Source organism: Clostridium sp. Marseille-QA1073, assembly GCF_054863625.1.
Genome location: NZ_JBSVQM010000008.1, coordinates 57,672 through 115,342 on the forward strand (window position 1 = coordinate 57,672; position 57,671 = coordinate 115,342).

44 protein-coding genes, 1 pseudogene, 1 riboswitch and 2 other annotated features (2 of these 48 cut by a window edge) are annotated in these 57,671 nt (G+C 27.2%); of the genes and pseudogenes, 35 read left to right on the forward strand and 10 right to left on the reverse strand.

Features of this window, described 5'->3' with window-relative positions; all coding sequences use genetic code 11:
* The 9 genes from purF to ACY1IQ_RS09255 all read left to right on the forward strand — a co-directional run.
* Positions 1-473, forward strand: the final stretch of a protein-coding gene (purF, locus tag ACY1IQ_RS09215) for an amidophosphoribosyltransferase (RefSeq protein ID WP_461613664.1). It extends 955 nt beyond the left edge of the window; 473 of the gene's 1,428 nt are visible here — the last part of the coding sequence; its start codon lies beyond the left edge, outside the window; it ends in the stop codon at positions 471-473.
* Between the two features lie 194 nt (positions 474-667).
* Complete coding sequence (purM, locus tag ACY1IQ_RS09220) at positions 668-1,666, forward strand: phosphoribosylformylglycinamidine cyclo-ligase (protein WP_461613665.1); 999 nt, start codon at positions 668-670, stop codon at positions 1,664-1,666.
* Entirely contained in the window at positions 1,654-2,268 is a 615-nt protein-coding gene (gene purN, locus ACY1IQ_RS09225; RefSeq protein ID WP_461613666.1) for a phosphoribosylglycinamide formyltransferase, read from the forward strand. Before purM ends, purN begins: the two co-directional genes overlap by 13 nt.
* Before the next feature lie 5 nt (positions 2,269-2,273).
* Complete coding sequence (gene purH / locus ACY1IQ_RS09230) at positions 2,274-3,779, forward strand: bifunctional phosphoribosylaminoimidazolecarboxamide formyltransferase/IMP cyclohydrolase (protein WP_461613667.1); 1,506 nt, start codon at positions 2,274-2,276, stop codon at positions 3,777-3,779.
* A 53-nt stretch (positions 3,780-3,832) separates the two neighbouring features.
* Positions 3,833-5,080: a phosphoribosylamine--glycine ligase gene (gene purD / locus ACY1IQ_RS09235; RefSeq protein WP_461613668.1), complete on the forward strand. Its 1,248-nt coding sequence runs from the start codon at positions 3,833-3,835 to the stop codon at positions 5,078-5,080.
* A 531-nt stretch (positions 5,081-5,611) separates the two neighbouring features.
* A complete protein-coding gene (gene lepB, locus ACY1IQ_RS09240) occupies positions 5,612-6,127 on the forward strand; it encodes a signal peptidase I (RefSeq protein WP_186269504.1) in 516 nt (171 codons plus the stop codon).
* 303 nt (positions 6,128-6,430) lie between these two features.
* Positions 6,431-7,822 carry a dipeptidase PepV gene (pepV, locus tag ACY1IQ_RS09245; RefSeq protein ID WP_461613669.1) on the forward strand — a complete coding sequence of 464 codons (1,392 nt, stop codon included), beginning with the start codon at positions 6,431-6,433 and terminating at the stop codon, positions 7,820-7,822.
* 899 nt (positions 7,823-8,721) lie between these two features.
* Positions 8,722-8,985, forward strand: a complete 264-nt coding sequence (locus tag ACY1IQ_RS09250; protein ID WP_461613670.1) for a hypothetical protein — start codon at positions 8,722-8,724, stop codon at positions 8,983-8,985.
* Between the two features lie 485 nt (positions 8,986-9,470).
* Complete coding sequence (locus tag ACY1IQ_RS09255) at positions 9,471-11,606, forward strand: HelD family protein (protein WP_461613671.1); 2,136 nt, start codon at positions 9,471-9,473, stop codon at positions 11,604-11,606.
* A gap of 209 nt (positions 11,607-11,815) precedes the next feature.
* On the opposite strand, the gene ACY1IQ_RS09260 is transcribed toward ACY1IQ_RS09255, so the two are convergent.
* Entirely contained in the window at positions 11,816-12,103 is a 288-nt protein-coding gene (locus ACY1IQ_RS09260; RefSeq protein WP_461613672.1) for a hypothetical protein, read from the reverse strand.
* A 290-nt stretch (positions 12,104-12,393) separates the two neighbouring features.
* Between ACY1IQ_RS09260 and ACY1IQ_RS09265 the strand changes: the two genes are divergently transcribed.
* The 3 genes from ACY1IQ_RS09265 (at position 12,394) to ACY1IQ_RS09275 (ending at position 17,316) form a co-directional block, all read left to right on the forward strand.
* Positions 12,394-14,154, forward strand: coding sequence for a MutS-related protein (locus ACY1IQ_RS09265; RefSeq protein ID WP_461613673.1), 1,761 nt, complete (start codon positions 12,394-12,396; stop codon positions 14,152-14,154).
* 82 nt (positions 14,155-14,236) lie between these two features.
* Positions 14,237-15,619, forward strand: a complete 1,383-nt coding sequence (locus ACY1IQ_RS09270) for a bifunctional metallophosphatase/5'-nucleotidase (protein ID WP_461613674.1) — start codon at positions 14,237-14,239, stop codon at positions 15,617-15,619.
* A 185-nt stretch (positions 15,620-15,804) separates the two neighbouring features.
* Complete coding sequence (locus ACY1IQ_RS09275) at positions 15,805-17,316, forward strand: putative polysaccharide biosynthesis protein (RefSeq protein ID WP_461613675.1); 1,512 nt, start codon at positions 15,805-15,807, stop codon at positions 17,314-17,316.
* Between the two features lie 451 nt (positions 17,317-17,767).
* Here the strand turns inward: ACY1IQ_RS09275 and ACY1IQ_RS09280 are convergent, their stop codons facing one another.
* Together ACY1IQ_RS09280 and ACY1IQ_RS09285 are read right to left on the reverse strand one after the other, a co-directional pair.
* A complete protein-coding gene (locus ACY1IQ_RS09280) occupies positions 17,768-18,877 on the reverse strand; it encodes a PRK06851 family protein (protein ID WP_461613676.1) in 1,110 nt (369 codons plus the stop codon).
* Positions 18,878-19,561: 684 nt separating this feature from the next.
* Positions 19,562-20,749 (reverse strand): cation diffusion facilitator family transporter, encoded by a 1,188-nt coding sequence (locus tag ACY1IQ_RS09285; RefSeq protein WP_461613677.1) that lies wholly within the window; start codon positions 20,747-20,749, stop codon positions 19,562-19,564.
* A 253-nt stretch (positions 20,750-21,002) separates the two neighbouring features.
* Here ACY1IQ_RS09285 and ACY1IQ_RS09290 point away from each other — a divergent pair, with 253 nt between their 5' ends.
* Both ACY1IQ_RS09290 and add read left to right on the forward strand, forming a co-directional pair.
* Entirely contained in the window at positions 21,003-22,304 is a 1,302-nt protein-coding gene (locus ACY1IQ_RS09290; protein WP_461613678.1) for a M18 family aminopeptidase, read from the forward strand.
* Between the two features lie 238 nt (positions 22,305-22,542).
* Positions 22,543-22,642: riboswitch (purine riboswitch) on the forward strand.
* A gap of 61 nt (positions 22,643-22,703) precedes the next feature.
* A complete protein-coding gene (gene add, locus ACY1IQ_RS09295) occupies positions 22,704-23,696 on the forward strand; it encodes an adenosine deaminase (protein WP_461613679.1) in 993 nt (330 codons plus the stop codon).
* A 25-nt stretch (positions 23,697-23,721) separates the two neighbouring features.
* On the opposite strand, the gene ACY1IQ_RS09300 is transcribed toward add, so the two are convergent.
* The gene (locus ACY1IQ_RS09300; protein ID WP_461613680.1) at positions 23,722-24,222 is read right to left on the reverse strand and encodes a GNAT family N-acetyltransferase; all 501 of its coding nucleotides are present in this window, start codon (positions 24,220-24,222) and stop codon (positions 23,722-23,724) included.
* 326 nt (positions 24,223-24,548) lie between these two features.
* Entirely contained in the window at positions 24,549-24,854 is a 306-nt protein-coding gene (locus ACY1IQ_RS09305; RefSeq protein WP_461613681.1) for a hypothetical protein, read from the reverse strand.
* 419 nt (positions 24,855-25,273) lie between these two features.
* Between ACY1IQ_RS09305 and ACY1IQ_RS09310 the strand changes: the two are divergent.
* A pseudogene (locus ACY1IQ_RS09310) lies at positions 25,274-33,861 on the forward strand (GH36-type glycosyl hydrolase domain-containing protein).
* Positions 33,862-33,940: 79 nt separating this feature from the next.
* Here the strand turns inward: ACY1IQ_RS09310 and ACY1IQ_RS09315 are convergent.
* Entirely contained in the window at positions 33,941-34,318 is a 378-nt protein-coding gene (locus ACY1IQ_RS09315) for a VOC family protein (protein ID WP_461613682.1), read from the reverse strand.
* Between the two features lie 144 nt (positions 34,319-34,462).
* Positions 34,463-34,690: a hypothetical protein gene (locus tag ACY1IQ_RS09320; RefSeq protein WP_461613683.1), complete on the reverse strand. Its 228-nt coding sequence runs from the start codon at positions 34,688-34,690 to the stop codon at positions 34,463-34,465.
* A 568-nt stretch (positions 34,691-35,258) separates the two neighbouring features.
* On the opposite strand from ACY1IQ_RS09320, the gene ACY1IQ_RS09325 reads away from it, so the two are divergent.
* From ACY1IQ_RS09325 to ACY1IQ_RS09345, 5 genes are all read left to right on the forward strand, one after another.
* Complete coding sequence (locus ACY1IQ_RS09325; protein ID WP_461613684.1) at positions 35,259-35,636, forward strand: desulfoferrodoxin; 378 nt, start codon at positions 35,259-35,261, stop codon at positions 35,634-35,636.
* 51 nt (positions 35,637-35,687) lie between these two features.
* Positions 35,688-35,926 (forward strand) — a binding site (T-box leader).
* A gap of 66 nt (positions 35,927-35,992) precedes the next feature.
* Positions 35,993-36,991: a tryptophan--tRNA ligase gene (trpS, locus tag ACY1IQ_RS09330; RefSeq protein ID WP_461613685.1), complete on the forward strand. Its 999-nt coding sequence runs from the start codon at positions 35,993-35,995 to the stop codon at positions 36,989-36,991.
* A 108-nt stretch (positions 36,992-37,099) separates the two neighbouring features.
* Entirely contained in the window at positions 37,100-37,687 is a 588-nt protein-coding gene (locus ACY1IQ_RS09335; RefSeq protein ID WP_461613686.1) for an AAA family ATPase, read from the forward strand.
* Positions 37,688-38,064: 377 nt separating this feature from the next.
* Entirely contained in the window at positions 38,065-39,663 is a 1,599-nt protein-coding gene (locus ACY1IQ_RS09340; RefSeq protein ID WP_461613687.1) for a peptide chain release factor 3, read from the forward strand.
* 813 nt (positions 39,664-40,476) lie between these two features.
* Positions 40,477-41,013, forward strand: a complete 537-nt coding sequence (locus ACY1IQ_RS09345; RefSeq protein WP_461613688.1) for an ECF transporter S component — start codon at positions 40,477-40,479, stop codon at positions 41,011-41,013.
* Positions 41,014-41,132: 119 nt separating this feature from the next.
* On the opposite strand, the gene ACY1IQ_RS09350 is transcribed toward ACY1IQ_RS09345, so the two are convergent.
* On the reverse strand, positions 41,133-41,294 hold the full coding sequence (locus ACY1IQ_RS09350; RefSeq protein ID WP_191738990.1) for a zinc-ribbon domain-containing protein: 162 nt from the start codon (positions 41,292-41,294) through the stop codon (positions 41,133-41,135).
* A gap of 605 nt (positions 41,295-41,899) precedes the next feature.
* On the opposite strand from ACY1IQ_RS09350, the gene ACY1IQ_RS09355 reads away from it, so the two are divergent.
* From ACY1IQ_RS09355 to ACY1IQ_RS09400, 10 genes are all read left to right on the forward strand, one after another.
* Complete coding sequence (locus ACY1IQ_RS09355) at positions 41,900-42,310, forward strand: hypothetical protein (RefSeq protein WP_461613689.1); 411 nt, start codon at positions 41,900-41,902, stop codon at positions 42,308-42,310.
* Between the two features lie 75 nt (positions 42,311-42,385).
* Positions 42,386-42,603: a binding site (T-box leader), on the forward strand.
* A gap of 160 nt (positions 42,604-42,763) precedes the next feature.
* Positions 42,764-43,990, forward strand: coding sequence for a tyrosine--tRNA ligase (tyrS, locus tag ACY1IQ_RS09360; RefSeq protein ID WP_461613690.1), 1,227 nt, complete (start codon positions 42,764-42,766; stop codon positions 43,988-43,990).
* A gap of 181 nt (positions 43,991-44,171) precedes the next feature.
* A complete protein-coding gene (locus ACY1IQ_RS09365) occupies positions 44,172-45,650 on the forward strand; it encodes an ATP-binding protein (protein WP_461613691.1) in 1,479 nt (492 codons plus the stop codon).
* A gap of 15 nt (positions 45,651-45,665) precedes the next feature.
* The gene (locus ACY1IQ_RS09370) at positions 45,666-46,382 is read left to right on the forward strand and encodes a response regulator (protein WP_461613692.1); all 717 of its coding nucleotides are present in this window, start codon (positions 45,666-45,668) and stop codon (positions 46,380-46,382) included.
* A gap of 77 nt (positions 46,383-46,459) precedes the next feature.
* A complete protein-coding gene (locus ACY1IQ_RS09375; RefSeq protein WP_461613693.1) occupies positions 46,460-47,875 on the forward strand; it encodes a flavocytochrome c in 1,416 nt (471 codons plus the stop codon).
* 390 nt (positions 47,876-48,265) lie between these two features.
* The gene (locus ACY1IQ_RS09380; protein WP_461613694.1) at positions 48,266-48,613 is read left to right on the forward strand and encodes an FMN-binding protein; all 348 of its coding nucleotides are present in this window, start codon (positions 48,266-48,268) and stop codon (positions 48,611-48,613) included.
* A gap of 261 nt (positions 48,614-48,874) precedes the next feature.
* The gene (locus ACY1IQ_RS09385; RefSeq protein WP_461613695.1) at positions 48,875-49,156 is read left to right on the forward strand and encodes a DUF503 domain-containing protein; all 282 of its coding nucleotides are present in this window, start codon (positions 48,875-48,877) and stop codon (positions 49,154-49,156) included.
* A gap of 81 nt (positions 49,157-49,237) precedes the next feature.
* Positions 49,238-50,893: a hypothetical protein gene (locus ACY1IQ_RS09390; RefSeq protein ID WP_461613696.1), complete on the forward strand. Its 1,656-nt coding sequence runs from the start codon at positions 49,238-49,240 to the stop codon at positions 50,891-50,893.
* A 486-nt stretch (positions 50,894-51,379) separates the two neighbouring features.
* The gene (locus ACY1IQ_RS09395; RefSeq protein ID WP_039633949.1) at positions 51,380-51,646 is read left to right on the forward strand and encodes an EscU/YscU/HrcU family type III secretion system export apparatus switch protein; all 267 of its coding nucleotides are present in this window, start codon (positions 51,380-51,382) and stop codon (positions 51,644-51,646) included.
* Positions 51,647-51,652: 6 nt separating this feature from the next.
* Positions 51,653-52,342 (forward strand): metallophosphoesterase, encoded by a 690-nt coding sequence (locus ACY1IQ_RS09400; protein ID WP_461613697.1) that lies wholly within the window; start codon positions 51,653-51,655, stop codon positions 52,340-52,342.
* A gap of 113 nt (positions 52,343-52,455) precedes the next feature.
* On the opposite strand, the gene ACY1IQ_RS09405 is transcribed toward ACY1IQ_RS09400, so the two are convergent.
* Positions 52,456-53,397 (reverse strand): DUF2225 domain-containing protein, encoded by a 942-nt coding sequence (locus tag ACY1IQ_RS09405; RefSeq protein ID WP_461613698.1) that lies wholly within the window; start codon positions 53,395-53,397, stop codon positions 52,456-52,458.
* A 147-nt stretch (positions 53,398-53,544) separates the two neighbouring features.
* On the opposite strand from ACY1IQ_RS09405, the gene ACY1IQ_RS09410 reads away from it, so the two are divergent.
* The 5 genes from ACY1IQ_RS09410 (at position 53,545) to ACY1IQ_RS09430 (ending at position 57,326) form a co-directional block, all read left to right on the forward strand.
* Entirely contained in the window at positions 53,545-54,336 is a 792-nt protein-coding gene (locus tag ACY1IQ_RS09410; protein ID WP_461613699.1) for a GTP pyrophosphokinase, read from the forward strand.
* A gap of 409 nt (positions 54,337-54,745) precedes the next feature.
* Positions 54,746-55,129 (forward strand): hypothetical protein, encoded by a 384-nt coding sequence (locus ACY1IQ_RS09415; protein ID WP_461613700.1) that lies wholly within the window; start codon positions 54,746-54,748, stop codon positions 55,127-55,129.
* 808 nt (positions 55,130-55,937) lie between these two features.
* Positions 55,938-56,120: a hypothetical protein gene (locus tag ACY1IQ_RS09420; protein ID WP_461613701.1), complete on the forward strand. Its 183-nt coding sequence runs from the start codon at positions 55,938-55,940 to the stop codon at positions 56,118-56,120.
* 15 nt (positions 56,121-56,135) lie between these two features.
* Positions 56,136-56,960 (forward strand): AAC(3) family N-acetyltransferase, encoded by an 825-nt coding sequence (locus ACY1IQ_RS09425; protein ID WP_461613702.1) that lies wholly within the window; start codon positions 56,136-56,138, stop codon positions 56,958-56,960.
* A gap of 60 nt (positions 56,961-57,020) precedes the next feature.
* Positions 57,021-57,326 carry a hypothetical protein gene (locus ACY1IQ_RS09430; protein ID WP_291562894.1) on the forward strand — a complete coding sequence of 102 codons (306 nt, stop codon included), beginning with the start codon at positions 57,021-57,023 and terminating at the stop codon, positions 57,324-57,326.
* 185 nt (positions 57,327-57,511) lie between these two features.
* Here the strand turns inward: ACY1IQ_RS09430 and ACY1IQ_RS09435 are convergent, their stop codons facing one another.
* Positions 57,512-57,671, reverse strand: partial view of a pyridoxamine 5'-phosphate oxidase family protein gene (locus tag ACY1IQ_RS09435; RefSeq protein WP_461613703.1) — the end only. The gene runs 308 nt beyond the window's last position; only the last 160 of its 468 coding nucleotides appear in the window; the start codon falls outside the window, past its right edge — the gene reads right to left on this strand; its stop codon occupies positions 57,512-57,514.

Sequence of the window (57,671 nt, forward strand, 5' to 3'; positions counted from 1 at the left end):
CAGGAATACCTTATGAAATAGGGCTGATAAAAAATAAGTATATAGGAAGAACCTTCATTACTCCTTGCCAAGAAGAAAGAGAAAATGCTGTTAATGTTAAGTTAAACGTATTAAAAGAAAATGTAGAGGGCAAAAAAGTAGTTTTAATAGATGATTCAATAGTTAGAGGCACTACAAGTAAAAGGTTAGTTGAACTTCTAAGAAAAGCTGGAGCAAAAGAAGTACACTTTAGAGTTTGTTCACCTGTAGTTAAATTTCCTTGCTATTTTGGAATAGATACTCCTTATAGAAAAGGTCTTATAGGAGCTAATATGAAAGTAGAAGAAATAAGACAAATAATAGGTGCAGATACTTTAGGTTATTTAACTCAAAAAGGCCTTTTAGAATGTTTAGGAGAAGGTGAAGGCTTTTGTTTAGGATGTTTTGACGGAGAATATCCAATTTCCGCTCCAATTAAATCAAGTGAAGATTAAAAACTTAAAGAGGCTTTAGTAATTATAAAATTTTGTAACTAAAGGCTTATAATAATCAATAATATTTGATTATTATGTATGTAATTTTAAGTGTAAATTGGGGAGTTATTATATTTAACTAGCATTTTATTGAATTAAGCCATAAGGATTAAGCTTTCTTCTTTAAAAAATATTTTGGAAAGAAGGGTAAAATAATGATAACATACAAGGATGCTGGAGTTAACATTGAAGAAGGATATAAAGCAGTACAGCTTATGAAAAATTACACTTTAAAAACTTTTACTAGTGGAGTTTTAAATGGACTTGGAAGTTTTGCAGGAATGTTTGAAATAGGAAGCGGTTATGAAAATCCTGTGTTGGTTTCTGGTACTGATGGTGTAGGAACTAAACTTGAAATTGCAATAAAATTAAATAAATTTGATACTATTGGAATTGATTGTGTAGCAATGTGTGTTAATGATATTTTGTGTCATGGTGCAAAACCATTATTTTTCCTTGACTATATAGCTTGCGGGAAATTAGATTCTAATATAGCAGCAGATATAGTGAAAGGAGTTTCTAAAGGCTGTATTGAAAGTAATGCAGCATTAATTGGTGGAGAAACAGCAGAGATGCCTGGTATGTATAAAGATGGGGATTATGATGTGGCAGGCTTTGCAGTAGGAATAGTAGATAAGAAAAATATAATAGATGGAAGCACTATAGAAGAAGGGGATGCGCTAATAGGTATTGCTTCTTCGGGAGTCCATAGTAATGGATATTCATTAGTTAGAAAATTAGTTGAAAATTATGATGAAGTTTTAGATGAGAAAACAATAGGAGAGATTTTACTTGAGCCTACTAAAATATATGTTAAATCTGTGCTTAATTTAATAGATAAATTTAATATAAAAGGAATGGCACATATAACCGGTGGTGGCTTTTATGAAAATATTCCAAGAATGTTTAAAGGAAACTTTACTGCTATTATTGATAAAAGTTCCTTTGAAATTCCTAAAATTTTTAAGTATTTAATGAAAAAAGGCGTAGAGGAGTCTCATATGTTTAATACTTACAATATGGGAATTGGAATGGTTTTATGTGTAAATGAAAGAGACAGTGAAAATATAATAAAGGTATTAGAAGAAATGGGAGAAAAGGCATATAAAATTGGTACTGTAACTGCTGGAGGTGAAGGAGTGTGCTTAAAATAGCAGTTTTAATATCAGGTGGTGGTTCAAATCTTCAAAGTATAATTGACAATATAAACTCTGGATATTTAAAAAACTGTACTATTGAATATGTTATTAGTGATAGAGAAAATGCCTATGGGATAAAGAGGGCAAAAGAAAATAATATAAAAACTATGGTTTTTGATAGAAAAAAATATAGTAAAGCTTTAAGTGATGAGATTCTAAAGGTGTTAAAGGATAAAGTTAATTTAATAGTTTTAGCTGGTTTTACCTCCATACTAAATGAAAGCTTTATTGAGAGCTTCAAAAATAAGATAATAAATATCCATCCTTCATTAATACCTAATTTTTGTGGAAATGGCATGTATGGTATAAAAGTTCATGAAGCAGCTATTAATTATGGAGTTAAGGTTAGTGGGTGTACTGTTCATTTTGTAGATGAAGGAACAGATACAGGGGCTATAATACTTCAAAAAACAGTAAATGTATATGGAGAAGATTCCCCTGAAGGGTTACAAAAGAGAGTTTTGATAGAAGAACATAAAGCATTACCAGAAGCTATAAAGCTTATAAGCGAAGATAAGATTAAGATTAAAGGAAGATTAGTTTACATAAAGGAGTAGTTGATATGATAAAAAGAGCATTAATAAGTGTTTTTGATAAAACCAATGTATTAGATTTTGCTAAATTTTTGGTAAGCAAGGATGTAGAAATAATATCTAGTGGTGGTACTTATAAATATTTAAAAGAAAATGGTATTGATGTAATAGAGGTATCAGAAGTTACAAAGTCAGAAGAAATGCTAGATGGTAGAGTTAAAACACTTCATCCAGCTATTCATGGTGGTATATTAGCACTTAGAGATAATGAAAGTCATATGAAAACTATAAAGGAAAGACAAATTAACACAATAGATTTAGTTTGTGTTAATCTATATCCATTCTTTGAAAAGGTCAAAGAAGATTTAACTTTTGAAGAAAAAGTTGAATTTATAGATATTGGTGGACCAAGCATGATAAGAAGTGCAGCTAAAAATTTCAAGGATGTACTTGTTGTAAGTGATATAAATGATTACGGTGAAATTATGAAGCAAATAGATGAACGTGGAGAGGTAGATTATGCTACTCGTAAAAAATTTGCAGCTAAAGTTTTTAATTTAACCTCTGCTTATGATGCAGCTATTTCAAAATTTTTACTAGAAAATGATGAAACATATGAAGAATATCTTTCTGCTTCCTATATAAAAAGTAAAACTTTAAGATATGGGGAAAATCCACACCAAAGTGCAGCAGTTTATAAAAATTCAGATGGTAGCGGAATGATGAATAATATAATAGAGTTAAATGGTAAGGAACTTTCCTATAATAATATTAAAGATATGGACATTGCATGGAAAGTAGTTAATGAATTTGAAGAAATAGCTTGTTGTGGATTGAAACATAATAGTCCTTGCGGAGTAGCAATTGGAGAAACTGTTAAAGAGGCGTACATTAAAGCACACGAATGTGATCCTATATCAATTTTTGGTGGAATAGTAGCAATAAATAATACTGTAGATAAGGATACAGCAGAAGAGATGGTAAAAACCTTTTTAGAAATAGTAATTGCTCCAAGCTTTACAGAGGAAGCTTTAGGCATATTAAAAAGAAAGAAAAACTTGAGAATAATAAAATGTAATTCAAAACCAATGAACAATAGAGAAATGGTAACTGTTGATGGAGGAGTATTAGTACAAAGTGTTGATAATAAATTAATAGATGAAATAAAGGTTGTAACTAAAAAGTTACCTAGTGAAGAAGAAATGAAAGATTTAATTATAGGCATGAAGGTAGCTAAATATGTTAAATCTAATGCTATTGTAGTAGTTAAAGAAGGAAAAGCTACAGGTATAGCAGGTGGGCAAGTGAATAGAATTTGGGCTACTACACAGGCATTAGAAAGAGGAAAAGGCGGATTTGTATTAGCTTCAGATGCATTCTTCCCATTTAGAGATTGCGTAGATGAAGCTGCAAAATGCGGAATTAAAGCTATAATCCAACCTGGTGGCTCTGTGAGAGATGAAGAATCAATAAAAGCTTGTGATGAACAAGGAATAGCTATGGTATTTACTGGATTAAGGCACTTTAAACATTAAAAATTGTCCATTGTCAATCATCAATTTTCAATTGAATAAAAGGTGGTATAACTATGAAGATATTATTAATTGGTAATGGTGGAAGAGAGCATGCATTAGCATGGAAAATGTCACAAAGCAGTTTAGTTAAAAAGATTTATTGTGCACCAGGTAATGGCGGTACAGCTTTTGAAAATAAATGTGAAAATGTAAATTTAAAAAACATTAATGAATATTTAACTTTCGCATATGAGAACAAGATAGATCTAACTGTAGTTGGTCCAGAGACACCTCTTTGTAATGGAATTGTAGATATCTTTAAAGTTCATGATTTAAAGATTTTTGGACCAAGTAAAGAAGGAGCAAAGTTAGAAGGCAGTAAGAGCTTTTCTAAAGCTTTTATGAAAAAATACAGGGTAAAAACAGCAGAATATGAAAGCTTTAATAATGTAATAGAAGCTTTAAAGTATATAGAATACTGCAATTTTCCTGTAGTTATTAAAGCAGATGGATTAGCGGCAGGAAAAGGTGTTGTTATAGCTAATAATAGGGAAGAAGCCAATAATACAATAAAAGAATTTATGGAGAAGGATATATTTTCTGGAGCAGGGAAATCTATAATTATAGAGGAATTTTTAGAAGGTGTGGAGGCATCAATACTATCTATAACTGACGGAGAAACTATTATACCTTTTATATCTTCAAAAGATCATAAAGCTATATATGATGAAAATAAAGGACCTAATACAGGGGGAATGGGCACTTTAGCACCTAATCCTCACTGTAATGAAGAAGTTTTAAAAGAGTTTTATGAAAATATCATGTCTCCTACATTAAAAGGAATAAAATCAGAAAATATGGATTATGTAGGAATAATATTTTTTGGATTAATGATTACCAAAAAAGGCATTTATTTATTAGAGTATAACGTAAGGATGGGCGATCCTGAAACTCAGGTTGTACTTCCACTAATGGAAAGTGATTTAGTACACCTTATGATGGAAGCATTAGATAAAAAATTAAATAGAAATAAGGTACTATTTAAAAAAGCTCATGCATGTTGTGTGATAGCTTCATCAGATGGATACCCATTAGAATATAAAAGCGGATTTGAAATAACAGGATTAGGTAATATAGATAGTAAAGTCTTCTTAGCAGGAGCAACAAGAACAGATAGCCAACTTTTAACTTCAGGTGGAAGAGTTTTAGGAATTACAGCTTTAGGAGAAAATATAGAAGAAGCAAGAGAAAAAGCTTATAAGGATATAAAAAATATAAATTTCAATGGAATATATTATAGAAATGATATAGGAAAGTTGTAAATATAACAAAAGGTAACCATATTGTCCTTAAAATAAAAGGATATATGGTTATTTTTGTTTAAGAGACAGTTAATAAGTATAGGGTTCCTTAATGAAAATTTAGCTTATATATGATTTTAGATTTTATAATAAAATTTTTACAATGAATTAAAAATGAAAAATGAAGAATTATGGTTAAAACTCCACAGTCAAAGCCTTTGGAGTTTTTTAAAATAAATTTTATTTTAGAAATTCACTAACAGTGAATTTCATCGTAAATTTTTCATTTTTAATTATTAATCCTTAATTTCTAAGGGGTTAATCTATTTTTATAGAAAATTTATTTTCTAGAGTATATGGTAAATTTTCCTATTGTATTCCTATAGTAGAGGATAGGAAAAGTTAAAAATAAATGTAGAATTTGTATTATTTAGATAAGAATTTTTAAATGATTATTTTTGAAGATGTATAAAATACTGAATAATGAAAAATTCTATGATATAATATTATCTGTGTAATAAGGAATTAGGCAAAATTTAGGAGTTGATAGATTTGAATTTATTTAAAAAGTTTGTTAAGGAATGGGGTATACCTATACTATGTGCTGTAGGATTAGCACTTTTAGTTAATAAATTTATTTTTTTTAATGTTAGTGTTCCTACAGAGTCTATGTATCCTACAATACAGCCAGGAGATAAAATTTTTGTAACTAGGAATTATAGTGAAAAATCTCTGAAAAGAGGGGATATTTTAGTTTTTCATTCTAAAGAGTTAGGTGAGGATTTGATAAAAAGGTTAATCGGGCTTCCAGGGGAGACTATAAATGTAAAAAGTGATGGAACGGTATATATAAATGGCGAAAAATTAGATGAACCATATGTAATATATAATAGTGATAAAGAAGTTACATTACAGGTACCTGAAAATTCCTATGTATTTATAGGGGATAATAGAGCAAATTCATTTGATGCAAGATATTGGGAAAATCCGTACATATCATACGATGATATAATGGGAAAAGCAAGATTTATAATAAAGCCATTTTCTAGATTTGGAAAACTACAATAGTAAAAAACACTAGTAGCTTAAGTTACTAGTGTTTTATTAAATTTATGAAAACTATATATTAATTTTAGAAATCAATATAAATTCTCTATAAAAATAAAAAGTTACTATTTGAATATAAATTTAAAATAGTTTAAATATTGATAAAATAAAAAATATCCTTGTTGAGTTTATTTCTAAAATATGTCATAATAACACTATATTTATATAATTAGTTAATAAATAATTAATAGAAATTCATAAATAAGAGAAAATAATTTAATGGAAGATATTAATATATAATTTTTATGAAGGGAATGAGTAGTTATGGAAATTAATAAAAGAATTGACGAAATGAGCAATGATATAATAAATTCAGTAAAAGAAATAGTTAAAATAAAAAGTCTTGAAGGAGAAGCAAAACCTGGGATGCCTTTTGGAGAAGAAGTAGATAAGGCACTTCAATGTGCTCTTGAAATTTCTAAAAAATTAGGATTTAAGACAGTAAATGTTGATGGCTATGCAGGCTATGCAGAATATGGAGAAGGAGAAGAATATATTGCTGCATTAGGTCACATAGATTTAGTACCAGAAGGAGATGGATGGATATATCCTCCATATGGAGCAGAAATTCATGATGGTAAGATGTATGGAAGAGGTACAACAGATGATAAAGGGCCTATCATTGCATGCCTTTATGGTCTAAAAGCTATAAAAGATGCAGGACTTCCATTATCTAAAAAAATAAGAATAATATTTGGAACCAATGAGGAAACTGGTGGAGAAGATATACCTTACTATTTACAAAAAGAATCAGCACCGGTAGCAGCATTTACTCCAGATGCAGATTTCCCAATAATAAATGGAGAAAAAGGAATAACTATATTTGATTTAGTTAAAAATTTTACATCAGCCCCTATTGGAGACATAGTTATAGAAAATATAATAGGTGGAAACGCTGCTAACATGGTACCAGATTATGCAGAAGCATTATTAATATGTAAAAATACTGCAGAAGTTGTTGAGAAATTAAAAAAATTCGTTTTAGATAATAAATATGATATGACCTCAGAAGTAAATGGTTCTGAAGTTAAAATTAAATCTATAGGAATTTCAGGACATGGAAGTACTCCTGAACTAGGAAAAAATGCTATAATGCAGCTTATAACATTCTTATCATCATTGGACTTAGGAAATGACGAATTATCTAATTACGTTAAATTCTTAGGAGAAAAAATAGGAATGGATCTTAATGGAGAAGGTTTTGGTATATATCTTGAAGATAAAGATTCTGGAAAACTATCTTTTAACGTAGGTAAGATATCTATAAATAAAGATAGAGGAGTAATCACTTTAAATTTAAGATATCCTGTAACAAAAACATTAGATGATATGATGAAACCATTAAATAAAACGCTGGAGGGAACTGGAATAACTATAGAAAACTTTTCTCATCAAGCACCACTATACTTTTCACCAGATCATCCACTAATTCAAACTTTGGCCAAAGTTTATAGTGAGCAAACTGGCAAAGAGGCAGAATTAATTTCAATAGGTGGAGGTACTTATGCTAAAGAAATGCCAAATACAGTTGCTTTTGGACCAATATTTCCAGGAGAACCAGATACAATACATCAACCTAATGAATATATAGAAGTAGAAGATTTAATAAATATAACGAAAATATATGCACATTCACTATATGAGCTGGCGAAATAGTTAATATAGTTGCAATTAATAAGACATGTTCAAAAATTAACTAGTCAGAATGATAGTCTGTTTTTCATTAGATTATGTCTTTTAAACTTCATGGTAGTTTAGCTTTCATGGAAACCTATTGACTTATCTAATGTAAAATATACGAATTGTTTTTGACTAGTTATTTTCTTTTAAATGTCTTATAAATATTTTATAGATATGCAAGGAATAAAGTGGTATAATATGTACATATTGTTAATTAGTTTATTAAAAGTTAATTTGTTAAGTATTTCACCAAATTTTTATAACTTTTAATTATTATGTTTTAATTAATTAAATATCTATTTAGTGTGATATAATTATATTTAAAATCATATAAGGTGTCTAAAATAAGATATATTAACAACTAATTAATTACTTTTTAAGATGCTTAAAATTTTTTATTAAATACATAGGTTTAGGTGAAAAAAATGTAGGAAAAAGCAATTATTGTAGGATTATTAACATTCATATTAAGGATATTAAAAGTATAAATAAAATTTATGACTAACTTTATCTATAAAATTTTAGCAATATTAACATTATAAAGATTGTTGAAAAATTAAAAAGGCAAGAGTGTATAATTTATTAACAGATTAAGCTTAGAAAACTTGGATAATAATAAATTATTATTAATAAATATAAATAAAATTATGAAGGGAACTAGAGAAATATTGCAAAAGCCTACTTTAAAAAAGATATAAAATTTAAGAAATATTAAAGATATTAATGTATGTAAATATATATTATAACAACTATTTATTAGTTGATAATAAGGAGAATAATAGCTTAAATTATAATATGAAAAGAACATAACCTAAGCTAAAAATAAATATATAATATTATAATTAATAAATTTTATGTAAAATAGGAGAAAACAAATGGTTATATTGCCAATAATATCATTAATAATTATAATAATGGTGTTATTTACACCTATAGTTAATTCTACATTAATAGCCTTAGGATTTATTTTCATAAGTATAGTTAGTTCCATTATATCCATTAAATATGCTTCTACTGCAAAAAGAGTTAATAATAAATTAGCTAAGGTAACGATAAATTTATGTTCAGTAATTATTATTATGAGTACGTTCGCATTAGCTTTTATTATAGTATTAAATATATTAACTTGCTTAACTTAAATATAAAGGTATAATGTAATATTGAGATTTAGTCTTTATTTATATAAAATATTTTTAATAAATACATAGTTACATTGTTACATTAAAATTTACATGGAGAATTTATTTTATAATATAATAGAGCAGTACTAGAAATATTTTATGTAATTTGGTAGAGTAAAATAAAGATAATTCACTAGATTTATATACGAAGGTTTATGTTAATACTATTTAATATAAACCTTTATATTTTTTAAACACTAATAAAGTACATTCAAAAAATAGTTAGTTAATCATCAATTTCTTTATCATACTGTTTGTCATAATTTGGGCTATCATAGAAATTATCTATCTGCTTAATGCAAAATATAATTCACATCTTTGAACTGCTATTTTATTTTAGATATCTAATATTATTTAATTTTACATATAATGAGAATTTAATCTTACACAATTATAGTAATGTTAAAATCTTATATTACTTTATTAAGAAAGGAAATGATATTTTGCACAAGAAAGAAATAGAAGAAAAACTTAGAAAAGAATTGGAATTTTCATTGGAAGAAGAAAAGTTAAAAGAAGTTATAGAAGTATTGAATCAAGAGATATTACAGAACTTAGAAAAACGTAAAGAGGTTACTAAATATATATTAGACTATAGAAAAGGGATTCTTGATGAATATAAAGATGATGAGGATAAAATAATAGAATACTTTGATCATGAAAGATTTGTTAAAGAAGAGGCATTTAAAACTATAGATAGAAAGCTCAAAGAATTTAACATACTTAAAAGTTCTCCTTATTTTGGAAGGATAGATTTTAGAGAAGAAGATTTTGGTGTTGAAAAAATTTATATAGGACGTTTTGGAGTGACACCAGAGGACAGCTTTGAACCTCTTATTATAGATTGGAGAGCACCTATAGCATCACTTTTTTATAATGGAACCCTAAATGAAGCACATTATGAAGCACCTATGGGAAGAGTAAAAGTAAATATATTAGCAAGAAGGCAGTTTATAATTAAAAAGAGTATTTTAGAAGGAATGTTTGACTCAGATATAAATATTAATGATGAAATACTTCAAATGGTATTAAGTAAAAATTCTTCTGAAAAACTAAAAGATATAATTATGACCATACAGAAAGAACAGGATGATATTATAAGAGAAGAAAAAAATAAAGTAGTTGTGGTTGATGGAGTAGCAGGAAGTGGAAAAACCACTATAGCTCTTCATAGAGTGGCATATCTTTTATATAATTATAGAAATCTTTTAGAAGATAAGGTACTAATTCTAGGACCTAATAGTATATTTATGGATTATATTTCTGAGGTATTACCTAGTCTTGGAGAAAGTGGAGCAAAACAAAATACTTTTTTAGATTTTGCATTAGACCTTTTAGATATTGAAGAAGTATTAACATTAAAAGAAGTCATGGAAAAAATATTAAAAGGTGATGAAGAATTTGGTAAGGATATAGCTTATAAAGCCTCTTTAGACTATAAAAATTATCTAGACAATTATATAGAAAATCTTAATAAAGGTTACTTTGAATATAAGGACATTATCTTTAGAGATAAGATAGTTATACCTAAAGATGAAATGGAAAAGATGTTTAATGTCTACTTTAGTAGTTTACCTTTATTTAGACGTAGTAAGAAAATAAAAAGAATTATATACTCTAAACTAAAAGATGTCAGAGATGAAGAGTTTAGAGAAATTGAAAAGAAATATAAAGAAGAAAAAGAGGCTATTCCTAAAGATGAATTACTACTTAATATAAATAACTTAGATTTTCAAAGAAAGCTTAGAATAAGAGAGCTTATCCAAGATTTAATGAGCCTAAAAAAGAATTTAACTTATTTAAACTCACCAGATATTCTCAAGTTATATAATGAAATTAATAATAATAAAGAGCTACATGAAGGTGACTTAGGTGCAATACTTTATTTAAAGGTTAAATTGGAAGGGCTAAAATTAAAAGAAGAAATTAAGCATATAGTAATTGATGAAGCTCAAGATTATTCACTTCTACAAATTATTGCAATTAAAGAATTAACTAGATGTAAATCTTTTACTATTGTAGGAGACAGCAATCAAAGAATACTTCCTATTCAAGGTAAAGTGGCCATATCAAATATGGAAGATTATATTGAAGATTTCGATGTAGAACATTTTGACCTTCATAAGAGTTATCGTTCTACTAGAGAAATAATGGAATATGCTAATAATTTTTTAACTAATAGTAACATAGTACCATTAGTTAGAAGTGGTAAAGAAGTTAAAGAAATAAATTTAGAAAATAGCGATGAGTTAAATGATAAAATAGTTGAAATAGTTGATAATATGAGAAGTGAAAAATTAGAAAATATTGCTATTATTACTTACAACAATGAAGAGGCACGTGAACTAAATGAAGGATTAAAACATAAGTTGAATTTTAAATTAATAGATAAAGATTATATACAATACTCTCATGGTGTTGTAGTAATACCTTCTTATTTTGCAAAAGGACTAGAGTTTGATGGAGTAATAATAGTTAAAGAAAATAATTTTATAGAAGAAGGATATAGTAATGCTAACAAATTGATGTATGTAATGGCGACAAGAGCACTACATCAACTATATGTAATAAGTAAATAGTTTATAGCTTAAATCAATGCACAATTCAAAGTTCATAATTTACAATGCAGAGGAAATTAGTTTTGATTGAATTAATTTCTTTAACTATTTTTTATTAGCAATGCAATTGCTAGTTTTTCACCTATGGGTAACAGTTTAATCAATAGAGAATTGAGAATGGAAAATTCACAATTAATGAATAAAAAAATCGTGATTCAATCACGATTTTTTTATCTTATTATAGCAATTAACCTTTCAATCCAGAATAAAGTGAGTATACCAGCAGTAAAGAAAAATAACCTTCCCTCTTTTTTCTTATTTCTAGCATATATAGTCTTTATTCCAATAAATATAAAACCTACTATTAAAAATCCGTTAGCAACTAAAATTGATATAATTTTTTGCTCTTCATTGAGATTCTCATAAAATATAGAAAAAATACTAACCACAATAGCTATAAAAGGAAATCCCAAAGTAGTTATTTTATATATTAAAGAGTTTTCATTTTTAAAATCCATAAATTAAGTCATCCTTTCATAATTTTTATACAACTAAATAGTATATAACATTTTAATTTATTATAAAAGTCATATATATTATTATAAAAATAAATTCTACTAAAGTATTTTAAGTAAAGATAGGCAAATTATAAAGTTTATTTAAGAAAAACAGCAATAGATTACATAAAAGTTTACTATAATACGATATTATTTTGTCATATAATCGGCAAATTTATAAAAAATTCCTATAGTTTAAAAATGTGATACCATATTTATAGGATTTTATAACAGACAAGGGAGATAGAAAGATGAAACAAAAAATACTTATGTGTAAAGCTGCCTTTATGTTTTTTCTAGGATTAATGGGCGGAGGTATACTAGGAACATTAATACTGGGAAGAGAAAAAGGCGTACTATATTATCAAATAGGAATTCCACTATGCATATTATTAGCAATAATTGCTATTTACTTTTATAGCAAAGAAAAGAGATATAAAAAAATACTTTATTTAAAAGAAAACTGGCCTAATGAAGTAGAAACTAAAAGAGATTTTAATAAAATTGTTAAGTTTTTTAAAGATATAAGCATTGATTTTTATGGTAAAAAGATAGGGTATACTATTGATGATCAAACTGCTAATGATTTAGACTTAAATGATGTTTATAAAAAGATTGATAGTACAATTACAACAGCAGGACAGCACATGCTTTATCATATTTTAAGAACTCCTAAATTAAAAAGGGAAGAACTTAAAAATAGAGATGAGATTATAGAATTATTTCAAAATGATAATAAGATAAGAGAAGAAATTCAAGTTAATTTGACTAATTTAGGAAAACAGGGAAATGGAGATATAATAAATTTATTTAATAGTACAACTAAAGTAGATAAAATGAAGAAATATGTTTATAGTTTTTTAGCTCTAATACCAATAGTGGCAGGAGCGAGTTATTTTATTGTAGGCAGTAAAGCTATTTTATATATGATTATATCATTTACTGTTAATACTTTTATCCATCATAAATCCACTAGCGAAATAGTGGATGAAGTAGATTCTATCGCTTATCTAGGAAACTTAATATCTATAAGTAAAAATTTATGTAAAATTAAAAATCAACAGTTAGAGGATAAAATTAAAAATATAAATGATAATTTAAAATATTGCAATACAATAGATAAAAAAGCTATATTCTTATCTTCCGCTGAAGGTGTAGATATTTTAATGGATTATGTAAATAGCATATTCTTAACGAAAATTAGAGCCTATTATAGCATAATTGAAATAATACAAAAAAATAGGGAGCATTTAATAGAAGTATATAGTACTTTAGGTGAACTAGATGCTTTAATTGCTGTAGCGGCATATAGGGAAAGAGTAAAGGGATATTGTAAACCAAATTTTGTAGACAATGATCAATATATATCAATAGTTGAGGGAGTCCATCCTCTTATTGATGAACCAATAGCAAATAGCGTAACCCTTGATAAAAAAGGTATTATACTTACCGGATCAAATATGTCTGGTAAATCTACATTTTTAAGAACTATAGGAATTAACATATTATTAGCTCAAACAATATATACTGTATGCGCTAAAGAATATAAAGGAAGCTATTTTAAATTATTAACTTCTCTTAGTATTACGGATGATGTAAATAGTGGTAAAAGTTATTATTTAGGAGAGGCGGAAGCATTACTTAGAATTTTAAATTCTTTAGAAGGAAATATAACTACATTTTGTATGATAGATGAGATATTTAGAGGCACAAATCCTATTGAAAGGGTTGCATCATCAACAGAAATTATTAAATATATTATGGATAGAAACGCTTTAGCACTTATAGCAACTCATGATTTAGAACTTACAGAGGTTGCTAAAGATAAGTATGAATGCTACTATTTCTCAGAATTAGTAGATGAAAAAGAAGGATTAAAATTTGATTATTTAATGAAAAAAGGAGTATCTCCAACAAGAAATGCAATTAAGCTCTTAAAATTTATAGGATATCCTGAAGAAATAATTGAAGGAGCTAATGAGAGAGTAACTATGGCATTAAAAAGTCAATAACAAAGCTATATATTTACTAGAGAATATATAAAATAAAGTTGATTAAATGTTGAAAGTTCAACATATTATGGAGGTTGGGAGAATGGAATTAACTATACTTCATACCAATGATATTCACAGTAATTATGAGAACTTTTCTAAAATAGTATCTAAAATAGAAGAATTAAAAGATGAAAATACTATAATTCTTGATGGAGGAGATTTTGCTGACTTTAAAAGAATGGAGTTACAGGGAACCGATGGAATTGCTGCAGTAGATTTATTAGAGTATAGTGGATATGATGCAATATCTATAGGAAATAATGAGACTTTTAATGGACTTGATATACTAACGAGTATGGCAACTGCATCAAAGGTTCCATTTTTAGGCTGTAATCTTTATAAACTAGGATTTGAGAATATTAAAGGAGTTAAAAAGAGTACAATAATAAATAAAAATGGTGTAAGAATTTTAATTATAGGGGCATCTCCTGACTTAGGAGTATTTAATACATTAAGTGGTATAGAAACCAAAGATCCCATAGAGTGTATAAAGGAAGAAATAAGATTACATAGTGGAGACTATGATTTATGTCTAGTCTTATCTCATTTGGGAATGGATAAGGATAGAGAAATTGCAGAAAAGATAGATGAGGTTAATGTAATAATAGGAGGTCATTTTCACATATTAATGGACAAACCAGAAATAATTAATAATACTATTATACATACCTCTGGATGTTACGGAGAGAATTTAGGGTTATTAAAAATTAAGATTTATAAAAATAGTGTAGAATTATTAGAAGGTAAAAATATAAATGTAAATACTTGCGATTTATGCAAAAATGTAATAAACATATTAAAAGAAAATAAAGAAAAAGCATTAGATAATTTAATGAAGCCATTATATAGCATTCCTATTGATTTATGGCATGATGTGGCAGAAGAAAATCCTATTACAAACTTACTTGCAGATGCCTTAGCTCATGTATTTAACTGTGATATAGGCATTATAAATAGCGGAGTAATTAATGGAGGGATTAGAAAGGGTGAAATTTCAAATAAAAAGATTTTTGAGATATGTACATCACCTTTAAATCCAACTTACTTTGAAATACAAGGAAAATATTTAAGAGAAGCTTTCCAGTGTTCCTTAGATAGCGATATTTGTTTTATGGATGGAAGTGGACCAGGTTTTAGAGGAAAATATTTAGGCAGAATTCATGTTTCTAAAGCATTAATAGAGCATGATGGTAGAAAGGTAAAGGATATTTTTATTAGTGGAGAAAAACTTCAAGATGATAAATGGTATAGAGTGGCAACATCAGATTATCTTCAAAGAGGAACAGGATATGAATCACTAAAAAATAATAGAAATGAAATATATAATAAAGAATACTTAAGAGATGTATTAAGAGAATATATGGGAAAAAGAGAATTTTTAGAGGAAGCTATTAAAGATAGATGGATATTAAAGAAAAATTAAAGATACTTTTATATTTTTAAAACATGGTTTAGAAACCATGTTTTTCTATTATCAACACTAATAATAGAGATTTATTTAAAATATGATTTTAGAACATTTTATTTAAGAAAGTTGTTAAATAATACTATTTAATATAGAATGATTATTATGAATTTAAAATATTTGATATAAAGAGAGGATTGGTTATGAAGGCACAATCTACAGGCAAAGGTTTTTTAGTATTATCTATATCTTCATTAATTGTAAAATTGATCGGATTATTGAATGTACCTATACTAAACATAATTATTACCACAGAAGGTTATAGTGTCTATAATATTGCCTATATGGTTTTTGCTTTTATATACACTATTAATTTAGGTGTATCTGTAGCAATATCTAAGGTAGTATCTCATTATACATCTATAGATAATGAAAAATCTTCTAGGCAGTGTTTTGAAAACGCAAAAATAATTATTTATATATTCGGTATTGGAATAGGATTAATTATGTTTTTCTTTTCAAAGCCTTTAGCAAACTTATTGAATTATCCTGAGGCATATTTAACAATAAAGATGCTTTCGCCTACAGTTTTGATATCAGGCATACTAGCGGCTTATAGGGGATACTTTCAAGGAAAGAGAAACATGATTCCTACAGCTATTTCAGAAATAGTTGAGCAAATTATAAATGTACCAGTGAGTTTATATTTTGCTTCAAAATGGATTGAAGGTGGTATAGTAAAAGGATGTGCAGGGACTACTATAGGATCTTTTATGGGAGCTCTAATAGCATTAATTTATTTAAGGATTCTTTTTATAAAATCAGAAAAAGAGAAATATAGCTATAGCTTTTTACCACATATAGTAAAGGAAATATTGAAATATGCTATTCCTATAGTCTTAATTTTGGGATTACAGCAATTTGTCAGTGTGGTGGATTCGGCGCAGATACAGGGGAGGCTATTGTATATTGGATTTGGTGAATCTAAAGCAAAGAAACTTTCTGGTATATTAGGGAATTTTAATACTTTAATTAATGTACCTATGACTGTAATCTCTTCATTATCTACAGCATTACTTCCATCTATAACTTCTTCTTTAGCATTAAAGGATGATATAAATTTACAAAATAAAATATCCTATGGATTTAAACTTTGTATATTAATTTCAATACCAGCATTTGCAGGACTTACAGTTTTAAGTTCTCCTATATATAAAATGCTATATCCTACTGCGTCAGAAGGGTATATTCTTATGAAATATGGTGCCATTATTATATTATTATGGTCTATAATGCAAATTCAAGTTACTATACTTCAAAGTATGTCCAAAACATATAGATTGTTTTTACACATATTTATAGGAGATGTATTTAGAATAGTGGTAAACTATGTTTTAGTAGGAGTGCCTTCTATAAATATCAAAGGTGCAATAGTGGGAATAGGTATGGGTTTTTTAATTCCAGTTATTTTAAATCAATATTATATAAATAAGAAGTTAAATATAAAATTAAGATTATATAATTTTAGTTTAAAGGTAGTAATTTCATCTTTAATTATGGGAATAGGCTGTTATATTTTCCAAATCAATTTATTAAATATATTTAACAAAATAGTAAGTAGTGATTATATAGCTAATGTACTATCCGTATTAATTTCAGTACTTTTGGGTATTGGAATCTATGGCTTTTTAGTATATGTACTAGGAAGCAGTTAAAAAAGAAGAAATTAAATTTTTTATAAAACGGTAATAGATATATAGATAAACTACCTTAAAAATTAATTTATAGCTAAACTTTATTCAATTGAGAATTGAAAATGGACAATTGACAATTAAGGTGAAAATTAATTTTTATAAATTAATTTTTTAAAAAGAATGAATTTAAAACTTTTCTTATAAAAGAAGTATCAATAATTGTTCATTGCCAATCGTTAATTCTTAATTTTATATTAATGTAAACTTAAATAATTTAATAGCACAATTTTATATGAATTCATAGATTAAATTTGGAACTGGTATATCTATATAGATGGAAATATAGTATATATTTTAACTATTAAAACAAAATAAGGTTTAAATTTAAAATAACCGCACAACCATTAAATTTGGAAGTGCGGTTCTCTTAAAACTAAGTATATTTAAATAATTTTACATCTAATATATAAATTTATTTAGTATTGTTTTCTTTTAAATATTCTTCTTCATATTTTAATAATTTATTTATAACTTCATTTGTTACAGCATTGACTTTTTCAAAATCCATATTTGGTATATATAATTTTTCAAGTTCATCATGTAATGCCTTAGCATTTTCTATACAAGATAAAGCTTTATTTAATAGTATATAAAAGGTGTTTTTTACCTGTTCGATTTCATCCTTATTTTTTTCTATAGAAGATGAATTAAGGAAACTACTCATGTCGAATATTCTTCCATCAAAAGTAAGTTTATTAATTTCATTTGAAGTAATAATAGCTGTATTTAATTCAGGGATTAAAACATGTTCAATCTTATCTGGCATTAGTGGAGTATGAAGTACTTCTACATAATATCCTCTTCTAACACCTTCTTCATATAAGTACTGAAGAACATCAGTCTTTCCTGTACCAGGAGGACCTTTTAAAATATATATATTTTCATAGTCTTCAATTAAATTTGTTATAAAGCTTATGACTCCAGCTGGAGTAAAGGCAGTAGCGAATAAATGTCTGTCATAGCCTAATTTAGAGATATCTTTTTTAAATATGGTATTTTTTAATTCCTCTTTAAATACATTTATTTTGTTCATGTTCAAAGCATCATTATTGAAAGTATACCAGTCTTCATAAATATCTTTTGCAGCAGCTAAAAACCTGTAAGCTCTTTTGAAAGTTTTACCTATTTTTTTATTACTATCAATAATTAAATCTTTAGAATCTTTAAAATCATCTTCTCTCCAACATTCACCCATGTTTAATATTTCATCTACTGCACCAGGATTTATTGGATCAACCACATGAGGTGATGTTGCATCTAACAGTGCAACATTAAGTCCTTTAACTACAACTCCATCTAGAGAATTGCTGTCAGAGGAACAATGATGATATTCTACAGTATATCCCTTTTCTAAAAATAAATTGCCAACTTTTTTCATTAATGAAGATTTTCCAGTACCAGGACCACCCTTTATACATATAATTCTTCTAGCTTCATCTTGAGAAAGAATATATCTGTAAAGTGAATAAAATCCTTTAGATGTATTCCCACCTAAAAAATAGTGCCTTTGCTTTTTTAACATATAAGATCACACTCCATAATTTCATATCAGTATATGATATTCATTTATTTGCAAAAAGTTAACATGTAATACTTTTAAATGTATGCAACCTATATTATACTATAAACCGAAGAAATGGTTAACATTTATGTGCAATATTAGCAAATCAATGGATTTTATATGATGATTTTAGAAAATATAAATCAAGTTTTCAATATAAATGAAAAATGAAGTATTATGGTTAAAAGTTCGCCGTCAAAGCCTTTGAAGTGTTTTAGAATAAATTTTATTTTAGAAATTCACTAAGAGTGAATTTTTTCCTAAATCCTTCATCTTTAATTATTAATCTTTAATTTTTAAGGAGCTAAGCTATTTTTATAGAAAATTTATTTTCCATAATATATTTTAAATTTTCATATTAAATCCTGATAGCAAATACATTTATGTTTGTATTAAACCTTAACTTTATTGCAACTTATATAAGATATTAAATTTTATATAATAATATATATTCTTTGTTAAAGATAAAAATATTATTTTAAAAATTTATTATGATGTAATATAAAATTGAAATTTGAGAAATTAATATAGATTAGTAAGATTATAAAAAGATATATATTTAATTTATAAAATAATCCCATGTACAAATTTTGTACATGGGGTTTGTAATTAATATAAATTTTAATGAAGTACTATAGTCTTTTCTTATTCCACTCCAAGATAATCTTTATCTATAGTTATAATAACATTATATTTGGAGTGAATTTTTTTAATTGAATTATCTATATCTTTAATCAGCTTATGCTCTTCATCTTTTGATAGATGATGGCTTACATCTATAACTGCATCAAAAATTAAGTTTTTAATCTCACCTTCTCCTACAACTCTAAAGTCATGTATAGATTTTATTATAGGAAATTCTTCTAAAACTTCATTTAGTATATTTTTATCATTTAAAACATCTTCACTATTTGTATTAATAGGATCCATGTGAATAACTAAATAAATATCAAGTTCTTTAGAAACTTCTTTTTCTGCTTTATCTATAATTTCATGAATTTTTACTATAGAAATATTACAAGGTACTTCAGCATGTATTGAAGCTATTATTCTTCCAGGTCCGTAATTATGAATCATTAAATCATGTACACCACATATATTGTCATAACTTAATACTGATTTTTGAATACTTTCTACTAATTCTTTATCTGGTGCCATACCTAATAATGGATTTAGAGTATCTTTTACTAAATTATAACCTGCATAAAGGATTATCAATGATACTACAATTCCCATGTATCCATCTAGTGGAAATGAAAAAAAATTAGAGAGTACGAAAGATAATGCTACAGTGCTTGAAGATATAACATCACTTAAAGCATCTACAGATGAAGCTTTAAGTGCAGAAGAATTGATAGTTTTTCCAACATATCTATAAAAGCTACTAAGCCATATTTTAAATAAAATAGATACTAAAATTAATAAGAATGGTATTAGAGAAAAATTTACTGGTGTTGGGTTTTTAATTCTTTCTATTGAACTTAAAATAAATTGAAATCCTACAATCATTACAATAAATGCTACAATAAGCCCAGAAATATATTCAATACGTCCATGTCCAAAAGGATGCTCTCTATCTGCAGGTTTACTAGCAAGCTTAAATCCAAAAATAGTTATTACTGATGAACCAACATCTGATAGATTGTTAAAGGCATCAGCTATTACAGCAATACTATTACTAAAAATACCTATTGTAACTTTTATTCCGAATAATAATAGATTTATCAATATACCTATAATTCCACCTAGATATCCATATTTTTCCCTTACATCTTTGTTTTTTACATTATCATAATCCTTTATGAATTTTCTTACAATTAATTTAGAAATCATCTAATCACCTCAATGAAGCATATTTATTATGACTAAATTATACCATAATATAATAAATATGTTTTAACAATACAATTAACTGTAAAAGATAAAATTGAATTTAAAATTTGTTTAAAGGGTTTTCTATATAGATTATAATTTAAAGAGTACTTTCAATAATTTATGCTATATCTTATTATTTCAAAAATTCATAGAAATATTATGGAGAAATTTGTTATACTAAAGGTAATAGATATTTTCGGAGGTGTATAAAATGTCACAACAATTAGAGTTTGCAAGAGACCTTATTGATTTTTTATATGAAAGTCCAACTGCTTTTCATGCAGTTAAATCAATTAAGGAAAGATTAAATAAAGCTGGATTTAGAGAAGTTAAAGAAGAAGATAAATGGAATCTAGAAAAAGGTGGAAAATACTATACAACTAAAAATAATTCAGCATTAGTTGCTTTTGTTGTAGGTAATGGAGAAATAGAAGAACAGGGATTTAAACTAGTAGGTGCTCATACAGATTCACCAGGATTTAGAGTAAAACCAAATGCTGAAATGACCGTAGAAAACTCTTATGTAAGACTAAATACAGAAGTTTATGGTGGCCCTATATTAAGTACTTGGTTTGATAGACCTTTAGCTATAGCAGGAAGAGTGGTTTTAAAAGGTGAAAGTATACTTTATCCAAAAACAACACTTATCAATATAAATAAACCATTATTAATTATACCTAATATAGCTATACATATGAATAGAGAGGTAAATAAAGGTTTTGATATAAATGCTCAAAAGGATACATTGCCAGTTTTATCATTAGTAAATGAAAGTTTAGAAAATGGCAATTATTTATTAAATGCATTGGCTGAGGAATTAAAAGTATCTAAGGAAGAGATTATTGACTTTGACTTATATCTTTATGAATATGAAAAAGGAAGCATAATAGGACTAAATAATGAATTTATATCTAGTGGAAGATTAGATGACCTTCAAATGGTTCATGCAGGAATTGAGGCATTAATAAAAGCTGATATTACTAAAGGAACTAATGTTATGGTTTGTTATGATAATGAAGAAGTGGGAAGTTCAACTAAACAAGGTGCGGATTCTGACATGCTATCTAATATATTAGAAAGAATAGTACTATCTCAAGGGAAAGGTAGAGAAGAATTCTTTAGAGCATTAGCTAAATCTTTCATAATTTCTGCAGACAATGCTCATGCCGTTCATCCTGCTGCACCAGATAAACATGATCCAACAAACAGACCACTTATGAATAAAGGTCCAGTTATAAAAATAAATGCAAATCAAGCATATACTACTGATAGTGATTCTGATGCAGTTTATGAGGAGATTTGTAAAAGTGCGGCAGTACCTGTACAAAAGTTTGTCAATCGTTCAGACTTAAGAGGTGGTAGTACTATAGGACCTATAAACTCAACACACATTAACATTCGCTCAGTAGATATAGGAAATCCTACTTTAGCTATGCACTCAATAAGAGAACTAGCTGGAGTAGAAGACCATACTTATGTAATGAAATCTTTTATAGAATTTTACAATCTATAATTTTCAATTAATAAAATAGACCAGTATACTGGTCTATTTTTAAATTAAAGAATTATAAATTGCATAAGTGTCTTTGTCACTTCAAAAAAATCATTCAAAACTTCTTCTGCAAGGAAAAGTATCCTTAATTGTCCATTGTCAATCGTCAATTCTCAATTGTATAACTCTTGACTATAACTTTTATTATGATATAATAATATAAATTTTATATAAATATTTTATAATATGCTTTAATAATATAAAATATTTATAATATCTTCGTATAACCCCAATAATATGGTTTGGGGGTCTCTACCAGGAATCCAAAATTCCTGATTACGAAGAAGATACCTTATGGGTATTTTCTTCGTAATCAGGATTTTTTATTCTTTAACATTTATTATAGAAAAGGGGAGTAATATGGAATTGATAAAGTTACCTAAAATCGAACTACATTGCCACTTAGATGGTAGTGTTAGACCTGAAACAATTGTTGATATAGCACAGAAAGAGAATATAAATATTCCTAGTTCAGACATTAATATTATTAGAAATATGATGATTGCACCTTTAGAATGTACCTCACTTTCTGAATACTTAGAAAGGTTTGCATTACCTATAGATATTATGCAGTCTAAGGAAAGTTTAAGAAGAGTTGCTTATGAACTTATGGAAGATGCATCGAAAGAAAATACAAAATATATTGAAATTAGATTTGCACCACTACTTCATACTAAAAAAGGATTAACTATTGAAGAAATAATATCAAGTGTACTGGAAGGAATTAAAGATGGAGAAAATGATTATGATATCAAAGGTAATTTAATACTATCTTGTCTAAGGAATGCTCCTGTAAATACTGTTTATGATGTGGTTGAAGCGGGAAGAAAGTTCCTAGAAAAAGGTGTAGTAGCTATAGATTTATGTGGTAATGAAGAAGCAGAATTTTCTAAAAGATACATAGAGCCTATTGCATTAGCAAGAGAATATGGATATAGAGTTACTATTCATGCTGGTGAAACAGGAATTGGAAAAAATGTGTTAGATGCCGCAAAAATGCTTAAAGCTGAAAGAATAGGTCATGGAGTTTTTATAAAAGATTGTTCTGAAGCTTATGATATTGTAAAGAATAATGGAATCACACTTGAAATGTGTCCAACCAGTAATATTCAAACTAAGGCGGTAAATTCTTACGGAGATCATCCTATCTTTAATTTTTACACTGATGGAATAAAAGTGACAGTTAATACTGATAATAGAACTGTGTCAGATACAACCTTAAACAATGAATATGATGCTATATTTAAAGAATTTAGTTTAAACTATGAAAATTATAAAGAACTTTATTATAATAGTGTTAATGCAGCCTTTGTTAATGAAAAAATGAAGGAAGAATTAAGAAAATTTATATAAGCATTATTCGCAAAGTCGTGATTTATCACGACTTTTTATATATCATGCAATATTGAATTACATCACTATTGGTCAAGTTTATATTCTTTACAAGTTTAAAGCCAAAATGAGTATATAAATTTACATTTTTTACATTTTGAGTTTCTAAAGTACAACAGACTTTTCTTTCATCAGCTTCTTTTAAAATCTCATTCATAATCGTGCTCATATATTTTTTACCTCTAAAATTTTTTTGAACAACAATAAGATCTAGATGAATATATTCATTTTTTATTATATCTTTTATCCAAGCAGAACTCATTTTTTGTAGAGTAAAAAATCCTTTTATAAATGTTTTTACAGTTACATATTTACATATCTTAAAAGATTTTAATGTAGCTATAAAAACTTTAGAGATATATTGAAATGATGAGGTGAATTTTTCTGAATGAAATATAAGAGCAATGGCTTCCATATCTTCAGAGGTGCTATATAAACTACTATAATCGTAAAGCAATTCAATATAATTCTCAAAGAATATGTTCAATGCATCTAGCCTATTAGAAGTATGAGGAAGTATGTGTTCATATAGAGGATCATCTAAGAATTCCCTTGCAAAAATCTTTGAGGCCTTTTTTAAATCTTTTCTTGAGAGTTTAACTAAATTACAAATAATCCCACTCCTAAACTTTTTATTTTTAATTATTATAACTCATTAATTTTAATGAAGTAAAGCAAAACATATCTATAGTTAAACTACCTTAAAATTAATATATAACTATACCTTTATTTAAACAGAAATAATAGGACTATACCCTTTGATATAATCCTATTATTTCTGCTAAAATTTAGTGTTATTTTAAAATGTAACTTTTATTTAAAGTATTTATATTTGTTAAGTGTTGGTAAAAAGGTTAATATCATTAGGGATACCCCCATAATTAATATTTCACCTGTTGATTTTATTATGTTTTTATTTATAAGAAAAGCAACTAAAACCATATATCCACCAATGAGTAAATATAAAAATCTTTGGCAGAATATGAACCTTTTTTTATTTGATATAACTTTCCCATTTTCTTCATACATTGCAAGGATCTTTTTCCAAGGCATGAATAAGGCCAGTAAAAGCTGTAAAATTCCTGCAGCAATCAGTATTATAATAATTAAGTTTTTCAAATTAAATCCTCCCTACAATAAAGAACTATATTATAATTCAATCTTCTAATTCAACATTAATTACATTGTACACTATAGGGATACAATGTGAAAACTTAAAATATACTCTAGAAAATAAATTTTCTATAAAAATAGCTTAAATTATTAGAAGTTAAGGATTAATAATTAAGAATGAAGAATTTATGAAAAAATTTACTAAAGGTGAATTTCTTAAAATAAAATTTATTTAAAAAACTTCAAAGTCCTTGGCGATGCAGTCTTAACCATAATTTTTCATCTTTAGCTCTTAATTTTTTAATTCATAAAAAAGAATTTTTTAAAAACTAATTTTTAACAAACTTTATTCCAGAAAACTTAATATACAGTAATAAATTATGATTACCTAGGAAATAATATACAGGTGACAATATATATTGAAAGTGAGGATTTTTATGGAGTACATAGTTATATTATCGATAGTTTTCTTAGTAGCATTGAAAGTTGCTACATTAAGAAAATGTAGTGATGATTTATTGGATTATATTAAGATAGGTGAAAATAATAAAGAGGATTTAAATAGCTTAGCTATGGAACTTTCACAAAAATACAGTGATATAACTAATAAGAGCTGTAAAAAATCTCTAATTTATAATATTCAGAAGTGCTATAAAAAGATCATTGCTTGTCATGATGAAATAAATGAGGAGTATAAAAAAAATTGCGATATTATACAAGGTGGAGAATGGATATTAGATAATATGTATATTCTAGAGAAAGAATATCATGATATAAAACTTAATATGCCACATAAATATTACAAACATTTACCTGTAGCTAAAAGAGGTATATTTAAGGGATATCCTAGAGTTTATCAAATTGCGGTAGAACTTGTAAGTAATAGTGAAGGAAACTTAAATGAAAATATAATTAAAGAGTTCATTAACAGTTATCAAAAAGAAACTATATTGACCATGGGTGAACTATGGGCATTACCAATTATGATTAGAGCTGCTTTAATCCAAAATATAGGAAAAACTTGTGAAGAAATTTCTTTTACAGTGGGAGAAAAAAAGAGAGCAGAAATTTTGGCACAAGATATAATTAACAGTCAATTAGATGGAACTTTAAAAGATAATTTTTACGAAACACTAAAAAAGCAAAAAATAACTACTACTTTTGCAGATCATTTATTAAAACTTTTAAGAGATAATGGAATTGAAAATAATAAAATAAATAAAGTAATAGAGGATAAATTAGAACTTAAAGAAATTAATATAGACACAGTAATAGCTACTTCTTATAAGAGAGAAAGTAAATTTGAAACTATATTAGGTAATAGTATTACGTCTTTAAGAGATGTGGAAAGTTTAAATTATAAAAGACTTTTTGAAGAAATATCTATAGTTGAGCAAATATTAAAAGAAGATAAATTAGAAGTTTACAATAATATGGATTTTCAATCTAAGGATTATTACAGGCATGTAGTAGAAAAAATATCAAAGCAGAGTAATATTCCAGAATCTTATATTGCAAAAAAGGCTTTAGAATGTTCAAATGAAAACACAGAGAAACCTTATAAAAATCATATTGGGTACTATTTATTTGATGATGGAAGAAAAAATTAAATAAAAAGTTAAACATTAATTATAAAGGTTTTGAAAGATTGAAAAACTATATAAAAGGGAAAGCAGTTACATTTTATGTAACAACTATTATTTTATTAACTATTATTTTATCTACAACCTTTGTATATTGGAGCTATATAAATGATTACAATTTTAGGCTATGGAAATATATATTAGCGGTATTGATAACAGCAATACCTCTTAGTGATGTTGTAATTTCTATATTGAATTGGAGTATTACTCACTTATGCATTCCAACCATAATGCCTAGAATTGAATTTAACAATATACCAGATGAGTGTAAGACTGCAGTAGTAGTACCAACTATTATAAATGATAGTAAAAGAGCTAAAGAATTAGTGGATAATTTAGAAGTGTATTATCTAGCTAATAAAGATGAAAATCTGTTTTTCGTATTATTAGGAGATTTCAGAGATAGTGATAGAGAAGTATTAGAAGATGACAAAAAAATTAGTGAAGATACCATTAATTATATAAGAGAGTTAAATGAAAAGTACTGTAAAAATAAAGATGATAGGTTTTTCTTTTTATGTAGACATAGAGTATATAATGAGGGAGAAAATCTTTATATAGGTTATGAAAGAAAAAGAGGGAAATTAGCAGAGTTTAATGCTTTGTTAAGAGGGGAAGAAAATACAACTTATAATATTTTTAGTAGTAGCATTGAGGAGTTAGGAAAGATAAAATATGTAATAACTTTAGATGCTGATACAGTGCTTCCTAGAGAAGCAGCTAAAAAACTTATAGGTGCAATGGCACATCCTCTTAATGTTGCCTATGTAGCTAAAGAAAAGAAGACTGTATTAAGAGGTTATGGGTTAATGCAGCCTAGAATTAGTATAAGTCTTTTAAGTTCGAATAAGACTTATTTTTCCAATATATTTTCTGGAGAAACAGGGATAGATATCTATACTATGGCAGTATCAGATGTATACCAAGATCTTTTTGGAGAAGGTATTTTTACTGGTAAAGGTATTTATGATTTGGATGTATTTGAATATATGTTAAAAAATGAAATACCTGAAAATAGAGTATTAAGTCACGATTTATTGGAAGGTTCCTATGTTAGAGCTGGTCTCATAACAGATGTGGAATTAATAGATGATTATCCCGCTTATTATAATTCGAGCTCAAAAAGACTTCATAGATGGGTTAGAGGAGATTGGCAGCTTATTCCTTGGCTATTCAAGAAAAGTCCAATAAATAGATTATCTAAATGGAAAATCTTTGATAACCTTAGGAGAAGTCTAATTTCGCCTTCTATGATAATACTACTATTTTTTACTTTAATAAAACTATTGCCTGATGGAACTGATAAATGGTATATGGTTGCATTTATCTCTCTCATTACTCCTATACTATTTGATGTTACTGAATATGTTGTATCACCACTAAAAGGTATTAGCTTAAGTGGAAGAATACAAGATGGAAAAATGGTATTTAAACAAGTATTTTTTATATATGTGTTTTTACCTTATCAAGGATATTTAATGTTAGATGCTATAATTAGAACTATTTATAGAATGGCTATATCTAAGAAAAATCTATTACAATGGCAAACAGCGGCAGATGTAGAGAGAACTTCAGGAAAAAGTTTAAAAGCATATATATACTCTATGTGGTATGGTAGTGCAATTTCTTTAGTTATACTGGCTGCAGCTTTTTATAACAACATAAATGTAGGATTGTCTTTATTACCAAGTTGTATTTTATGGTTTTTAAGTCCTATGATAGCATGGTTAATTAGTATTGAGAATGAAAAAGAGATATATACCATGGAAGAAAATGAAGAGGTCACAATAAGAAGGATAGCCAGAAAAACTTGGGCATATTTTGAAGATTTTATAACTGAAGAGTGTAATTATTTAGGAGTAGATAACTACCAAGAAGAGCCATATAAAGGTGCAGCTTTAAGAACTTCTCCTACTAATATGGGAATGAGTATTATTTCCAATATAACTGCTGTAGATTTAGGTTATATCAGCATTGCAAAAGCTGTAGAAAGAATAGAGAATTCTATAAATAGTATGGAAGAATTAGAAAAACATAGAGGGCATTTTCTAAATTGGTATAATAGTGAGACTAAAGAGCCATTATATCCAAGATATATTTCCACAGTAGATAGTGGAAATTTAGCAAGTTATTTGTTTACTACCTACGAAGCTTTAAATGTCTATGAGGAAAAGCCTTTTATTACTTCTATCACTAAAGGAATTCAAGATACAATTAGTTTAGCAGCAGAAGAAATTGAAAGTCTTCCATCTAAACAATATATATATTTAATGCTTCAAGATGAATTTGATAACAATACTAATGATTTAATTTCTTTTAGGCACAATTGTTGTAATTTATTGCTAAGGGTAAAGGAAATATTAGAAATTCAAGATTTGAAATTAACTTATTGGACTAACAAACTTATAGAGGACTTACAAGGTTATATCAAAGAAATAGATAATATATTCCCTTGGATTACTCATTTAGAGTGTTATGATGATGATATTCTAAATGAAATAGATAATATTGCTACCTATAATACATTAAAAGAGTATGAAAATAAGATTAATATATTAATGAAAAAAATAAAATCAAGTGAAGGAAAGTCTTTTTTAAAAAATAGTATAGATAAAATAAATACATTAATAAATTCTATAGATGAAGTAAAAGAAAAAGTATTAAATATGGCTTATGAAATGGATTTTTCTATACTCTTCGATAAGGATAGAGAATTATTTTCCATTGGCTATGATTTAGAAAGTAATAGTAGAGGAAAGAGTCATTATGATCTTTTAGCTTCAGAGGCAAGACAGGCAAGTTTTATAGCTATTGCTAAAAATGAAGTACCAACAAGTCATTGGTTTAAACTTGGAAGATCTATGACCACTGATGGTGTAGGAAAAGGATTAGTATCTTGGAGTGGTACTATGTTTGAATATTATATGCCTAGACTTATAATGAAAAATTATCCTAATACTCTACTAGATGAAAGTTATGAGTTTTCTTTAAATTCACAAATAGAATATGGAAAAAATAAAAAAGTTCCATTTGGTATATCAGAAAGTGCTTATTATAACTTTGACATGGATTTAAATTATCAATATAAGGCCTTTGGAGTGCCAACATTAGGGTTACAAAGAGGTCTTGAAAATGAATTAGTTGTGTCACCTTACTCAACTATAATGTCACTTATGGAAAATGAAGAAAAGGGCTTTAAAAACATAAGCAAACTTATTAAAGAGGGAGCAGAAGGAGTATATGGTTTTTATGAGGCTATAGATTATACTCCAGATAGGGTTTCAAAAGAGGTGAATAAGCAAGTTGTAAAATGTTATATGATACACCATCTAGGTATGAGTATAATGGCTATAGATAATATATTAAATAATAATATACTCCAAAAATACTTTCATTCAATGGCAATGATTCGAGCTACAGAGCTATTACTGCAAGAAAAGATTTCTAAAAGAGTAATCTATGATAGAGAAAAGAAATATGCAATTCAAAAAAGCATGCATGATGTACAAAAGATTATACCTAGAAAAATTGAGTCTCCAGTTAGTAAGTATCCTATAGTTGGGCTTTTATCTAATAATAATTATAGTATAATGCTAACAAATAGCGGTAGTGGATATTCAAAGATAGATAAATTGCTACTTTATAGATATAGAGAAAAAAATACAAATAATAATACGGGTATGTTCTTCTATGTGAAAGATATTAATAATGGAGAATATTTTTCTTCAACTTATGAACCTTGCAGGGAACATAGAGAAAAATATACTGCTAATTTTTATTTAGATAAAATTGAGTATATAAGAAATGATAGTGAATTGTTGACTAAAACTTCTATAGTGTTATCTAAAGATGAAAACCTAGAGCTCAGAACTTTAGAATTGAAAAACAATAGTGAAGAAGAGAAAATATTAGAGGTTACGAGCTATTGCGAGGTTGTACTTCAAGAATATGATGGAGATTTAGTTCATCCTGCCTTTGGAAATTTGTTTATAAAAACAGAATTTATAGGAGAAGATGAATTAATAATAGCTAATAGAAATCCTAGACATAAAAATGAAGAAACTCCTTATATGATGCAATATGTAGTAGTGGAAGGTGAGGTAATAGGTGCTTTAGAATATGAAACTTCAAGAGCAAAATTTATAGGAAGAGGTAACGATAAGAATGCTCCTCAAGCTATAAAAAATAATATAATGTTAACTAATACTGTAGGTGCTGTGCTAGACCCTATTATAAGCTTAAGAAAGAGAATTAAATTAAAACCTAAAAGTAGTTGCAAAGTTCATTTTTTAACTTCTTTTAGTTATGATAAAGAAGAGCTGATAGAAGTTTCAAGGAAATATAATGAAGTAGAATCAATAAATAAGTTATATAGTCTAAGTTTTGAATATTGTCAAAAAGAAATGAAAAACTTAAATATAAAATCCACTCAAGGAAATTTATATCAGCAATTAGCATCAAAAATATTATTTTTAAATTCTAGCTATAGAGAAAGAGAAGAACATATTATAAAGCTCAATAAAGGGCAAAAAGATTTATGGGGATACGGAATATCTGGTGATATACCTATGGTTTTAGTAGTGGTAGAGCAAGAAAAGCACATAGATATTGTAAGGCAAGTTATCGATGCTCATAACTATCTAAGAAGAAAGCATATATTTTTTGATTTAGTAATATTAAATCTAGAACCTATAAGTTATAAACTTCCTCTTCAAAAAAGCATAAGGGATTTAATATCTTCAAGTAGCTTGAAGTACCTAGAAAATAAAAAAGGTGGAGTATTTTTACTTTCATCAACTATACCTGAAGAAGATATAAACTTGTTTAAAGCAATATCTTCTGTAGTTATTCATGGAGATAAAGGAACCTTAGCTTCACAAATAAGTTATATGGAAAAGGAAAATAAAATAGTCTTTTTAGAGGATGATACAAAAAAAGATAAGAAAAGATATAACTATAAGGAAGAGATAGATATTAAAATTCCACAACTAGAGTATTTTAATCAATATGGTGGCTTTGGAGATAATGGGAAAAATTATACTATTATACTTAAAGATAAACAAAATACTCCTACACCTTGGATAAATGTAATAAGTAATCCTAATTTTGGATTCTTAGTGTCTGAAAGTGGAACATCTTATACCTGGTTTAAAAATAGTAGGGAAAATAAGTTAACCATATGGAACAATGATTATATTGTAGATTATTGCAGTGAATGTATATATATTAGTGATGGAGAGGAAGTTTGGAGTCCAACACCAAAACCTATAAGAGATAATAAAACTTATATAATTGAACATGGCTTTGGTTACTCTAAGTTTGTTCATTATAACTTTGGAATAACCTCCGAAACTACAATGTTTGTACCTATAGATAAAAATGTAAAGCTAATAAAGTTAAAACTTAAGAACAATGAAAATTATGAACGAGAATTACGTATAGGATATTATGCAGAATTAACTATGGGTGTTGTTAGAGAAAATACCTACAAAAAAATCTTTACTGAAATAGATAATGAGAAGTCATATATATCTAGTAAGAATCCTTATAATACACCATTTAAAGATACTATATGCTATTTAACTATTAACGGAGAAGAACAGATATCTTTTAGTGGAGATAAGGTTGAGTTTTTAGGAGAAGAAGGTAAAACTTCAAATCCTAGAGCTATGAAATGTAAGGAGCTAAGAGGTACCTATGGAGGAGGATTAGATCCTTGTTTGGCATCAATGACCACTATTAAACTTAAAGAAAATGAAGAAAAAGAAGTTGTGATTATTTTTGGAGCTGAAGAGAGTAGAGAAGTTTTAGAGAAAACCATAGAAAGGTATAGAAGTATAGAAGATGTAAATGCTTCCTTAAAAGAAGTAAAAGATTATTGGAATATACGTTTAAATACACTTCAGGTTAATACTCCAGATAAAAGCTTTGATATAATGCTAAATGGATGGCTTATGTATCAAACTATATGTTGTAGACTATGGGCTAGAACTGCATTTTATCAATCTGGAGGAGCATTTGGTTTTAGAGATCAGCTTCAAGATGTTATGGCAACATGCTATTTAGATCACAAAATTACTAAAAATCAAATCCTTTATGCTGCTTCGAGACAATTTGAAGAAGGAGATGTACAACACTGGTGGCATCCAATTATAGATAGTGGAATTAGAACTAGGTTTAGTGATGATTTATTATGGCTTCCTTATGTAGTTAGTGATTATATTGATAAAACAGGAGATTATAGTATTTTAGATGAAGAAATATATTATTTAAAAGATGAAGAACTTAGAGAAGGTGAAGATGAAAGATATAGAATTTCACCTAGATCGGAGTTAAAAGAAAGTTTATATAAACATTGCTTAAGGGCTATAGAAAGATCATTAAAATTTGGAGAACATAATATACCATTAATGGGTAGTGGTGACTGGAATGATGGAATGAGCACTGTAGGGAATAAAGGAAAAGGAGAAAGTGTTTGGCTTGCATGGTTTTTATATAGTATCTTAAACAGCTTTAAAAATATTTGTAGCTTTAAAGATGATGATAAATCTTATAAAAAATATGATGAAATACAAAAGTTTATAAAAAAATCTGTAGAAGAAAATGGATGGGATGGACAATGGTATAGAAGGGCTTACTTTGATGATGGTACTCCATTGGGATCATCTTATAATGAAGAATGTAGGATAGATTCATTAAGTCAATCCTGGTCTGTTATTTCTGGGGCTGGAGATAAAGAAAGATCAGAAGAAGCTATGAATAATCTTTATAAATATTTAGTAAGAGAAGATAAGGGAATGATACTATTATTAACTCCTCCTTTTAACAAATCAAAACTTGAGCCAGGATATATTAAAGGATATATACCAGGAGTTAGGGAGAATGGAGGTCAATATACTCATGCTGCTACTTGGGCAATACTGGCTTTTGCTAAAATGGGTAAATGTGATATTGCAGTAAAACTCTTTAACATGATTAATCCTATAAATCATAGTAGTGATTATTTATCCACAGAAATTTATAAAACAGAGCCTTACGTAATGACGGCAGATGTTTATTCTGTTGAGCCTCATGTAGGTAGAGGTGGTTGGAGTTGGTACACAGGAACTTCATCATGGATGTATAAAGTAGCTATTGAGGGAATTTTAGGGTTTTCTCTTAAAGATGGGAAAGGGTTTACCATAAGTCCTTGTAGCTCTTTACCTTGGCAGCAATATGAAATACAATATAGGTTTAATAAAGCCATTTATAATATTAGGATTAAAAAAGGTGAGAAAAAGAGTATTTATCTTAATGATAAAAAAATTGAAGATAATTTTATTCCTTACTTTGATGAAGGGCAATACAATATAGAAGTAACTTATAATTAATATATCTTTTTTGAAAAATAATAAGTTAGCATTTAAATGTAAACTATAAACTAAAAACGTGGTGATTAACCACGTTTTTTTAGTCAAAATCTTCTTCTATAAGTTCAACGGTGATTCCATCCATATCTTTTACAAATATGATTTTAGCGCCTAAATCTGTGGTTACAGGTCCCTGTAAGATTTCAATATTTTCACTTTTAATAATGTCTAACATTTTATCTATATTTTCAACGTGAACTATTACAGACATATTAGATTTAGATGAGCTTTCAGAGTTTATATTATTATTTTTTATAAATTCAATAAGGTTGTTGTTTTCATCACCTAATATTATTATGTGTACATTAGGTTGAGGAGTAAAATTTCTTTTTTCTTTAAGGTTTAAAAGTTTTTTATAGAAGTTCGTAGATATTTCCATATCTTTTACAAAAATTGTTGGATAAATAGATTTTATCATGTACTTTCCTCCTAAAACTAAATATTTTAAATTTTATGGTATACCTTCTTAATTTTCTTATATTTCGATTATAACAATTTTTTGAATTTTTCACCATATAAAAATACCTAGCTTTAAAAGCTAGGTTAAGACGTTTAAAATAAATTATTTTTCTTTTGAAGTTTTTTCGGATTTAAAACCAGGTATGTCTGAACCACTATTATAAGTATAATCAAATTCTTGATTGGAGATATTATTTGATACAACATTATCTCTTACGTTATCAGGAAGATTTGTATAATCTTTTAATGAATAAGCCTTAACTTCTTTTAATGGTGCTTCTAAAAATTCACGTTCATTTGGTCCATAAGAGCTTTTTTCCTTCTTTGCCATAAAAATCACTCCCTTATATAAATATGGTTTAGTTTAGACATCTTTAAAAAACAACTAGCCACTACACTAATTTATTTTCCGTTGTACCCTATCACATAGATAGATTTATAGATGTAAGTTAGTTTTTAGCTGGATATAAAATAATACTTTTATCTTTAGCTAGTCATTTTGCTTCAGACTCTTACAGTTATTTTGCCTACAATATAAAAAATAATACTAAATATATTTTGGACAAATTATAGAATTAAAAGGAGAATATTTCTTTTTGTAGAATAAGATAGTAATGATAGTAAAATTAGGTTAGTTACAATTTTATCCATATTTATGATGATTATTATAAATATAGCTTTAATACAAATTGTAATATAGTAAGTACTATTATTTTGCCATATAAAAATAACTGATCAGTATGCATATTTATTTTGTGGTATATTATGCATTTAGGATGAATAGTAATCTAAATACTACTGGAATATGTGTATTTGTATAACGCAAAATATACTTGGCATCTTTGAATAGTTATTTCTTTATATACTTACAATTTTTATTGAATTAAGGAGGAATTAATATGACAGAATTAAGACAAGTTTATAAATGTGATATTTGTGGAAATATGATAGAGGTTATACACGCTGCTGGAGGCAATTTAGTTTGCTGTGGTAAACCTATGACTCTTAAAAAAGAAAATACTACTGATGCAGCTAATGAAAAACATGTTCCTGTATTAGAAGAAGTGGATGGAAAAGTTGTTGTTAAAATAGGTTCAGTAGAGCATCCAATGACACCAGAACATCATATTGAGTGGATAGAACTTCATACAGAAGATAGAGTTTATAGAAAATATTTAAGCGTTGACGAAAAACCAGAAGCTGTTTTTAACACAACTCTTAATAAAGTTCTATACGCAAGAGAATATTGTAATTTACACGGATTATGGAAATCATAAAAACTATTGACATTATCTGCTTAATGTCATATTATATATAAAAGAAAATTAATAAAATCGTTGAAAAGAAGTAAGTAAGCTTAAAAACAGATTTAAAGAGAGTGATAGATGGTGGAATTATCATAATTATGCTTAAGCTGAATGGGTCTTTGAGATTCAAGATGAACTTAAAGTAGTCTTTGACGTGAACCTCCCGTTATAGAGGTAAGATATTATAATGTATCTGATAAAGAAGACTAAATTAATTAGTTTTAAATTTAGGTGGCACCGCGTATGATAGCGCCCTATGGAATTTTTCCATAGGGCTTTTTTATTTAATTTAGGGAATAATTTTAAAAGATAAAGGAGGAAGTTTTGTGGAAGATAAAAAAAAGGTTATATTTAGTGGAATAAAACCTTCAGGAGATTTAACATTAGGTAACTATTTAGGAGCTATTAAGAATTGGACTAAACTTCAAGAAGAATATGAATGTTATTTTTGTGTAGTTAATTTACATGCAATTACTGTATCACAAAGTCCAGCAGAGCTTAGAAGAAGAACCTTAGAAATTTTAGCAATCTATATAGCGGCAGGTATAAATCCAGATACTAATACACTATTTATTCAGTCACATGTGCCAGCTCATTGTGAGGCATCTTGGCTTTTAACTTGTAATAGTTATATGGGAGAGCTTAGTAGAATGACTCAATATAAAGATAAATCTAAGAATAGTGGAGAAAGTATAGGTGCTGGATTATTTAACTATCCAGTACTTATGGCAGCAGATATACTTTTATATCAAACAGATGTGGTACCTGTAGGAGTCGATCAAGTACAACATTTAGAGCTTGCTAGAGATTTAGCTGAAAGGTTTAATAGGCTATACAGTCCTACTTTTGTAATACCTGAGGCTTATGTGGGTAAAACTGGAGCTAAAATAATGGATTTACAAAATCCAGAGAAGAAAATGTCCAAATCTGAAGATAACCCGAATGGATGCATATTAATTATGGATCCACCTGAGGTTATAAGAAAGAAAATTTCTAGAGCTGTTACAGATAGTTTAGGAATAGTTAAATATAATGATGGCCAATTAGGCGTTAAAAATTTAATGACTATACTAAGTACTATAACAGGAATGACAATGGAAGAAATAGAGAAGAAATATGAAGGACTAGGATATGCAGAATTTAAAAAGGATGTAGGAGAAGCAATAATTTCTGAACTTGAGCCAGTTCAAAAAAAGGTTAAAGAACTTTTAGAGAACAAAGATTATCTTGAAGAAATTTATAAAAAGGGTTCAGAAAAAGCAAATTATGTAGCTACAAAGACATTAAGAAAAATGCAGAAAAAGATTGGGCTTATACCAAGATAATTAAGTTTATTTAAGAAGTTTTATTTCATATTTAAGTAAAATGTTGAAAATTGCATAGTAAATTGTTATAATTTACTATGCAATTAAAATATTTGGAGGTCATAGGCAATGACTACTAGAATAGCAGTTTTGGGTGGACCAAGATGTGGGAAGACTACACTTATACAACAATTATATGTTGATATGAAAATATTAGGATTGGATGTAGGATGTGCAGCAGAATATAGTACAGAGTATTTAAGAGAAAAAGGTATGATTGAAACTATCTCTGAACAATATGGTATATATTTAGGCCAAGCTAAGTTAGAAGAAGAGTTAGAAATTTTTGATTATGTTATTACTGATTATGCTACTTTTGTTCCATACATATATGCAAGGTTTATGCTAGGTGACAAAAAACGCACTGTAAAAGAAATAGAGATATTAAAGGATCTTTATGGTCTTGCAATTAGAGATATTTCCAAATACGATTATATATTTTATGTAGGAAGAGAATTTGGATATTCTAAAGATGGAGTTAGATGGCAAGATGAAGAAACTGCCAGCAAAGTAGATGAAGCTATTAAACAATTTTTAGATGTAGAATCTGTACCATATATTAAATTAACGGGAAATACTAGAGAAAGAGCGAAACAAATATTAGACATAATTGGAATAAAAGATATAAATTTAGAAGTTGCTGGAGAAAGCATTTAGAGACTATGTTTTAGTCACTAAATGCTTTTTAGGTTGCAAGAAATTATAAGAGTTATAATTAACATAATATTTTATTGTTTTAGATAAAAATATTTTTTAAAATTGTTTTATATATATCAATATGATATTATATAAGGTAGGTTTATTTACAGAACATAGCTTAAATCTCATAAAAATTTATTGATCTAGTTAATTTTAATAAAAATTAAATGTAGGATAATATATAATAAATTGTAATTTAGTTTTAAAATATTTATTACAATTAAATTTTTCTTTACAATAATAGATATATGGACATTTATAAAACTTTAAATTTATATATTTTATGAAGATTTAGGATAAAATAGTTAATATATTTAAATAAAGGAGCGGTACTTTTGAGCGATTACATAAAAGAAATTGAAAAAAGAAGAACCTTTGCTATAATTTCTCACCCTGACGCTGGTAAGACTACACTTACAGAAAAACTACTTTTATATGGAGGAGCTATTAGACTTGCAGGGTCTGTTAAAGCTAGAAAAACAGCTAAACATGCTGTTTCAGATTGGATGGAAATAGAAAAAAAGAGAGGTATTTCCGTTACTTCTTCAGTAATGGAGTTTAATTATAATGGATTTTGTATAAATATATTAGATACTCCAGGCCATCAAGATTTTAGTGAAGATACATATAGAACTCTTATGGCAGCGGACAGTGCGGTTATGGTACTTGACGGGGCTAAAGGGGTTGAGGAACAAACAAGAAAGTTATTTCACGTTTGTAGTATAAGAGAAATTCCTATATTTACTTTTATAAATAAAATGGATAGAGAAACAAGAGATCCTTTTGAACTAATGGAAGAACTTGAAAATGAGCTTGGAATTAAATCTTACCCAATAAATTGGCCAATAGGTACAGGAATGCACTTTAAAGGGGTTTATGATAGAGAGAAAAAAGAAATAGAAATATTTAATGCAGGGAACCATGGACAAACTGAAGTTGAAACAAATATAATTTCTATGGAAGATGAAGAGACAGTAAAAGAAGTTCTTGGAGATTCATTATATGAAAAACTATTAGAAGATATAGAGCTTTTGGATGTAGCAGGAGACGACTTTGATTATGAAAAAGTTAAAAGAGGAGAATTAACTCCTGTATTTTTTGGGAGTGCATTAACAAATTTCGGAGTGGAACCATTTTTAGGACACTTCTTAAATTTAACTACAGTACCATTACCTAGAGTATCAGATAAAGGTAAAATAGATGTATTTTCAGAAGATTTTTCTGCCTTTGTATTTAAGATACAAGCTAATATGAATAAAGCTCATAGAGATAGAATAGCATTTATGAGAATTTGTTCAGGGAAATTTGAAAAGGGTATGGAAGTTTTTCACATTCAAGGAAATAGCAAAGTTAAACTTTCACAACCTCAGCAATTCTTAGCACAGGATAGGGAGATAGTAGAAAATGCTTATGCTGGAGATATAATAGGAGTATTTGATCCAGGTATTTTTAGTATAGGTGACACATTATGTTCTCCAAGCAATAAGTTTAAATTTGAAGGAATACCAACTTTTGCACCAGAACATTTTGCTAGAGTTAGAACAGTAGATACAATGAAAAGAAAACAATTTATAAAAGGAATAACTCAAATTTCTCAAGAGGGTGCTATTCAAGTATTTAAAGAACTTCATATAGGTACAGAACAAATTATTGTAGGAGTTGTAGGAGTACTTCAGTTTGAAGTTTTAGAATTTAGACTTAAAAATGAGTATAATGTTGATATTAAAATGGATATGCTTTCCTTTAGAAATATAAGGTGGATTGAAAAATCTGATATACCAGCAGAGAAATTAAATATTACTAGTGATACTAAAGTTGTAAAAGACTTTAAAGATAGAGATTTATTGATTTTCCAAAATGATTGGGGAATAAGTTGGGCATTAGAACATAATGATGGTCTAGTATTATCAGATATAGCTAAAAATAATGATTAAGGTATTTTGAAATACTTAACAAAGAAAGCGTGATGAATTCACGCTTTCTTGTTTTTAAAAACTAATTATAGATAAATTAGAAAAAGGTATTTAAAGGTTAAAAGCCGTTTTAAATGCAGCTTTTAGAGATATTTTATGGACGTAAATATTTATGAAATATATCTTGAATTATGGTAAATAAGCTGATTATTAATAGCACATTTATTAAATTTCCACCAATTAAAAAGAAGAGACATATTAATAATAGTAGTAACATAAAACCGCCAAACCACCGTAAATATGTCATTTAGCTATCATCCGTTATGTAAAACTTATAAAATTTAATAAAAATATTATAAAACTTTATTCTTGATTTTATTCTTAATTTGTTCATCTTTAAAAAGCACTATTTTCATTTTATATATTGAATAGAAGATATTAAATTTTTATGTAACTTGTAATACTCAGAAATACTTTATTTTAATGATTAATTTATTGAGCATCTTATCTTCTTAAAATTTATTAAGCATAACTGAAAGTATAGTTGTAATTTTATAGTTACTAATATAGCGTCACATATTCAATAGATGAAAAGATAAACGGTTTTATAATAAATTTTTATAAGTAACAATAACGGTTTTCACCTACCTTTCTTCAAAGAATTTTTGAATATTCTTAATAGAACTATTTACTTATAAATTTGCAATTAAAATTAGTTTCCGCCAAAGTAGAATAAAATATACAAAACTTTTAAAATATTATTAACAAAACATTGTAATTTTTTCGTTTATATGTATAATTAATATGGGAAAACTTTATGGAGGAGTGTTTAGTATGGGAAATAACAAGGTAACTACTAAGAGTGGTGTAAATAGTAATACAGCATTATCATTAGTACAAGTTGCTATAATGGCTGCAATAATTTATATTGCAACTAGTATAATACATGTACCATTTATTTCTGGAGAAGGTGTACTTCACTTAGGTGATAGTGCAATTTTTGTTGCAGCAGTATTGTTAGGCAAGAAAAAAGGGGCTGTGGCAGGAGCAATAGGAATGACTTTATTTGATGTACTTTCACCATATATTATTTGGGCTCCATTCACTTTTATAATAAAAGGCTTAATGGCTTATATTGCAGGTACTTTAGCTTATAGAAATGGTTATGAGGGGAAAAATTTTATGAACAACTTTTTTGCTTTTGTAATTTCAGGAGTTGTTATGATAATAGGGTATTTTTTTGCAGGCTGGATAATATACGATTTACCTAATGCAATAGTGGCTATTCCAAGTAATGCATTGCAAGTTGCAGCTGGTATGGTTATAGCGTTACCGCTAGCAACACAATTAAAAAAACACATAAAGTTTTAATAGTATAGAGGGAATCATACCCTCTATTTTTTATATACAACCTTTATATGTTAAGAATATTATTCAATATAATTCTAAAATTAAAAAAGAGAGCAATTGCTCTCTTAGTAATCTAGTTATTATTTGCTGTAATTATTTCTAGAATTTTTTCTAGCTTTTCTGCACTCAGGGCATCTTACTGGATCATTTTCGAATCCTTTTTCTTTATAGAAAGCTTGCTCTCCCTCAGTGAATACAAATTCTTTTCCACAATCTTTACAAGTAATATTTTTATCTGCCATTATTAATGACCTCCTTTTAATCTAAGGACTAATTAAACAATGGATACTATCACTTTCTTTTCCTCGATTAAAGGAGGGGATAATTGCCTTGTTCTAATTAACCTTGTTCAATCTATTAGAGTTGAATAAAACCCTAATATTATTATAGCATAATTATTATATAATACAATAGAGTTTTTTAAAATAAGTGGAAATTTTTTTATGAAAGTAACAATTTATGTATATGAGTAAATTTAAATTGTTATCTGCATAAAATAATATAAAAGCTAGTTATGAAGAGGATTACATGGCATATGAAACTTTTAAATTATTGGTAAAAAATAGTATATGGCTAAAAATTCAAAAAATTAAAAAGAATCACAAAAATAATAAAAAAAATATTTCAAAGACTAGAAATTATTTTATAAAATATAGTTTAAAATGAATAATTATATAAAATTTAGCTATTATAGAAGTGAGGAATTTATAAATGGATTTTACATTAATTGAAAAATTTCCTAATAGTTTATTGTAAAAATATTCTGAATAATATATAATGAATATAACTCAAACATAGTAACTCATAGTAATAATTAAATAATAAAATAAGTCTGGGGGCGTTAAAAATGATTCATGTATTCTGTAACAAAAAAGGCTCAGGAAAAACAAAGGCTCTTGTTAGCTTAGCAAATGACAAGGTTTTGAAGGCAAAGGGTAACTTAGTTTATGTTGATGATGACAGAAGAATGGTTTTTGAACTAGATAGGAAGATAAGATTTATATGCGCAGAGGACTTTAAAGTAGATAATGCAAAAGATTTCTATGGTTTTTTATGTGGAATGATAGCACAGGATTATGACATTGAAGCTATTATGATAGACGGAGTTATGAATGGAGTAATTTCATCTTTAGAAGAAATGAAAAAATTATTTTATAAAATTGAATATTTGACTCAAGAGTTTAACGTTGAGTTTTTCATAAATATTAGTGGAGATCCTAGACAGTTACCAGATGAGATAAAGAGATATATTAGTTAAACCCAGTTATTTTATATAATTTATACTTGTATTTACTAAAGAATAATAGTATTATAGTAATAATAAATTTTATATTTAAAGGCGATGATAGAAATAAGTAGTTATGGAAATCATAAAGAGAGCTGATGGTTGGTGTAAATCAGTTGAGGAACATAATGAAATACATTCTTGAGCTTTAGGCTGAACTTAAATTTAAATAGTAGGCTGATACGGCATTTCTTACGTTACAAGATATGAGTGGATTTTTTTACAAAATCAATTTGGGTGGTACCACGGAAAATTTCGTCCCTAGTTTTTTAACTAGGGACTTTTATTTTATTTAAAAAAATATAAAAGCTTTAAAAAATATTTTTATAAAAATTTCAATGGTAATTTTAAATTTTGAATTCAAAAATATATATAGTTAATTTTTATTATTAAAACTAATATCGTACTACAAAAGGAGGAATAAAAATGAGTAATACAAATGTATATGACGTTTTAAAAGAACGTGGATTTTTAAAACAGTTAACACACGAAGAAGAAATGAGAGAAATATTAGGAAAAGAGAAAGTTACTTTTTATATAGGATTTGACCCAACAGCAAATAGTCTTCACGTTGGACATTTTATAGCTATGATGTTTATGTCCCATATGCAACAAGCAGGTCATAGACCAATAGCATTAGTTGGTGGTGGTACTGCAATGATAGGAGATCCATCAGGAAGAACTGATATGAGAAAAATGCTTACAAGAGAAGATATAGATGAAAATATTAGAGGTATTAAAAAACAATTATCAAGATTAATAGATTTTAGTGATGATAAAGCTATACTTGAAAATAATGCTAATTGGTTATTAGACCTTAACTATGTTGAATTTTTAAGAGATGTAGGAGTTCATTTTTCTGTTAATAGAATGCTTACTGCAGAATGCTTTAAACAAAGAATGGAAAAAGGATTATCTTTCTTAGAATTTAACTATATGTTAATGCAAGGATATGATTTCTTAGTATTAAATCAAAAGTACAATTGTACTATGCAGTTAGGTGGAGATGATCAATGGTCCAATATTTTAGCAGGGATGGAGCTTATAAGAAGAAAAGAAGGTAAAGCAGCATATGGTATGACTTGCTCACTATTAACTAACAGTGAAGGAAATAAAATGGGTAAAACTGCAAATGGTGCTGTATGGTTAGATCCAGAAAAAACTTCTCCTTTTGATTTTTATCAATACTGGAGAAATATTGATGATGCAGATGTTGAGAAATGTTTATCACTATTAACTTTTGTACCTATGGATGAGGTAAAAAGACTTTCTGCATTAGAAGGATCCGAAATAAATAAAGCTAAAACAGTACTTGCTTATGAAGTTACAAAGCTTGTACATGGAGAAGAAGAGGCAGAAAAAGCTAAGGCTGCTGCAGAAAGCTTATTTGGTGGCGGAGTTGATATGTCTAATGTACCTACAGTAACTATAGGCAACGATATGTTAGAAGGTAATATATTAGATATATTGGTTCAGACAGAAATAGTGCCATCTAAAGCAGAAGGAAGAAGACTTATACAACAAGGTGGATTAACTATAAATGAAACTAAGATAGATGATGTTAATGCTAAATTCTCTATAGATTTTATAAAAGATGGATATGCATTAATAAAAAGAGGAAAGAAAAAATTCTATAAGTTGGAAGTTAAATAAAAGAAAAACTGCTACAATGTTAGCAGTTTTTTTTTTACTCATGTATTTTAATGGCATTTTTAAAAATATATGTATACGGATGTTTTAAATAAAGGTGATTTTGATGAAACTTCAAAATAAAATGATAATTTTAGTAACTAGTATTATATGTTTTACCTTAATTATTGTAACTTATTTTTTTATGAATTATTCCAAGATGATATTAAAAGAAGAAAAAGGCAAGGCTGTTATGAATATGGCTACCTCGGTTGCAGCTATGGAAGTAGTTATAGATAATGTAGGAATGGAAAAAGGAATTTATAAAATACAGCCTAGAATAGAAGCTTTGAGACTTAAAACAAGAGGTCAATTTATTGTAGTGATGGATATGAAAGGTATTGCATATTCTCACTATCTTACAGAAAGCTTAGGGAAAATTTTTATTAATGAGAAAGAAAATATTGTATTATCAAAAGGTCGAAGTTATATTACTACAGACATAATTGAAGATATAGATAGATCTATTAAGGCTTTCACACCTATATATAGAGATGGAAAGCAAGTTGGTGCTGTTTGTGTAGGATTATTTTTAGGGAGTTTTAATGACGAATACACAGATTTAATGATAAATTTTCTTCCCTATGTAATTATAGGTCTTATAATAGGAATTGTAGGAGCTATTGTAATTTTTCATAATATTAAAAAGTCTATTTTTGGACTTGAACCTGATGAAATAGCTTGGGTACTTAGCGAAAGAGAAGCTATTTTAGAAAGTATGAATGAGGGAATAATAGCTTCAAATAAAGAAGGGATAATAACAGTAGTAAATAAAAATGCTAGAGAATTTCTGGCAGAGGAAAAATATGTAGGAAGAACTTTAAAAGAAATTGAACATTTTAGTAAATTAAAAATAGTATTAAAAGATGGAGTACCTATTACAAATGTAGAAGAAAAACTTCCTTTAGGAAAAACAGTTATTAGTAATTATTATCCTATCACTAATAATGGAAGTAATATTATAGGTTCTATTGTGACTTTTCAAGACTTTACAAAGGTTAAACTTATGGCCGAAGAACTTACAGGAATTAAAAGATTTATGTGGTCTTTAAGAGCACAAAATCATGAATTTATGAATAAACTCCATACAATTTCAGGACTTATTCAACTAGAGGAATATGAGAAAGCTTTAGAGTTTATACATAATACTGCACAAGCGAGAAGTCATATTTTAGACTTATTAAATAACAGAATTAAAGAACCTGTTATAGCCGGATTAATATTAGCAAAATATAATAAAGCATCTGAAGCAAGGATAGATTTTGAGATTGATCAGAGCTGTGAACTGAAAGAAATTCCTAAGGGCATAACAATAGATGAGTTTGCAATTATATTAGGAAATTTGATTGAAAATTCTATTGATGCGGTTATAGGCAAAGAAAATGCTAAAATAACAGTGTTTATAATGGAAAGTGACAAAGAGATTCAAATAGAAATAAGTAATAATGGAGATAAGATACCAAAAGATATAGAAGATAAAATATTTAATCAGGGTTTTACAACAAAACTTGGTGATAGGGGACATGGACTTTATAACATATTGAAAATAATAAAAGAGATAAATGGTAATATATGCTTTACTACTGATGAAAAGACTACTTGGTATGTAACGATTTCCAAATAGAGGAGGATATTTAAAATGATTGATGTTTTAGTTGTAGAGGATGATCCAATGGTAAGAGAGATAAACTCAATGTTTTTAAATAAACTACAAGGATTTAAACTATGTGGAGCAGTGGGGAATTTAGAAGAAGCAAAAAGAATTATAGAAAGTAAAAAAACACAATTAGTACTTTTAGATATATTTCTTCCAAATGAAAATGGATTAGATTTTATTAGATGGATAAGAAATGATGGTATTTGCTGTGATGTAATATTGATTACTGCTGATAGAAGTTGTGAAGCTGTACAAGAAGCTTTTAGATATGGAACAATAGATTATTTAATAAAGCCTTTTACTTTTGATAGATTTAAGGAGGCATTATATAATTATAAAAAACGTATTGAAACCTTTAATAAACTAGTTTCTATAGAACAAAAAACTATTGATCAATACGTTCTAAATAATGAAGATAATTATAAAAATATGTCTGAGAATGAGAGTGAAATAGAGTTAATAAAAGGACTGAATATTCATACTTATAATCAGATTTGGAATTATATTAACAATGATGCACATTGCTGCTTTACAGCAGAAGAACTTTCTGAAAATATAGGTATGGCAAGAGTTACAGTTAGAAGGTATCTTGAATATATGTTAAAAGAGGGGAGGCTTTATATTCAATTAGAATATGGGAAAATAGGTAGACCTTGTCATGTATATAAGATTTTAGACCAAAAAGAACAAAATAAATAATAAGAACAAAATATTGATTGTTTATTATTTAACAAATATACTCTAGCCATAGATAATTTCTGTTAGGGGGAAGAAAAATGAAAAAGAAGATAATAGCTTTAGCAATGACAGCTATAATTGCTATTCCGTTATTAGTTGGTTGTGGAAGTAAAACGGAAAGTGCAGATATTGTTATTATAGGGGCAGGTGGGGCAGGTCTTGCAGCAGCTGTTGAGGCGCAGGAAAGTGGAGCTAAAATTGTTGTTTTAGAAAAGATGCCTATGGTTGGAGGAAATACAACTCGTGCGACAGGTGGATTGAATGCTGCTGGAACAAAAGCTCAAGAAGAAGCTGGAATTAAAGATAGTGCTGAATTATTCTTTAAAGATACTATGAAAGGTGGATATGATAAGAATAATGAAGAATTAGTTAAAGTATTAACTGAAGAAGCAAAAGATACTGTTGAATGGTTAGAAAGTTTAGGTGCTGATTTATCAGATGTGGGAGCAGCAGGAGGAGCCTCAGTTAGAAGGATCCATAGACCAGCAGGAGGATCAGCAGTAGGACCTAATATAATTTCAACCTTAAAAAAGGTTTCAGAAGATAAAAAAATTGATATTAGAACGATGAATGAGGCTGTTGAAATAGTTAAAGATAAAGAAGGAAAGATTTCAGCTGTTAAAGCTACAAATAAAGAAGGTAAAGAATACACAATAAATACTAAAAGTGTTATATTAACTGCTGGAGGATTTTCAGCTAATAAAGAAATGGTTGTAGAAAATAAAGCTGAGTTAGAAGGGTTTGATACAACAAATCATCCAGGGGCTACTGGAGATGGAATTGTACTAGCTAAAAAAGTAGGTGCTGCTTTTGTAGATATGAGTGAAATACAAACTCACCCAACGGTAGTTCCGGGAAAAGGCATCATGATTACTGAAGCGGTAAGAGGTAATGGTGCAATACTTATAAACAAAGATGGTAAAAGGTTTATTAATGAATTATTAACTAGAGATGTTGTTTCAAAAGCCATATTAGATCAAAAAGATAAGGTTGGCTACTTATTTTTTGATGAAGAATTGAGAAAAGGATTAAAAGCTATAGAAGAATATTTTAGTATGGATTTAGTTACTGAGGCAAATTCTATAGAAGAATTAGCTGAAAAATTAGATATTGATAAAACTAATTTAACTACAACTGTTGAAACATATAACAAAGCACAAAAAGCTAATAATGATACAGAATTCCAAAGAACTGATATGGCAATTAGCTTAGAAAGTCCAAAATTCTACGCGATTGAAGTTACACCAGCAGTTCATCATACTATGGGTGGAGTTAAAATCAACACTGATGGAGAGGTAATCGGAGAAGACGGACAAATTATACCAGGATTTTATGCAGCAGGAGAGGTTACAGGAGGAGTTCATGGCGGAAATAGACTTGGTGGAAATGCACTAGCAGATATAATAGTTTATGGAAGAAGAGCAGGACAAACTGCAGCAAAAAATTTAAAATAATACTATAAAATATATTTAAATCAATACTTAAATTGTAGACAAATATAACTATTCTTTTGAATATTTCAATTTTAACATTATAATAGTACACAATTATTAGCAAAATAAATTCTTTATAAGTTTGTCTTTTTATATTAGAAGTATTTATAAGTATAAACTATGAATTACAGATTTAAATATTAAATTAAGTAACAACTATTTTAGATATGTATTAATTTTATAATGGAACATTATGGAAAACTATGAGTAAAATGAGTTAAAAACAAACTGTATACAATGTAGAAAAATTATGGTATATTTATTGAGAGAAATTATCAAAGAATAATTTTAATATGTGATATTGGTAATTATTTGCATTGAACATTTAATATCACTAAGGAGGAATTTAAAATGAAAAAAGTAGCAAGCGTATTATTATCATCAATATTAACAATGGGGATATTAGTAGGATGTGGAAGTAAAGAAGCAGCTTACAAAGACGGAAGCTATAAAGGTGTTGGAAAAGGATTTAAAGGTGATATAGAGGTATCTGTAGAAGTTAAGGATGGAAAAATAGAAGATATTAAAGTTGTTGAACAAAAAGAAACTGAAGGTCTTGGAGATAAAGCTATAGAAGAGACAATCAAAACAATTAAAGAAAAGCAAACAACTGAGAAAATAGAAGCAGTTTCAGGAGCAACAGGATCAAGTAATGGAGTTGTAGAAGCTGTAAATAAAGCTTTAGAGCAAGCAAAATAAATAAAAAGAATTGGATAAGGTCTCACTGATGAAAATCAGGAGACCTTTTTATATATTATAATAAAAAGGAATAGTAATTATTAGAACATAAATAATATATTTAGGTATTTTAAAGGAATAGCTAGTGAATATGATATTATATTTCTTCTTTAGATTTAACTAATAATATCATCGTTAGTAATATCTTAAAGAAAATATTTATTTTATCTTTAAATGCTATTTTAAATAATTTAACAAAATTTATTTATAGGAGGTATTATTATGATTATAGCTATAGCGAAAATAAAATTAAATGCACCTTGGGTACATTCATTAAAAGAAAAACGAATGATTGTTAAAAGTATAATAGATAAGGTAAAACATAAGTTTAATGTGTCTATTGCAGAGGTAGAAAATCAAGATATACATCAAACTATAGTAATTGGAATTGCAGTTGTGAGCAGTAGCAGCAGCCATGGTGACAGTGTATTACAAAAGGTTATAGATTACATAGAAAAAAATTGTGAGGCTAATATAGAGGACATAGAAATAGAAATATTATAAAAGCTTTTCTTTATGTTATCAATAAATATAAATTCTTTACGATAATTAAAGTAAATATAGATACCTTTAAGGAGAGATATTATGTCTGGTATTTGGAAAATCAATATGGTTCAAAATCAGGCTACTCAGCAAGATTTTAATAAAACTACTTTCAGAAAGGGAGATAGCTTTAGTGCAAGGATATTAAATATCAATAAAGAAAGTGGTGAAATTGTAATAAGACTTTTGGATGGAAGACAATTTCCTGCTAAAATAGATGGTTTTATTGAGGATACCCTGTTAGAAAATTATTTATTAAAATTTGTAGTAGATGATTTTAGTGAAGGAAAATTAACTTTAGTATTAGGTGGGGATAGTAAACCTCTAGAAGCGTTAATACCTTTAGAAAGCAAAAGTATATTAGAAGAGGTAATAAAAAACTTAGGATTAAAAATTTCAAAGGGTGATGAGTATATATTAAAGGAAATGCTTAAATTTAATATTCCGTTAACTCAAGAAAATTTTGATGAGGTTAAAACCATAGTTGACTTCACTAATAAAATAAATATAGAATCTGGAGAAGAAGATAATTTTATAGAAAAGTATTTGATAGCAAAAAATATAGAGCCTAATAGTGAAAAGGGAGCTATGGTTAAAAATACTTTAAAGAACTTTTTTTCTTCTCTAAAGACTTTAGATTTAAATTCGTTACTAATGATGAAGGAAGAGAACATACCAATTACAGAAGAAAATATAAAAAGTTTTAATAATATTAATAAAGAAGACTTGGTAGTAGTTAAAAATATTCAAGAAGTATTAGAAGCATTAGATATTGAGAATAAAGATATGATTATAGATAATAAAATTTCTAAGGAGAGAGCTATTGAGGATAAATCACTAACATCCTTAGATAAGGAAAACAAGGTAATAAAAAATGAGAGTTTTGATAATACTGTAAAAGACATTGCTTTACAAGGGGAAGAAGTATCAAATAAAGAAATAAATACTAAAGTTGTTGTTAATGAAAAAAATCTTTTAGTTAAAAACGAAGGTGAAAGTATTAATAGTAATTTAGTAGAAAGGGAGATTATTGATTCAAAAGAAGATAAAATAGTAGAGGATAAAGTTAATAAAGATAATAACTTATCTAAAGATATAAAAGAAGGTAAAGTTATTGAAAAAGATATAGACTTAAAATTTAAAATTCTTACTTCTGATATAGTTAAAAGTGAAATAAAAGAAAAAGTATCTATGATGAAAGATGGAATTATGCAACTTATAAAGAGTAATGAAGATAATCCATCTACATTTAACAAAGTAATGCAACTTATTGAAAGTAAAATGCATGATTTTAAAGTTTTTAACACTTTAAGTAATGATTACTATTATTTAAATGTACCTATGAATGTTAAAGAGCAAGATTATGACTGTAAGCTTGTAATTAAAGATGAAAGAGGTAAAGGTAAAAAGATAGATTCTAGAAATATTAAAATTGCTACAAGCATAAGAACTTTAAATATGGAAGTAGTAGATGCTTTTATTAATGTAAATAACGACTATATAAATATAGATATACATTCACAAAAGGCTTTTATGAATGTATTAGAGGTTTATAGATATAAGCTTATTGAAGATTTAGGTTGTAATTCATATGTTTTTAATGTTAACATAAAAGAAAAAATAGAAAAATTTACATTATCAAATTGTAGAGAATTTTTTGATGATAATGATTTAAGTATAATTAATGTAAGAGTATAACTAATATGGATAGATATCAATATTAAGATTAATGTATATAAAAAAATGGAATTTTTTAGTATTATAATTAGAACCATTTAATTCACAATGCACAATTCACAATTCACAATTGTGGAAATTTCTCAGCAAAAGCTGAGAAATTTAAAATTAATTCTATTTGAAGTTACAAAGTAACTTCCTATAAAAAACTAGCAACTGTAGTATCTCTATAGTATTAGCTAAATTTATTAGTGTTGTTTCAAACTATACTGCACCTCAGGGGAACCCTAAAGAGCTTCACTACTGTTCCACAGAGGTAAAAAAAGCTAGCAATTGCATTGCTAGTAAAAATCTATTAAAGAAATTAATTCTTTATGAATTAATTTCAACTATAATTGTGAATTGTGAATTTAAACTCTTAATGGCATAGTTATATTAGCTATATATTAATTTTTAAGATATTTTAGTTATACGTATTAATTAACTATCTTATAAAGGTGTGGTAAAATGAAAAATGTAAAAAAAGCTGCTGCAGTAAAGTATGATTATGGAGCTACTGCACCTAAGGTTACTGCAGCAGGTATGGGGCATATTGCAGATAAAATTCTAGAAAAAGCAGAGGAAAATGAAGTTCCTATAGTTGAAAATGAAGAGTTGGCAAATCTTCTTACTAATGTAGACGTAGGAGATGAGATCCCTTTAGAGCTTTATGATGTGGTAGCAAAGGTCATTGCATATGTTATGGATATTGACAATAGGATGAAGAGCAGGTGATAAATATTGGCATTATATGCTATATCTGATTTCCATTTAGCATCTACTGGAGATAAGCCTATGGATATTTTTGGAGATAAGTGGTATAAACATGATGAAAAAATAAAAAATAATTGGCTGGAAACCATTAAAATAGAGGATACAGTCTTAATTGCAGGAGACATTTCCTGGTCTATGAAGATGGAAGAAGGTAAGGAAGATTTAGATTTTATAAATAAGCTTCCAGGAAGAAAAATATTAGTGAGAGGAAACCATGATTATTGGTGGACTAGTATAACAAAGCTTAATTCTCTTTATGATAATATGGATTTTATACAAAATAATTTTTTTACTTATGAGAATTATGGAATCTGTGGCAGTAGAGGGTGGATTACTCCAATAAGCTCTAAATTTACTGCTCATGACAAAAAAATTTATGAAAGAGAACTTATAAGGCTTAGATTATCTTTAGATAGTGCTAAAAAGGCTGGTTATAAAAAGCTTATAGTTATGCTTCATTACCCACCAGTAAATAGTATTGAAGAGGAAAATGGATTTACCGAAATATTAAATGAATATGAGGTAGAGAAGGTTATTTATGGGCATATTCATGGTGTTGCTTTGAAATATGCCTTTGAAGGGATTAAAAATGGTATAGAGTATGTATTAACTTCTTGTGATCATATAGACTTTTCACCAAAATTAATATTACCATAAAAATCTATATATTTATAACGTGCAGGTTATAAATATATAGATTGTGAATGAAAAATTATGAATAATAACATCAATTTTTCATTCACATCTTTAATTTTAAAAGTGGTGATTAACTAATCACGATTTTTAGAATTAAAGATTTTTGAAAAGATTCCTTTAGATTTATCTTCTTTATTATTTACTTCTTGAATAGGAGCTTTTTCATCTTTACCATCAAAGTTAAAATTATCATCAATGATATCACTAGTTTTTTCAAGCTTGGCTTTAATAAGTTCTGCTTCCCTAATTAGATCTCTTTGAGTTCTAACTAACTCTTTTAAGCTTTGTTTTACATTAGGAGCAGTTAATACTTGGCTGAACCATATAAGAGCTGTATTATAATTCAACAGTCTTCTATTTAGTTCGCCTATTAAATATATCATAACAAATTTATCCATACCGTATAAAGGTAAGGTTTCATTATAATAGGCATCGTTAAACCCTTCTAATGCGAAACTTAAAAAGGTCCGTTCCATTTCGCTATGATAATCTGAATTACCTAATCGATACATCCATGATAATTTCAAGCAAATCATAGCCTTTTGACTAGGTTTAGCATTCATAAAAACTGCATTTAATAGTGCCATTTTATATCTTTCTATAGCAATTTCTAATGTATATTTATCAGGATAAGTTCTTGGTTTAAATTTTGAAGTTACATTTTTAAGTATTAAATCTTTTTGAACAGTCATTATTTTATAGAAGTCAGATTTTAAAGCTGAATACCCGCAGCTTTCACAAATATAAACATCATAAAAATAAGGATTTATAAGATCATATCTTATAAAAAAATCCGAGTCTTTTGAAATCATTCTATAAGAAGTACTTTTAAGTGCAAGTTGTTTAAATCTATAATTACATACAGGACAATCTATAGTCTTATGATAAAGTAAAGATTCATATAAATCATTTTTAACTTCTTCTTTTTTGTTTGTGCTTTTTTCCACCTTATATATTTGAAGATTGTCTATCTCTTCAAATCCTAGATCTTCTAGTCCAGAAAAAATATTTTTCATAATAAAATCCTCCATAAACCGCTAAATAAACAATAAATACAATATTATATCTAAATCATTGATATTTTTCTATAATAACATTATATTATATATATAATATAATATATATTTCGTAACAATTTAATATTTGTGAAGGGTGACTTACATATGGCAATAAGAGAATGGAAAAAATTTTTAATTCCTTATGAACAGGCAGTAGAAGAACTTAAAGTTAAATTTAAAAGTATTAGAAGAGAACTTAGAAGAAAAAATGAATATTCTCCAATAGAATTTGTAACTGCAAGAGTTAAGGAAGTATCTAGCATTTTAGAAAAAGCAAATAAATTTAATATACCATTAGATAGAATAGAATATGAAATGGAAGATATAGCTGGTGTGAGAATTATGTGCCAGTTTGTTGATGATATAGAAAAGGTTGTTAATTTAATTAGACAAAGGAAGGATATGCAAATAATCTATGAGAAGGATTATGTAACGAATGTTAAGGCAAGTGGTTATAGAAGTTATCATATGATTATAAAATATCCAGTAAATATGGCTGATGGGCAAACAGAAATTTTAGCAGAGTTTCAAATTAGAACTTTAGCTATGAATTTCTGGGCTACAGTAGAACATTCTTTAAATTATAAATATAAACACGATATACCTAAAGATGTAAGAATGAAGTTAAAAACTGCAGCAGATGCAGCCTTTCAATTAGATGAGCAAATGCTTGAGATAAAAGATGAAATTAAAGATGCTCAGAAATTATTTGAGGTTAAATCTAGTCTAGTTACGGATATAGTTGAAAATATCTTAACACTTTCATCTTTAGGAAAGCTTTTAGAGGCTTCAAGATATACAGAACAATTAAACAGGCTTTTAGAAGAAGGTGAAGTATTCGAACTTAGTAGTCTACTAGAAGCTACAAAAAAGACGTTAGATAAATACAAAGCATAAGGCCGATATCTTGGTCTTATGCTTTATATTTATATACAGGATACTTTATATAATAGGACGACTTAATAATTATTAACTAGTATATAACAGTTATTCTTAATAAAAATTTTAAAATTTTGTCATAATTATATATAATTATAGTATATATAGATGTATTACTTGAAAAGTTAATATATAACTGATATTTATGCCTTAACTTTTTTAAAAATTTAGTTGAAAAGCAATGAATTCAATTAGTTTTATAAAATAATTAATTTAAGAATTCTCATGCTCTGCTGAGAATTGACAATAATTGAGAATTGTCAATAGTCAATTTTATATTAATGTAAACTTAATTAATTTAGTAATACAATTACATGAATGCATAGATTGAATTTAAAGATAATAAATCTATATATAAGGAGGCTATATGTTAAAAAGAGAAAATATTATGGAAATATTAGAAGAATTAAATTTTCCTAAGGACCATTACTGGGTTTTAGCAGGTGCTTCACTAGTTATACATGGAGTGAAAAATGAAACTAGAGATATTGACTTAGGCTGTAGTAAGTTTTTATTTGAAAGTTTAATTAAAAATGGATATAAGCCAATAGTTTTAAAAGACAGTTCAAGAGTAATAAGGGTAAATGAAGAATTAGAGATCTTTGAGGAGTGGAAGGTAGATAACGTAGAGTTAATTAATGATCTTCCTGTAGGAAGCTTAGAAAGCATAAGAAAGCAGAAGATAAAACTGGGAAGAGAAAAAGACTTAAGAGATATCGAACTAATAGATAGTTTTTTACAACAAAAATAAAATAGATTGCTATGACATAGATTGTTTTGTATATATGCATTTTAATTAAAATAAAAGTTATTATAATATATAAAATTAGTATATGTTAATTAAGTTAAGTAGAACCAGAGAGTGACCTCTGGTTTTTTATTATTAAATAATTAGCATATTTAAATATCTATTTTTATATCTAGAGAGTTTATTTGAATTATATTATTTGAAAAGTATTTTCTTTAAATTATTAGAAGCTATTATTATACAAATGCTGGATACTATCATGAGCAATTGAATATATATAGTTAGAATACCTTTTTAAAAAATTTGAAAACACACTAAATACGCATTAAGAATCATTGCATAAAAATTAAATATTAAAAGATTAATAATAAATTGGGTAAGAAAATATAGGTTTCCTTAATGAAATTTAACTTGTACACCATTTTCGTTTTTATAAGAAAAATTCTTATTTATAAATTAAAAATTAAAAATAAGAGATGAAGAATTATAGTTAAAACTCCACTGCCAAAGTCTTTAGAGTTTTTAAACTAAATTTTATTTTAAGAAATTCACTAAGGGCCAATTTCGGACTGAATTCTTCATTCTTAACTATTAATTCTTAATTTTTAAGAGATTAAATTATTTTTATAGGAAATTTATTTTCCAGGATGCATTTTAAGTTTTTAGATTGGATACTTATATAAAGCTATAAGTATTATTTTTTCTATTCATAAGAACCTACTCAATACGTTAATAAATATACTGTTATATTAAAAGGATTTAATGAATATTAAAAGAATAAGTAGGTAATGGATTAAAGGGGGAATATGTCGTGGAAGAATTAAAGTGTCCTAAATGTAATTCTACTGAAATCAAAAGAGCTGCAAGTAAGACCATATTATTAGAACCTATGGATAAAATTTTTGCATTAGGATCAAAACTGTATGCTAGTGTTTGTACTAATTGTGGTACAGTTTTTGATTTTACTGTAGATTTTCCAGAGGATTTCAAATAAGGGAAGGTAGAAGAAATGAGAGAGGGAATTATAATAGAAAATACCAATACTATAAACACTATAGAAAGCCTAAAAAAAGATTTAACTGCGTTGGGACTTAAAAAAGGAATGACTATTATTGTACATTCCTCTTTAAGTTCTATGGGCTGGGTTTGTGGAGGGGATGTATCAGTAATAAAATCACTTATGGATATAATTACAGAGGAAGGTAATATTATTATGCCGGCTCAAACGGGAGATTACTCAGAACCTTGTTATTGGGGAAATCCTCCTGTACCCGAACAATGGTATGAAATAATTAGAGAAACTATGCCTGCTTTTGATAAACATATAACCCCTACAAGAGGAATGGGAAGAATTGCAGAAGTTTTTAGAAATTTTCCTAATGTGTTAAGAAGTGATCATCCACAGGCTTCTTTTACTGCCTGGGGTAAGGATTCAGAAGATATTATAGGGGTTCATAATTTGGAGGATTCACTAGGAGAGACATCACCTCTAGGAAAAGTTTATAATATAAATGGATATGTACTACTGCTAGGAGTACCTTATGAGAATAATACCTCTTTTCATTTAAGTGAATATAAATCTAATGTAAGAATGTATACAGAATTAGCTGCACCTATCTTAGAAAATGGTAAGAGAGTTTGGAAGACTTTTAGGGATATTGATTTAGATAGTGAAGATTTTAATTCTATAGGCTTAGAATTTGAGAAAAGACATAATGTGAGTAGAGGATTGGTAGGACAAGCTGAGAGTAGATTATTTCATCAAAAAACAGCAGTAGATTTTGCAACAGAATGGTTTAAGAAAAATAAGGGGAGTAAGAATTTATTAAAGTAGAAGCTTATTTAGCATCTACATATAATAATCATAGAATCAATAATTTCGGAGGCGTATTTTATGAATGTACTATCTATAATTTGTATTATTTATGCCATGTTTTTAATAATTTATGGTTTTATAAATAATGAAAGAGTAGATAACAGGAATAATTGGTATCACATTAAAGATATGAAGAGCTTTTTAAGAATTCAATTCTTATGGAAGTTTATAACTGCAATATATTGTATTGCTGCTGCTTATTTTTATGAAAAATATACTATAAGCTTTTTATTTATCCTTACAATTATTTTTATAGATAGAATAATATTTTTTATTATAGTTAGGCTTAAAAAAATAGCTTTACCTAAAAGATATTTAGAATAAGTTATGTAAAAGAAAATAATATTCTTTTAGACTATTAAATAAACATTGATGTCTTCAATATCTTATAAAAGATTAAAATAAAGCTTGAATTTATACAATTTGCTAATAGTTTCTATTAAAGAGATTTCTAGTCTGAATAGATTAAATATTCAGATTAGAAATCTACATTTGCCTTTAAAAATAGCTTACTTTTTACACTTTCCTGTTATATGATCTATACTAATTTTTATAATGTTAGCTTTAGAAAAAGCTTTATCTATATAGTTTTTTCCTTCTTCCATAAAATCAGAAGAATATTTTTCAATGAATTTCAGTAACACAGCCTTTTTTTCCTTTTCTGCTTCA

Coding starts and splice junctions, on each gene's coding strand:
- ACY1IQ_RS09425 (WP_461613702.1), top strand. CDS start 56,136: ATGAGAGAGGGAATTATAATAGAAAATACCAATACTATAAACACTATA.
- ACY1IQ_RS09365 (WP_461613691.1), top strand. CDS start 44,172: ATGAATTATTCCAAGATGATATTAAAAGAAGAAAAAGGCAAGGCTGTT.
- ACY1IQ_RS09405 (WP_461613698.1), bottom strand. CDS start 53,397: ATGAAAAATATTTTTTCTGGACTAGAAGATCTAGGATTTGAAGAGATA.
- ACY1IQ_RS09265 (WP_461613673.1), top strand. CDS start 12,394: ATGAAACAAAAAATACTTATGTGTAAAGCTGCCTTTATGTTTTTTCTA.
- ACY1IQ_RS09275 (WP_461613675.1), top strand. CDS start 15,805: ATGAAGGCACAATCTACAGGCAAAGGTTTTTTAGTATTATCTATATCT.
- purM (WP_461613665.1), top strand. CDS start 668: ATGATAACATACAAGGATGCTGGAGTTAACATTGAAGAAGGATATAAA.
- ACY1IQ_RS09395 (WP_039633949.1), top strand. CDS start 51,380: ATGAAAAATGTAAAAAAAGCTGCTGCAGTAAAGTATGATTATGGAGCT.
- ACY1IQ_RS09325 (WP_461613684.1), top strand. CDS start 35,259: ATGACAGAATTAAGACAAGTTTATAAATGTGATATTTGTGGAAATATG.
- tyrS (WP_461613690.1), top strand. CDS start 42,764: ATGAGTAATACAAATGTATATGACGTTTTAAAAGAACGTGGATTTTTA.
- ACY1IQ_RS09280 (WP_461613676.1), bottom strand. CDS start 18,877: ATGTTAAAAAAGCAAAGGCACTATTTTTTAGGTGGGAATACATCTAAA.
- ACY1IQ_RS09345 (WP_461613688.1), top strand. CDS start 40,477: ATGGGAAATAACAAGGTAACTACTAAGAGTGGTGTAAATAGTAATACA.
- ACY1IQ_RS09380 (WP_461613694.1), top strand. CDS start 48,266: ATGAAAAAAGTAGCAAGCGTATTATTATCATCAATATTAACAATGGGG.
- ACY1IQ_RS09335 (WP_461613686.1), top strand. CDS start 37,100: ATGACTACTAGAATAGCAGTTTTGGGTGGACCAAGATGTGGGAAGACT.
- ACY1IQ_RS09315 (WP_461613682.1), bottom strand. CDS start 34,318: ATGATAAAATCTATTTATCCAACAATTTTTGTAAAAGATATGGAAATA.
- pepV (WP_461613669.1), top strand. CDS start 6,431: ATGGAAATTAATAAAAGAATTGACGAAATGAGCAATGATATAATAAAT.
- ACY1IQ_RS09250 (WP_461613670.1), top strand. CDS start 8,722: ATGGTTATATTGCCAATAATATCATTAATAATTATAATAATGGTGTTA.
- ACY1IQ_RS09370 (WP_461613692.1), top strand. CDS start 45,666: ATGATTGATGTTTTAGTTGTAGAGGATGATCCAATGGTAAGAGAGATA.
- add (WP_461613679.1), top strand. CDS start 22,704: ATGGAATTGATAAAGTTACCTAAAATCGAACTACATTGCCACTTAGAT.
- ACY1IQ_RS09290 (WP_461613678.1), top strand. CDS start 21,003: ATGTCACAACAATTAGAGTTTGCAAGAGACCTTATTGATTTTTTATAT.
- ACY1IQ_RS09260 (WP_461613672.1), bottom strand. CDS start 12,103: ATGGATTTTAAAAATGAAAACTCTTTAATATATAAAATAACTACTTTG.
- ACY1IQ_RS09270 (WP_461613674.1), top strand. CDS start 14,237: ATGGAATTAACTATACTTCATACCAATGATATTCACAGTAATTATGAG.
- ACY1IQ_RS09430 (WP_291562894.1), top strand. CDS start 57,021: ATGAATGTACTATCTATAATTTGTATTATTTATGCCATGTTTTTAATA.
- ACY1IQ_RS09390 (WP_461613696.1), top strand. CDS start 49,238: ATGTCTGGTATTTGGAAAATCAATATGGTTCAAAATCAGGCTACTCAG.
- purH (WP_461613667.1), top strand. CDS start 2,274: ATGATAAAAAGAGCATTAATAAGTGTTTTTGATAAAACCAATGTATTA.
- ACY1IQ_RS09350 (WP_191738990.1), bottom strand. CDS start 41,294: ATGGCAGATAAAAATATTACTTGTAAAGATTGTGGAAAAGAATTTGTA.
- ACY1IQ_RS09415 (WP_461613700.1), top strand. CDS start 54,746: ATGTTAAAAAGAGAAAATATTATGGAAATATTAGAAGAATTAAATTTT.
- ACY1IQ_RS09285 (WP_461613677.1), bottom strand. CDS start 20,749: ATGATTTCTAAATTAATTGTAAGAAAATTCATAAAGGATTATGATAAT.
- ACY1IQ_RS09385 (WP_461613695.1), top strand. CDS start 48,875: ATGATTATAGCTATAGCGAAAATAAAATTAAATGCACCTTGGGTACAT.
- ACY1IQ_RS09320 (WP_461613683.1), bottom strand. CDS start 34,690: ATGGCAAAGAAGGAAAAAAGCTCTTATGGACCAAATGAACGTGAATTT.
- ACY1IQ_RS09410 (WP_461613699.1), top strand. CDS start 53,545: ATGGCAATAAGAGAATGGAAAAAATTTTTAATTCCTTATGAACAGGCA.
- ACY1IQ_RS09375 (WP_461613693.1), top strand. CDS start 46,460: ATGAAAAAGAAGATAATAGCTTTAGCAATGACAGCTATAATTGCTATT.
- ACY1IQ_RS09355 (WP_461613689.1), top strand. CDS start 41,900: ATGATTCATGTATTCTGTAACAAAAAAGGCTCAGGAAAAACAAAGGCT.
- purD (WP_461613668.1), top strand. CDS start 3,833: ATGAAGATATTATTAATTGGTAATGGTGGAAGAGAGCATGCATTAGCA.